The sequence below is a fragment of the Pseudomonas tremae genome (genome assembly GCF_001401155.1).
Classification (GTDB): Bacteria; Pseudomonadota; Gammaproteobacteria; order Pseudomonadales; family Pseudomonadaceae; genus Aquipseudomonas; species Aquipseudomonas tremae.
Map to the genome: position 1 here is coordinate 1 of NZ_LJRO01000387.1, position 57,671 is coordinate 57,671.

At 59.0% G+C, this 57,671-nt stretch carries 45 protein-coding genes (1 of these 45 running past the window's edge); 31 read left to right on the top strand and 14 right to left on the bottom strand.

Annotated features, from left to right (window positions below; all coding sequences use genetic code 11):
* Nucleotides 1-170 precede the first annotated feature (170 nt).
* The 21 genes from ALO43_RS22275 to ALO43_RS22375 all read left to right on the top strand — a co-directional run bounded on the left by ALO43_RS22275 (nucleotide 171) and on the right by ALO43_RS22375 (nucleotide 19,222).
* Nucleotides 171-755 carry a phage baseplate assembly protein V gene (locus ALO43_RS22275; RefSeq protein WP_054998065.1) on the top strand — a complete coding sequence of 195 codons (585 nt, stop codon included), beginning with the start codon at nucleotides 171-173 and terminating at the stop codon, nucleotides 753-755.
* 42 nt (nucleotides 756-797) lie between these two features.
* Nucleotides 798-1,076, top strand: coding sequence for a hypothetical protein (locus tag ALO43_RS22280; RefSeq protein ID WP_054998066.1), 279 nt, complete (start codon nucleotides 798-800; stop codon nucleotides 1,074-1,076).
* A 3-nt stretch (nucleotides 1,077-1,079) separates the two neighbouring features.
* The gene (locus tag ALO43_RS22285) at nucleotides 1,080-1,406 is read left to right on the top strand and encodes a GPW/gp25 family protein (protein ID WP_054998067.1); all 327 of its coding nucleotides are present in this window, start codon (nucleotides 1,080-1,082) and stop codon (nucleotides 1,404-1,406) included.
* A complete protein-coding gene (locus ALO43_RS22290) occupies nucleotides 1,403-2,284 on the top strand; it encodes a baseplate assembly protein (RefSeq protein WP_054998068.1) in 882 nt (293 codons plus the stop codon). The genes ALO43_RS22285 and ALO43_RS22290 overlap by 4 nt, the downstream gene beginning before the upstream one ends.
* A 1-nt stretch (nucleotide 2,285) precedes the next feature.
* Nucleotides 2,286-2,891 carry a phage tail protein I gene (locus tag ALO43_RS22295; RefSeq protein WP_054998069.1) on the top strand — a complete coding sequence of 202 codons (606 nt, stop codon included), beginning with the start codon at nucleotides 2,286-2,288 and terminating at the stop codon, nucleotides 2,889-2,891.
* A complete protein-coding gene (locus ALO43_RS22300) occupies nucleotides 2,888-5,050 on the top strand; it encodes a phage tail protein (RefSeq protein ID WP_054998070.1) in 2,163 nt (720 codons plus the stop codon). The genes ALO43_RS22295 and ALO43_RS22300 overlap by 4 nt, the downstream gene beginning before the upstream one ends.
* Before the next feature lie 7 nt (nucleotides 5,051-5,057).
* Nucleotides 5,058-5,600 carry a tail fiber assembly protein gene (locus ALO43_RS22305; RefSeq protein WP_054998071.1) on the top strand — a complete coding sequence of 181 codons (543 nt, stop codon included), beginning with the start codon at nucleotides 5,058-5,060 and terminating at the stop codon, nucleotides 5,598-5,600.
* A 93-nt stretch (nucleotides 5,601-5,693) separates the two neighbouring features.
* Nucleotides 5,694-6,857 (top strand): phage tail sheath C-terminal domain-containing protein, encoded by a 1,164-nt coding sequence (locus ALO43_RS22310; protein WP_054998072.1) that lies wholly within the window; start codon nucleotides 5,694-5,696, stop codon nucleotides 6,855-6,857.
* A gap of 12 nt (nucleotides 6,858-6,869) precedes the next feature.
* Nucleotides 6,870-7,379, top strand: a complete 510-nt coding sequence (locus tag ALO43_RS22315) for a phage major tail tube protein (RefSeq protein WP_024670873.1) — start codon at nucleotides 6,870-6,872, stop codon at nucleotides 7,377-7,379.
* Nucleotides 7,380-7,394: 15 nt separating this feature from the next.
* A complete protein-coding gene (locus tag ALO43_RS22320) occupies nucleotides 7,395-7,697 on the top strand; it encodes a phage tail assembly protein (RefSeq protein WP_024690546.1) in 303 nt (100 codons plus the stop codon).
* Between the two features lie 138 nt (nucleotides 7,698-7,835).
* Nucleotides 7,836-10,595: a phage tail tape measure protein gene (locus ALO43_RS22325; RefSeq protein ID WP_054998073.1), complete on the top strand. Its 2,760-nt coding sequence runs from the start codon at nucleotides 7,836-7,838 to the stop codon at nucleotides 10,593-10,595.
* A 9-nt stretch (nucleotides 10,596-10,604) separates the two neighbouring features.
* Nucleotides 10,605-11,450 (top strand): phage tail protein, encoded by an 846-nt coding sequence (locus ALO43_RS22330; protein ID WP_054998074.1) that lies wholly within the window; start codon nucleotides 10,605-10,607, stop codon nucleotides 11,448-11,450.
* Nucleotides 11,425-11,631 (top strand): tail protein X, encoded by a 207-nt coding sequence (locus ALO43_RS22335; protein WP_054998075.1) that lies wholly within the window; start codon nucleotides 11,425-11,427, stop codon nucleotides 11,629-11,631. The genes ALO43_RS22330 and ALO43_RS22335 overlap by 26 nt, the downstream gene beginning before the upstream one ends.
* A 253-nt stretch (nucleotides 11,632-11,884) precedes the next feature.
* The gene (locus ALO43_RS22340; RefSeq protein WP_054998076.1) at nucleotides 11,885-12,526 is read left to right on the top strand and encodes a hypothetical protein; all 642 of its coding nucleotides are present in this window, start codon (nucleotides 11,885-11,887) and stop codon (nucleotides 12,524-12,526) included.
* 519 nt (nucleotides 12,527-13,045) lie between these two features.
* Complete coding sequence (locus ALO43_RS22345) at nucleotides 13,046-13,699, top strand: DUF1826 domain-containing protein (protein WP_054998077.1); 654 nt, start codon at nucleotides 13,046-13,048, stop codon at nucleotides 13,697-13,699.
* An 800-nt stretch (nucleotides 13,700-14,499) separates the two neighbouring features.
* Nucleotides 14,500-15,543 (top strand): phage late control D family protein, encoded by a 1,044-nt coding sequence (locus ALO43_RS22350; protein WP_054998078.1) that lies wholly within the window; start codon nucleotides 14,500-14,502, stop codon nucleotides 15,541-15,543.
* 38 nt (nucleotides 15,544-15,581) lie between these two features.
* Entirely contained in the window at nucleotides 15,582-16,130 is a 549-nt protein-coding gene (locus tag ALO43_RS22355) for a glycoside hydrolase family 19 protein (protein ID WP_054998079.1), read from the top strand.
* 198 nt (nucleotides 16,131-16,328) lie between these two features.
* Nucleotides 16,329-17,123 carry a DNA adenine methylase gene (locus ALO43_RS22360; protein ID WP_054998080.1) on the top strand — a complete coding sequence of 265 codons (795 nt, stop codon included), beginning with the start codon at nucleotides 16,329-16,331 and terminating at the stop codon, nucleotides 17,121-17,123.
* Between the two features lie 256 nt (nucleotides 17,124-17,379).
* Nucleotides 17,380-17,868 (top strand): Hcp family type VI secretion system effector, encoded by a 489-nt coding sequence (locus tag ALO43_RS22365; protein WP_054998081.1) that lies wholly within the window; start codon nucleotides 17,380-17,382, stop codon nucleotides 17,866-17,868.
* A gap of 9 nt (nucleotides 17,869-17,877) precedes the next feature.
* On the top strand, nucleotides 17,878-18,855 hold the full coding sequence (locus ALO43_RS22370; protein WP_054998082.1) for a hypothetical protein: 978 nt from the start codon (nucleotides 17,878-17,880) through the stop codon (nucleotides 18,853-18,855).
* Nucleotides 18,848-19,222, top strand: coding sequence for a hypothetical protein (locus tag ALO43_RS22375; RefSeq protein WP_054998083.1), 375 nt, complete (start codon nucleotides 18,848-18,850; stop codon nucleotides 19,220-19,222). The genes ALO43_RS22370 and ALO43_RS22375 overlap by 8 nt, the downstream gene beginning before the upstream one ends.
* Before the next feature lie 505 nt (nucleotides 19,223-19,727).
* Here the strand turns inward: ALO43_RS22375 and ALO43_RS22380 are convergent.
* Nucleotides 19,728-20,855 carry a tyrosine-type recombinase/integrase gene (locus tag ALO43_RS22380; RefSeq protein WP_054998084.1) on the bottom strand — a complete coding sequence of 376 codons (1,128 nt, stop codon included), beginning with the start codon at nucleotides 20,853-20,855 and terminating at the stop codon, nucleotides 19,728-19,730.
* Nucleotides 20,856-20,956: 101 nt separating this feature from the next.
* Between ALO43_RS22380 and dusA the strand changes: the two genes are divergently transcribed.
* From dusA to ALO43_RS22395, 3 genes are all read left to right on the top strand, one after another.
* Nucleotides 20,957-21,976, top strand: a complete 1,020-nt coding sequence (gene dusA, locus ALO43_RS22385; RefSeq protein ID WP_054998085.1) for a tRNA dihydrouridine(20/20a) synthase DusA — start codon at nucleotides 20,957-20,959, stop codon at nucleotides 21,974-21,976.
* A gap of 172 nt (nucleotides 21,977-22,148) precedes the next feature.
* Complete coding sequence (locus ALO43_RS22390; RefSeq protein WP_005887600.1) at nucleotides 22,149-23,639, top strand: OpgD/OpgG family glucan biosynthesis protein; 1,491 nt, start codon at nucleotides 22,149-22,151, stop codon at nucleotides 23,637-23,639.
* A gap of 125 nt (nucleotides 23,640-23,764) precedes the next feature.
* Complete coding sequence (locus tag ALO43_RS22395; RefSeq protein WP_005887602.1) at nucleotides 23,765-24,196, top strand: universal stress protein; 432 nt, start codon at nucleotides 23,765-23,767, stop codon at nucleotides 24,194-24,196.
* A 16-nt stretch (nucleotides 24,197-24,212) separates the two neighbouring features.
* On the opposite strand, the gene ALO43_RS22400 is transcribed toward ALO43_RS22395, so the two are convergent.
* From ALO43_RS22400 to ALO43_RS22415, 4 genes are read right to left on the bottom strand one after another with little or no spacing between them, the layout of a single operon-like run.
* Nucleotides 24,213-24,677, bottom strand: coding sequence for a response regulator (locus tag ALO43_RS22400; protein WP_002552910.1), 465 nt, complete (start codon nucleotides 24,675-24,677; stop codon nucleotides 24,213-24,215).
* Complete coding sequence (locus ALO43_RS22405) at nucleotides 24,674-27,001, bottom strand: ATP-binding protein (protein WP_024690981.1); 2,328 nt, start codon at nucleotides 26,999-27,001, stop codon at nucleotides 24,674-24,676. The genes ALO43_RS22400 and ALO43_RS22405 overlap by 4 nt, the downstream gene beginning before the upstream one ends.
* On the bottom strand, nucleotides 26,998-27,666 hold the full coding sequence (locus ALO43_RS22410) for a response regulator (protein ID WP_024670888.1): 669 nt from the start codon (nucleotides 27,664-27,666) through the stop codon (nucleotides 26,998-27,000). Before ALO43_RS22410 ends, ALO43_RS22405 begins: the two co-directional genes overlap by 4 nt.
* A complete protein-coding gene (locus tag ALO43_RS22415; protein WP_005887605.1) occupies nucleotides 27,663-28,847 on the bottom strand; it encodes a sensor histidine kinase in 1,185 nt (394 codons plus the stop codon). Before ALO43_RS22415 ends, ALO43_RS22410 begins: the two co-directional genes overlap by 4 nt.
* Nucleotides 28,848-29,070: 223 nt before the next feature.
* Between ALO43_RS22415 and ALO43_RS22420 the strand changes: the two genes are divergently transcribed.
* Nucleotides 29,071-29,595, top strand: coding sequence for an SgcJ/EcaC family oxidoreductase (locus tag ALO43_RS22420; protein WP_005887606.1), 525 nt, complete (start codon nucleotides 29,071-29,073; stop codon nucleotides 29,593-29,595).
* An 80-nt stretch (nucleotides 29,596-29,675) separates the two neighbouring features.
* Here ALO43_RS22420 and ALO43_RS22425 read toward each other — a convergent pair whose 3' ends face one another.
* Nucleotides 29,676-30,212, bottom strand: coding sequence for an RNA polymerase factor sigma-70 (locus ALO43_RS22425; protein WP_005887607.1), 537 nt, complete (start codon nucleotides 30,210-30,212; stop codon nucleotides 29,676-29,678).
* Nucleotides 30,213-30,527: 315 nt separating this feature from the next.
* Here ALO43_RS22425 and ALO43_RS22435 point away from each other — a divergent pair, with 315 nt between their 5' ends.
* The 4 genes from ALO43_RS22435 to ALO43_RS22450 all read left to right on the top strand — a co-directional run bounded on the left by ALO43_RS22435 (nucleotide 30,528) and on the right by ALO43_RS22450 (nucleotide 46,277).
* Nucleotides 30,528-31,286, top strand: a complete 759-nt coding sequence (locus tag ALO43_RS22435; RefSeq protein ID WP_054998086.1) for a thioesterase II family protein — start codon at nucleotides 30,528-30,530, stop codon at nucleotides 31,284-31,286.
* A gap of 104 nt (nucleotides 31,287-31,390) precedes the next feature.
* A complete protein-coding gene (locus ALO43_RS22440) occupies nucleotides 31,391-44,401 on the top strand; it encodes a non-ribosomal peptide synthetase (protein WP_054998087.1) in 13,011 nt (4,336 codons plus the stop codon).
* Between the two features lie 163 nt (nucleotides 44,402-44,564).
* The gene (locus ALO43_RS22445; RefSeq protein WP_024671210.1) at nucleotides 44,565-45,977 is read left to right on the top strand and encodes an aspartate aminotransferase family protein; all 1,413 of its coding nucleotides are present in this window, start codon (nucleotides 44,565-44,567) and stop codon (nucleotides 45,975-45,977) included.
* Between the two features lie 81 nt (nucleotides 45,978-46,058).
* Nucleotides 46,059-46,277 (top strand): MbtH family protein, encoded by a 219-nt coding sequence (locus tag ALO43_RS22450; protein ID WP_003304661.1) that lies wholly within the window; start codon nucleotides 46,059-46,061, stop codon nucleotides 46,275-46,277.
* Between the two features lie 154 nt (nucleotides 46,278-46,431).
* Here the strand turns inward: ALO43_RS22450 and ALO43_RS22455 are convergent, their stop codons facing one another.
* Genes ALO43_RS22455 through ALO43_RS22490 form a run of 8 tightly spaced genes read right to left on the bottom strand, consistent with a single transcriptional unit; the run spans nucleotide 46,432 to nucleotide 52,629 of the window.
* The gene (locus ALO43_RS22455; protein ID WP_005887621.1) at nucleotides 46,432-47,349 is read right to left on the bottom strand and encodes a metal ABC transporter substrate-binding protein; all 918 of its coding nucleotides are present in this window, start codon (nucleotides 47,347-47,349) and stop codon (nucleotides 46,432-46,434) included.
* Complete coding sequence (locus ALO43_RS22460) at nucleotides 47,350-48,249, bottom strand: metal ABC transporter permease (RefSeq protein WP_005887624.1); 900 nt, start codon at nucleotides 48,247-48,249, stop codon at nucleotides 47,350-47,352.
* Nucleotides 48,249-49,013: a metal ABC transporter ATP-binding protein gene (locus ALO43_RS22465; protein WP_054998088.1), complete on the bottom strand. Its 765-nt coding sequence runs from the start codon at nucleotides 49,011-49,013 to the stop codon at nucleotides 48,249-48,251. Before ALO43_RS22465 ends, ALO43_RS22460 begins: the two co-directional genes overlap by 1 nt.
* Nucleotides 49,010-49,942 carry a metal ABC transporter substrate-binding protein gene (locus tag ALO43_RS22470; protein WP_024671212.1) on the bottom strand — a complete coding sequence of 311 codons (933 nt, stop codon included), beginning with the start codon at nucleotides 49,940-49,942 and terminating at the stop codon, nucleotides 49,010-49,012. Before ALO43_RS22470 ends, ALO43_RS22465 begins: the two co-directional genes overlap by 4 nt.
* A 35-nt stretch (nucleotides 49,943-49,977) precedes the next feature.
* Nucleotides 49,978-50,550, bottom strand: a complete 573-nt coding sequence (locus ALO43_RS22475) for a DUF6162 family protein (protein ID WP_053931316.1) — start codon at nucleotides 50,548-50,550, stop codon at nucleotides 49,978-49,980.
* Nucleotides 50,547-50,879 carry a hypothetical protein gene (locus ALO43_RS22480; protein ID WP_024690986.1) on the bottom strand — a complete coding sequence of 111 codons (333 nt, stop codon included), beginning with the start codon at nucleotides 50,877-50,879 and terminating at the stop codon, nucleotides 50,547-50,549. Before ALO43_RS22480 ends, ALO43_RS22475 begins: the two co-directional genes overlap by 4 nt.
* Nucleotides 50,876-51,418: a hypothetical protein gene (locus tag ALO43_RS22485; protein ID WP_054998089.1), complete on the bottom strand. Its 543-nt coding sequence runs from the start codon at nucleotides 51,416-51,418 to the stop codon at nucleotides 50,876-50,878. The genes ALO43_RS22480 and ALO43_RS22485 overlap by 4 nt, the downstream gene beginning before the upstream one ends.
* Entirely contained in the window at nucleotides 51,415-52,629 is a 1,215-nt protein-coding gene (locus ALO43_RS22490; RefSeq protein ID WP_053931314.1) for a PepSY-associated TM helix domain-containing protein, read from the bottom strand. The genes ALO43_RS22485 and ALO43_RS22490 overlap by 4 nt, the downstream gene beginning before the upstream one ends.
* A 295-nt stretch (nucleotides 52,630-52,924) precedes the next feature.
* On the opposite strand from ALO43_RS22490, the gene ALO43_RS22495 reads away from it, so the two are divergent.
* Both ALO43_RS22495 and ALO43_RS22500 read left to right on the top strand, forming a co-directional pair.
* Nucleotides 52,925-53,902: a TauD/TfdA family dioxygenase gene (locus ALO43_RS22495; RefSeq protein ID WP_053931313.1), complete on the top strand. Its 978-nt coding sequence runs from the start codon at nucleotides 52,925-52,927 to the stop codon at nucleotides 53,900-53,902.
* A gap of 377 nt (nucleotides 53,903-54,279) precedes the next feature.
* Nucleotides 54,280-57,671 carry the 5' portion of a non-ribosomal peptide synthetase gene (locus ALO43_RS22500; RefSeq protein WP_054998090.1) on the top strand. Its footprint extends 19 nt past the window's final position, so the window shows 3,392 of its 3,411 coding nt (coding positions 1-3,392); it begins with the start codon at nucleotides 54,280-54,282; the stop codon falls past the right edge of the window.

The following is a 57,671-nucleotide window of genomic DNA, read 5'->3' on the forward strand; positions in this document are numbered from 1 at the left end:
CCCGAGCTGGACGGCTACGCGGTCTGGGTCGTCGAGTGGACTCAAGGGATCTACCTCGGCGAGGAGGAATGGCCGTGGCCAAATGAGCCACCCGGCACGCTGGTGTTCGCGTTCAGTCCCGACACCGGACGTGACAACGAAAACCAGTACCAATCGCCTGAGGATATGTGATGAGTTTCGCGTTGGCTGAACATGACCGCATGCTGGCCGGTGTGGTGAAGGACTGCTGCGTCGTTGCGCTGGACCTCACCGCATCACCTCCGGTATGCCGCGTTTCAGATGGTGACTGGGTTAGCGCCTGGGTGCGCTGGCACAGCGTAGCGGCGGGCAAGGCGCGACACTGGCGGGCACCGACCCTTGGTGAGCAGGGCACCTTGTTCAGTGCCAGCGGTGACGTGTCGCAGGGCACGTTCATTCCGGGGCTGTATGGCAATGCGGGTGCCCAGCCTGATAACCGCGACCACGTGGAAGTCTGGCGCTTCGACGACGGCGGTTCCCTGATCTACGACTGGCAAGCCAACACTTACACGATTGATCTGCCCACGGGGACGGTGAATGTCACCGTCGGAGCCAGCTCGGCCGTTGTGACTGACGACGCTATCAGCGCGACCTCCGGAACGATCACCGCCAAGGCAGCCACGATCACGCTGGATGGCAACGTCACGATCAGCGGAACGCTCGCCGTCGCCGGTGATATTCGCGGCGGTGGCCAGATCATCGACACCGGTGGCAACACCCCGAACCACAAGCACTGACCCGGCCCGCACTGCGGGCTTTTTAATGTCTGGAGATAACCCATGGCGACCGTAAAAATCGATAAGACTTCTGGTGACCAACCGGCAGCCCCAACAGGCCAGGTCACCCCCACGGCGATATCAGTAGCGGACGCCGTGTCTCCTCTCGCGCCCGCCGTAGCAATGCGGATGTATCGAGACACGCTGTTCACCTCGCGCACGCTGATTCTGCCGGATGAACGCACGCTCGCCGTCGCCAAAGGGATCGTCACGGCGCAGGCCGATGACACCGTCGCGCTGGAGTATTTGCGTGCACACCCGGACCTTGAGCCGCTGGAGTAATTCATGATCGGAATGGATCGCCGTACCGGTCAGCCTGTCTCCGGCCTGACGCACCTGCGGCAGTCCATCGAAGACATTCTGGGCACTCCCGTCGGCAGCCGCCGAATGCGCCCGGACTACGGCAGCAAGATCCGACGCTTTGTCGATCTGCCTGTGAACGAGGGCTGGAAAAGCGCGGTGCAGGCCGAGGTGGCCAGATCGCTTGGCCGTTGGGAGCCTCGCCTAAGACTTGAGCGCGTCAGGGTGATTGCGGTCCTGAACGGCCAAGTCACCTTGGAAGTGCAGGGGACGTATCTGGGTGACAATGCGGTGTTGGAGGTGACGGCATGAGCTTGATTGAACTGTCGGCGCTGCCCGCGCCGCAAGTCCTTGAGGACCTGGACTTTGAAGAAGAGTATCAGGGCGAGCTAGCCGCCTTTCGCGAATACATGGGTGACAACTGGAGCGCCTTGCTGGAAAGCGACCCGGTCACCAAGTTGCTCGAACTGGGGGCTTACAGGCGGCTTCAGAACCGGGCGCGTGTCAACGATGCGGCTAAGTCGTTGATGCTGGCATATGCCCAAAAAGCCGATCTTGATCAGTTGGCAGCCAACGTCAATCTCAAACGTCTGCAGATCCAGGCAGCAGATCCCGTTGCAGTGCCCCCCACTGCAGCTGTCATGGAAGAAGACGATGCGCTTCGGGAACGTGTCCAGCTTGCCTACGAGGGACTGACCACGGCGGGGCCACGAAACAGCTATATCCTTCACGCACGCAACGCCTCAGGTTTGGTGGCCGACGCCACTGCGGAAAGCCCATCACCGGCAGTAGTCATGGTCACAGTGCTTGCGCTGGAAGGCAGCGGTGCGGCCGGTGCGGATCTGCTGGAGACGGTTCGGCTCAACCTCAGTGACGAGGATGTGCGTCCCTTAGGGGATCGCCTGACGGTTCAGAGCGCTGAGATTCTGCCTTACCGCATCAATGCTGTCGTCCACATGGTCGGGAGCGGACCTGAAACTGAGGCGACTCTGGCTGAATGCAAGAGCCGGCTGGGAGCCTGGATCAATCCCAGGAGACGCTTGGGCCTTGAGGTGGCTCGATCCGGCATTGACGCGCAGCTGCACATCAGCGGCGTCAGTCGGGTTGATCTTCAGGACTGGACGGACATCCGTCCGACCAAGGCGCAGGCAGCCTGGTGTGAAGCATTCACCGTGACGCGGGGTAGTTGAGATGACCAGCTTGCTCCCCCTCAACAGTTCCCCGCTTGAGCGCGCCATTGAGGTTGCCACGGATGAAGTCACGAAGATTCCCTTGCGCTCGCTGTACAACCCTCAGACCTGTCCCGCGCACTTGCTCTATCACCTGGCGTGGGCCTGGTCGGTGGACCGCTGGGATGAAGCATGGTCTGAGCCGGTAAAGCGTGCAGCCATTGCCGCGTCGTTCTTCATCCATGAACGCAAGGGGACGATTGGTGCGATACGCCGAGTGGTTGAACCGCTTGGCTATCTCATTGATGTCCTGGAGTGGTGGCAGACCGTACCTGAGGGAATCCCCGGTACTTTTGCCCTCAAGGTGGGTGTGCTTGACACCGGCATCACCGAGGAGATGTATCAGGAACTGACGGCCCTGATCGATGACGCCAAGCCTGTCAGCCGTCACATGCTGGAACTGGCCATCAGCCTTGAAACGACCGGCCGTTTCTACCTCGGCGCTTCGGTCTCTGAAGGCGACGAAATTGATGTTTACCCACCTGTACCGCGTGACATAGAAGTCACGGGGCATATGGGGCTGGGTGGGCGTGAAACCACTATCGATACTCTGGATGTCTTCACATGATCGATCAGACTTCGCAATTCTTTGCCACCCTGACCAATGTCGGTGCGGCCAAGCAGGCCAATGCCGATGCCCTCGGCGTGCCTTGGAAAATAGCTCAAATGGGTGTGGGTGATGCCAATGGCACCGATCCGGTGCCCGATGCTTCACAGAAAAAACTGATCAATGAGCGTCGTCGTGCCCCGCTCAATCAGCTCAAGGTTGATCCAGCCAACAACGCGATCATCATCGCCGAGCAGGTTATCCCCGCAGAGGTCGGTGGTTTCTGGATTCGTGAAATTGGCTTGTACGATACGGACGGGGATCTGGTGGCGGTTGCGAACTGCGCGCCGTCCTTCAAGCCATTGCTGGCTCAAGGTTCTGGTCGCACGCAGATCGTGCGCATCAACCTGCTGGTCAGCAATACCAGCAACGTCGAGCTGCGCATTGACCCAACCGTTGTGCTGGCAACGCGTTCGTTTGTGGATCTGCGGATTCAGGAAGAGCTTTCCAAGCTCGACAATAAACAATCTGTTCGTGCTGCCACCACCGGCCCGATTGTCCTTGCTGGCATTCAGACGGTCGATGGCATTGCGCTTGTCGCAGGTGACCGGGTACTGGTGAAAAATCAGGCCAGCGGCAAAGACAATGGCTTGTACTCAGTCGTCGCTGGTAATGCCTGGTTGCGCGTTGTTGACGCGGATGCAAGTGCCGAGGTGACGCCCAACCTGATGGTCAGCGTCGAGCAGGGTGACACGTTGTTCGACACGCTCTGGCAGTTGACGACAAACGCGCCAATTACCCTGGGTACGACTGCGCTGGTGTTCGAGCAAGTGGCAGGTCCAACTGGCGTTTTGCCCGGTACTTACAGCCGGGTTACGGTAGACCGACGCGGCGTGGTGATGGCCGGTTTCAACCCGACCACACTGGGCGGGTACGGCATTGCCGATGCCTACAGCAAGACCGAGATCGATACGCGGGTTGCGGCGTTACAACCCAAGCTGGGGTTTACCGCTGTGCAACAAGGCACCGGTGCGGGCCAATTGGACAACGCGGTGAAGATCGGATGGAGCGGGACTGACCTGAAAGCGACTGTTGATAAGACAGATCTTGGAAAACTCTGGTATTCAAGTAACTTTAACCCCGACAAAAAAGCGGATCGTGCTGAAACCCTCTCAGGCTACGGTATTAATGACGCTTATACGTCGGCAGAAGTTGATCGGCGTGTCTCTGAGCGTGCCTTGAAGACGGAGGTTTATTCGAAGGCTGATACGTATACAAGAGCTGAGGTTGATACTCGGGACGCGCAGCGCTACACCAAAGAGGAAACCGATCTAAGACTGTCGGGCAAGGCGACTGGGGACAGCATTACGGTTGTCGGGTTTGCGGGCAATGATGTCAAATATCCCTATATGCGTCGATCCACTGATGGCGGCGTTTACCACCTGCAAACAAGGCTGGGTTATGTTCCTGTTCAAGCGGGCACGGGAGTCGGGCAGCAAAGCAACCTGATAAAAATAGGTCATTCCGCTGTTGGCGTTAAAATTACAGTTGACGAAACAGACTTTGGCAATCTCTGGTATTCGGGCAATTTTGACCCCAGTAGTAAAGCGAACGTAGGCTCCACGCTTGCTGCCTACGGGATTAACAATGCGTATACCAAGGCTGAGGTCGATGCACGCGACTCGTCTCGCGCAATTGCTGATTCAATCACCCACGTAGGGTTTGCCAGCGGTGATGTTGCTTTTCCCTACATGCGGCGGTCGTCCGACGGCGGAATATTTTACCTGCAGACCCGTCTAGGCTTCTCCCCTGTAGAGCAGGGTGGCGGCGCAAATATGGGTAATTTCAAACTGAGGCTAGGTTACAACAATGCTGGCAGTGTCCGTTTCTCAGTAGATGGCGCTGATTACGGCGATCTAATAAGCGATATTAACCTGGCGACGAAAGTTGCAGGACTTGGACTGACTGGCATTGGTCAGTATGCATTCGCACGAGTAATCAATACATACGGAAATTCTATAAACCAAGGTACATCGATTCCCGGCAACAACCTTCTTTACAGCTCTACAGCTGCAGGCGACGGCGCAAGTAGTAACTCGGGAACCATTGGCATAGGGACCTGGCGTGCTCATGGCGCGTTTAACGGTACTGAGCGCACGCTCTTTCAACGAATCAATTAGGTTAACTATGAGAACAGTATTAAGCGCCCGCGATCCTCGCTGGTCCGATCAGGCTCATTCGTCCATCGTTCTGATGGTGGCGTTCAAAGAAGTGTTCGAGATCTATGGAGAGACGCCGTTCGCGGCTTCTCCTCACGATACCGAGCCCCATGGTGTAGAGCTGTTTAAACGTGCGCTGGCCGGTGAGTTTGGTGAGGTCCAAGAGCCGACGCTCCAGACGGTGCAGGTACAGGTCATGTGCGAGCGTGGCGGACTTTCTGCTGCAGCTACGGCGCGAATCAACGAGTTGGTCGTCGAGCTGGAAACGTTGCAAGACGCCGTTGATCTGGGCGTCGCGACGCCCGAACAGCAAACGGCGCTGCCTGCTATCAGCGCCGAGATTAAGGCGCAGCGGTTATACCGCGTCGAACTCGCGCAGCTCGACACGAAGCCCGGCTATCCGCTGGACTTTGAATGGCCGGTGCCGCCTGCCATTCCATTCGTTTACGAGCCGCCCAAGCCGGAAGCTCCTGCGCAGAACGTCAGCGACGACGATCAGCAAAGCACCTAACGCCCCGCACTGACGGGGCGTTTTCTTACCCGCTATTTGCATTCCACCATCAACCCCGCTGATCGGGGTTTTTTCGTTTCTGGAGATCGTCTTATGAGTTTCTTCCACGGCGTGACCATGACAAACGTCGACACAGGCGCACGCACCATTTCGCTGCCCACGTCCTCAATCATCGGTCTGGTCGATACGTTCACCGAGGCCCCGGCTTACAGCGCCAAGGCCAATGACCTGGTGCTGATCACGTCCGAGCGCGAAGCCATTGCAGCGTTTGGTCCTGACTCGGCGATCACCAAAGCCTGTCAGGCGGTGTACGTGCGGGCCAAGGCGGTGATCGTTGCTTGTGGCGTTGCCAAACTGGACGATGCTGCCCTGCAAACTTCCGCCATCATTGGCGGTGTCAAAGCTGATGGCACACGTACCGGGCTCCAGGCACTGCTCGACGGCAAGAGCCGCTTCAACGCTCAGCCGCGACTGCTGATCGCGCCCAAGCACAGCTCGATTCTGGCGGTCGGCACCGCCATGGCGGCACTGGCAGACAAACTGCGGGCGCTGCCGATCTTCGATGGCCCCAACACTACAGACGAAGCGGTCATGGCGTATGCCAAGAACTTCGGCGGCAAGCGCTCTTTCATGGTCGACCCCGGTGTCCAGTACTGGGACACAGCGGCCAGCAAGACTATAGATGCGCCGGGCTCTGCCTGGGTGGCGGGCCTGTTCGCCTGGACCGACGCGGAGTATGGCTTCTGGGCCTCGCCTTCCAACAAAGAGTTCGCCGGGATCACCGGCACCACCCGGCCCATCGAGTTTCTGGACGGCGACGAAACCTGCCGGGCCAACCTGCTCAACAACGCCAATATCGCGACGATCATCCGCGACGACGGTTACCGCCTGTGGGGCAACCGCACACTCAGCAGCGACCCCAAATGGGCTTTCGTCACTCGCGTGCGCACCATGGACATCGTCATGGACGCGATCCTCTACGGGCACAAGTGGGCGGTCGACCGTTCGATCACCGCGACCTACATCAAGGACGTGACCGAGGGCCTGCAAGCGTTCATGCGTGACCTGAAAAATCAGGGCGCGATCATCAACTTTGAAGTGTTCGCGGACACCGAACTGAACACGGCCAGCCAGCTGGAGCAGGGCAAGGTGTTCTGGAACATCCGATTCACCGACGTTCCACCTGCCGAAAACCCCAACTTCCGCGTCGAAGTCACGAATCAATGGCTGACCGAAGTGCTCGACTCTGCCGCTTAAGGAACTGCAACGATGGCGATGATTCCCGAAACACTTAGCAACCTGAACCTGTTCGTCGACGGTGTCAGCTTCCAAGGCGATGTTCCAAGCCTGACGCTGCCCAAGTTGACGATCAAGACGGAAGAGCACCGGGCTGGAGGCATGGATGCTCCAGTTGAGCTGGATATGGGCATGGAGAAGCAGGAAGCCAACTTCACAACAACGGGCGTGCGCCGTGAGTCGTTGAAGTTTTTCGGCCTGGCAGATGGCACTGCCTTCAACAGCGTTTTCCGAGGCGCGTTCAAGGGCCTGAAAGGCAAGATAACCCCAGTCGTGGTCACCCTTCGCGGTCGCCTCAAAGAGGTCGACATGGGTGACTGGAAGCCGGGTGACAAGTCCGAGATCAAACACTCGGTCGCGGTCACCTACTACAAGCTGGAAGTGGATGGCCGTCTGATTTACGAGATCGATGCGCTGGGCATGAAACGCGTCATCAACGGTGTCGACCAACTCGCTGCAGAACGTTCGGCCCTCGGCCTCTGATAGAAGGAAACTCCTGTGTCTCAAGCAAATACCCAACCAAGCTGGATGACTCTGACGGCCGAGAGCGTTTCGGTGAAGCTGTCCAAGCCTGCCGAAGTCAACAGCGTTCAGGTGGACACTTTGACCTTGCGTGCTCCGACCGTGCGAGATGTGCGTGCTGCGCAAGCGGCCTCAAACGGTGATGCCGAACAGCGCGAGATCAACCTCTTCGCGTCGCTCGCCGAAGTGGGCGGTAGTGATCTGGAAAGGCTACCGCTCAAAGACTACAACCGCCTGCAGGCGGGCTATTTTCGTCTGGTGCAAGACGACGAGCTTTGATCCTGCACTTCAGAAGCTGGCGGCAAAGCGACTTGCAAAAGAGCTGGGCTTCTCGTCGGCGGAAATCATGTCCATGTCTTTCTCGGACATGATCTGGTGGCTCACGGACTGAGCCCATCCCAACATCTGAGGTGAGTGATGGCGAACAATCTGGCATTGGGGCTGGTGATTGGCGGCTCTGTCAGTTCCACCCTGGGTTCGGCCTTCAGTACCGTCGAAGGCCGTATCAAGAAGCTGGAGCAAAAGGGTAGTCAGGCCAAGGTGTTGAGAAACACCATTGGCGAAACCATGCGGTTGCGTGATGAGTGGAAGAAAGCGCACGACAGTGGCGCTGCATCGGCCTCTGGTTTGCTGCGCAAGCTTGAGAATAATCTCGACACGCTGCGTAAACAGGGTGTTCAGGTCGGCAAGCTCAGGCAGGAATATCAGTCCCTTGACCGTGTGGCCAGAAGCATGGACCTCAAGGTCAAGGGACACCAACAGATTGAGCAGGGCAAGGCCGGACTCATGTCCGGGATCGGCACCGCTGTCGCGGGTGTCGGCGCACTAGCAGTACCGACCAAGATCAGTGCCGACTATCAGGCGATCATCCGGGACATCGCAATCAAGGCGGGAGTGGCCAACAAGCCGCAGGAAGCGGAACTGACCACCTCGGTGATCAAGACTTCGCAAGACACGGGCATGGCACGCAATGACGTGGCTGACCTGGTCAACAAGCTGGTCGGAGCAGGCATGAGCCTGGACAAGGCGCTGTCCTACGCGCCGGTGGCGGCGAAGTTTGCGGTCGGGCAGGGGGCCAGCGGCACCGATACGGCCAACATGATTCAGGCGCTGCAGCAGAACGCCAAAATCACCGACCCGAAGATGATGGAAAAAGCCCTTGAGGCCGTCGCCATGCAAGGGCAGGCAGGTAGTTTTGAAGCCAGCGACATGGCGAAGTGGTTTCCGCAACTGCTTGCGGGCATGGGCAAGCTGGGTGTGACCGGCATGGATTCGGTGAGCCAGCTCGGCGCAATGCTGCAGGTGCAGATGAAAACAGCCGGCGGCTCGGATGAGGCGGCCAACAACCTGAAAAACTGGATGGAGAAGATCGGCTCCACCGACGTGGTGAAGTCATACAAAGACGTTGGTATCGACTATCAGGGTTCTCTCAACACAGGCATCCAGAAGGGCATGTCGACCCTGGAGTCCAGCTTTGCGCTGGCCCAGCACTACATCGAAAAGACCGATCCGGCCAAAGCCAAAAAAATGAAGGAGGCCACGGAGAAGATCAGTAAGGAAGCTGATCCGAAAAAGGCGAAAGAGATGCTGGATTCGCTGGAGCAGGCGCTGCGCACTGGCGATCTGTTCGCCGACATGCAGGTCAAGGCTGCGCTGACGGCGTACTCGCAAAACCGTGGCATGTATGAGCAACTGAAAAAGGACGCTCAGAACGCTTCAGGGATTCTGGACAAGAACCTGGCCGAGCGGCGTGGCGCTTCGTCGCAGATCTGGGCAGAGACGTTTCAGGCCGTCAACGACTCGATGCGTAGCATCGGCGACGCCATTCGCCCGGTCACTGACGCAGTCGCCAAAGGTATCACTGCAACAGCTAAAGAATTCACCACGCTTTCTGATAACGCCAAGCCTGTGGTTCTGGCCATCGCGTTACTCGGTGGCGGGTTGGTAGCCCTCAAGTCGGCTGCCGGTGCATTCAAAATCGGCAAGGGGTTGCTCAACCTTGGTCGCGGTGCGTTAGGCGGCAGCCCGAACAAGGTTCAGAAGGTCTTCGTCACGAACTCTGGCGATAGCGATGGCAAGCCCGAGGGCAAAGTCGGTGCGGTCAAAGGGCTGCTGGAGACTGGTCTCAAAGCCTTCAAGGGCAAGGATAAAGCCAAGGGCAAGGACAAAAGCAAGACTCAGGACGGTGACAAGGAACAGGTTGACGGTGACGACGATGAGTCTGAGGAAGGCGGCAAGACGGGTTTTGATCCTGTCGAAACCGGCCTCAAGATCCTCGATCTGTTCGGCGAAGGCAGTGGCGACGGCGATGGTGGCAAAGGTGGCGGCAGCAGCTCGGAGCCGCAGAAAGTCTTTGTGGTCAATGCCAATGCTTTCGGCGGTGGTTCAGATGCACCGGGTGACCAGCGTCGGTCTCGACGTGGTCGACGGCGAGGCGCAGCGGGTGGTGCCGGTGGTCGTCGTGGTGGTCCTCCTCCTCCTATGCCGCCAAGGCCACCTGTTCCATCTCCACCCCCTCCGGTGCCCGCTGGTCGACTGGCGCGTATGGCCGGGGCTGCCGGGAAGTTGGGCGGTCTTGCCAAGGTGGTTCCGGGTGCCAAGTTTCTCGATGCAGGCATGCTGGCGTTGGATACGTACCAGAATGCCGAAACCCAGGACGAGAAAGCCGAAGGCTACGGCGGCGCTGCCGGGGGATTGGCTGGCGCGTTGGCGGGTGGTGCGGCAGGTGCAGCCATTGGCTCCATTGTGCCCGTTGTCGGCACGGCCATCGGCGGGCTGGTGGGCGCATTTCTCGGAGGCATGGGCGGGCAGGACGTCGGTGGCTTTCTGGGCAAAGCGCTGTTTGGCTCAGACGAAAAAGCCGAGGCTGTTGCTGAAAAGCCAAGCGATACCAAGCCGTTTGCTGCGCCTGGCGATGTGGTCAAAGCGATGGCGGCGGTTGGTCCACCCCAGGTGTTGCCTGCTGTCATCAAGGCCGCCGAGCAAAGCAAGGCCGAGCCCGCGAAGATAGATCAGCAATTCACCTTCTCGCCAAACATGCCGGTCAACGTACAGGGTGATGTGAAGGATCCGGCCCAACTTGCGCGAGAGATCGCGCCGTTTCTTCAGCGTCAATTTGAAGAGTTCAGTCGGCAGGCGGCAGCCCGTCAATTGTTTGATGCCCCAGATGTGGGGTAAGGAAAGGTTATGGCCTATGCAGAGCAACTGCAGTCGTCGTTGAAGTACTTGATTACAGCGGGGGAGGTAGGGCGTCGAAGTCTGGATGACATGGTTGGCCCCTTGAATGGGGCCATCGGCGACATCACAGGGGCAGCATCAGAGTTGGAGAACATCCCTTTCATCGGTCCTGCCGTAGGCGCGAAGTTACAGCGCACCATGCGTGGCATCAATGTCGCTCAGTCAAAGGTTGGCCAGGTGGTGGCGATGTACGGGCAGGCGACCAGTGCGGCGGCGCAGGTGCAAGAGCGGATGGGCGCACTGAAAGAGCAAGCGTCCAAGGCAAGTGCTGCAATCAATCGGGTTGCCGGGACGATCAGCCCGTCTCTGGGCAACATCGTACCCACCGGTAGTTTTGCCTCGCAGACCACGCCAGCCTCGGAAGCAGTAAAACCGTTTCCGCACTTGCTGATTATTCAGCCACTCAAGCCAGAGGCGCAACCTTACTACTTCAACCTGGACACGGCTGCCTTTGACGAGCTGCGCAGACAGACTGCGTTCCGTTGGGCCGGGCAAGAGCGTTTGACCCGCAGCATTGCGCAACAGGCGGTTGGGTTCGGCGACGACAAGCTGAGTTTGAAAGGGTCCATCTTTCCAGGCTTCAAAGGCGGACTTAAGCAACTGAACACGTTGCGCAGCATGGGTCGCAATCTGCAACCGCTCAGCCTGACAACAGGTTACGGCGAGGTGCTGGGCAACTGGTGTCTGCTCAGTGTGGATGAAGAACAGAGCAACCTGCTGGCCGGGGGCATTCCCCGCAAGCAGGGCTTTTCATTGGAGTTCGTGAGCTATGGCGACGATCTGCAGAACGTCTAACGGGGATCTGCTCGACACTCTTTGTCAGCACTACTACGGGCACCTGAACGGAAGCGTCGAAGCGGTGCTGGATGCCAATCAGGGCCTGGCAGATGAGCCGCAACCGTACCGGGCTGGCGTGCAGATCCTGCTACCGAATCTGCAGGTCAAAAGCGAAGAAGCTATTCAGCTCTGGGGCTAGAGTCAGCCGGTCCACATCCACCCTTTATCAACGCTTGGCGGCGGATTCTAGCTAGCAGTACGGCGCATCGGCATTTAAAGCTCGCAATCCGCATGGAACCGATCAGTCGGTAATTACCACCAACCGCTTTGTAAATTATGAATCGGGAAAAACTTTACAGAGGGTTGTGGTCATTCAGCAATCTTTCTAAGTAAATCGAATGGTATCTTCTTGCAATGCTGAGCAGCATTGCTCTTATCGGAGTATAATTAGCATGAATAGAGTTTCTGGTAGCTCTTCATCTTCAGCAACTTGGCACGCAGTCAACGATCTTGTGGAAAAAGTGAGTAATAGAACAACTTTGTCCACGACAGGTTATCAGACGGCAATGGGCCGCCTGAACAAGCCGGAAAAGTCGGATGCAGATGCATTGATGACAATGAGGAGGGCGCAACAGTATACAGACAGCGCGAAGCGAACGTATCTTTCGGAAACTCTGATGAACCTTGCAAATTTGCAGCAAGGCCGAATCTATCGTACCAACAGTGGGAATTTGCTTGGTGCAATTGAGATGTCGCCTACCCAGCTAACAGACTGCATCCGAAAATGCCGCGAAAACGGATTCTCCAATTGCGACGTGCAGGCGCTGGAGATTGGCTTGCATCTTCGGCATAAGTTGGGGATATCAGACTTTACCATCTATAGTAATCATAAGTTAAGCCATAACTATGTAGTTATCAACCCTAGCAATGAATTTCCGAAGGGGGCTATCGTAGATTCATGGACGGGACAGGGGGTAGTTGAACTTGACTTCAAGACCAGAATGAAATTTAAGCATCGTGAGGAAAATTATACGGTAAACTCCAATATGCACGAGTGGATCGAGAGGTATGGTCGAGCGCATGTAATTGACTAAAGTCGAGTTGTAGTAACCTGCTATGGAAAAGGCCTTGACCAATAATTAGTGCCTTTTCCAATCAGGATTAATTGCGGGTATATTGATTGCGAACGAAACCGTATTCTGTCGCTTCCATTTAATATTAGCTGCGAGTGAAAGTAAACGGATCAAATAGAAAACCCTGTCGCGCAATCCTGTGGCACGAGCCGGGTCTAGTGTGTTACTGCACAGTGCCTTGATCTCTGTGTCTGCGGGCTTGTCAACCCTCACCCGCACAATACAATGACGGTGGATTTTGAGTGAGGGCCCTTTGCTCAGTAGCGGTATTGGTCGAGTTCCATGTAATGAACAAAGCAATTTGGGCAACAAAGGCAGCAAACGATCTGCCTCCTGCTTACGAAAACCGACTTGGTTCTGGAACTTTTTTCGTACTCGGCGCCACAGAATGCCGGCACCATGGAGGAGTTGACGTCACTGAGTGACGGTCTCGAAAGACCACTCCATGGTTAAAATTACCATCGTTCAGAGGAAAGATTCGTGACCTATGGCATCCGTGGCGCAGCTAGCACATCGGCGTATCACACCCAGACCCAGCCTTTTGCTGAGTTGAAACTTGACCAAAGACAACTTCAGGAAAAGACGGAAAGACTTAAAGAGAAAGGATACTTCACTGTTCCCATGTCGGAAACTACGAGAAGCTATCTGCACCAGCAAAGTAGTCTTAGCAACCCTGCTTGGCGAAACGGGCCAATTGGAAGAATCGTTGATCTGCAGACGACCGAACATGAACGCCCGATGACGAAGGTGGCAAAAGACATCGCCACCTCCCTCACGGGAAGAGAACAACAATTAAGACCCCATGAGTTTCAACTGCGGCGTGTGGATAATCCGCGTTCAGAAAAATGGCACCAAGACAGAGCGCCACTAAAAGTCATTTGTATATCAGCGATTGAAGGCCGCGGTACAGAGTTCGTCAAGTCGACGGAGTCAAAAGCAGTGTTCACGCACGGGCAATATGCAGAAATGGTCCCTCTGGACGCCGAGGCAGTCCAACAAAAAATCAAAGTGGCCAAGTCAGACCGCTTCTATTTCTTTGCTGGCAAAGGCATTACCGAAGAAAGTATTCCTAAACTGGTACATCGCTCACCGGAAGAAACCGGCAGGTCCATATTCATGGCGCGCTGGAAGTAAGGTCGATAAAGCAGGTATCTGGAAAAATCTGCCATTTCACCCATAAGCTTTCTTTCGATGCTGGATGTGGAATGTAAGCCAATACCTGCTCGGTCATTGGGGGTGCGCCACCGTACCCTGAACACGTTCATCTGTAGCTGGCGCGCTTTTGTCACACGCTAGCGCGCCGGTTAATTAATATATTGAAAACAGCAGTGCTCGCAATCACTGCAATTTTTCGGCTCAGATTAACTACGACTGACGGAACCCTCTAGCTTATATTAGTTACGAGCGAGCTTGCATTCAGCTGCGTCTGATTGCAATACATCGCTGGCAACTCAAATTAGCTTCGAATGAAAATGAGCGGGACAGATCGGTAAGTCAGCCGCGAGCATTTGTTTTGCAGTTCAAGCGCAGACGGATGAACACATAAGTGAGCAGCGCTTTGATCTGACTGGCCTAGCGTCGAATTGCTCCATGAAATCGTTTATGCGGAAGCAATGACAAATCAGGATGGCCTTATGTTCACTTCAGCGAAGTGCGTCCCGATCAACGCATTCGTCAGTTTTAAGTCGGTGTTCGGGACCCTCGAGCCTTTGTGACCACATATGGGATCTAATTAATGCATCTGGGACAGCTCATAGCTCTATGAATCCTCTACAATCTACTCAACACAGCATTACCACTCCCCTAATCAGTGACGGTCAGCCATTAGACGCTGTGGGCCCTCAGGCCCAGCAATCCCATCCTAAAAGGATTTCACCTTCTCAATTGAGCCTAGTGAATCCGTCATGCCTTGCCATGGCTATTAAGAAGGTCCCATGAAGCCTGCATTCCGAGTCGTTGCGGATCGCACCGATATCACGTCCTTGATCAATGACCGTTTGTTATTGCTCCGGACAAGTGACAAACCAGGCATGGAGTCTGATGAGTTTGAGCTGCGTATCGATGATCGGGACGGAGCCGTTGCTCTGCCGTCGCGAGGCGCGGACATCGAGATTTACCTGGGTTACGAAGGACAGCCACTGACGCGGCTGGGGCTTTACACCGTGGATGACATTGAATCGTCCGGGCCTCCCGATACGTTGGTCATTCGCGGCAAGGCTAGCGATATGCGTGGCAGCGGCAGGACCACTCGCTCCGGTAGCTGGGAAGGTGTCTCGCTGCAGCAGATCGTGAACGACGTCGCGACACGTAATAGCTGGAAGCCTGTCTGTAACGTCGCAACGAAGGTGCCCCGCGCTGATCAGCTTGACGAGTCGGACTATAACTTCATTACCCGGCTGGCCAAGAAGCATGACTGCACCGCCAAAGTCGCAGACGGCAAGTTGTTGGTGCTGCCACGCCAAGGCGGCGAGAGCGCAAGTGGTAAGGCATTAGGCGTTGTGACGATTCAGCGGCATGACGTAGCGCGCTGGCAGTTTCGCCTGAGTGACAAGACCACGCAAAGAGCCGTGCAGACCAAGCATCAGGACAAAAAAACGGGAAAGCTGAAGGTGGTTGAGCTGACCAACGATCAGTCGCCTGACGGCCTGCCGCCCGTTCACACCGACCGCCATATCTACCCGAACAAATCTGCTGCTGAGCAGGCAGCGAAGGCGCGCCTTGCCGCATTCAATCGCAGCACCGCTGGCGTTCGGCTGGAAATGGCCGGGCGCACCGATCTGTTCGCCGAGCGGATGGTCGACGCCCAGGGCTTCAAGGTCGGCCTGGATGGTGAGTACCTGGTCGACTCGGTTGAACAGGTATTCACCCAGTCCGGCTGGACCACCACGGTGGAGTGCAACGGCGGAAAATCCGGCAAGGCCAAAGCGAAGGGCAAGAAAAAGAAAGAGAAGAAACCGGTCAAGGTCGTACAGCTTTAACCGGCCAGATCAGCACCCACTTATCAGGAGAACCACGCATGTCGATTACCACGCAGCAGTTGCTGCAGATACTTCCCAACGCCAGCTCCCGAGCTGGCGTTTTTGTTCCTGTCTTAAACGTTGCAATGAGCAAGTACGCCATCGTCACCAGATTGCGCGTTGCCGCATTCATCGCGCAGATCGGCCATGAGTCTGGCCAGTTGCGCTATATGCGGGAATTGGGTAGCGATGACTACCTCGACAAATACGATACCGGGCGGCTGGCTGAACGCTTGGGCAACACGCCCGAGGATGATGATGACGGCCAATTGTATCGGGGCAGGGGGCTGATTCAGGTCACCGGCAAAGCGAACTACGCGGAGTGTGGCGAAGCGCTTGGGCTGGATCTGATCAATCATCCAGAGCTGCTGGAGTTGCCTCAACACGCCGCAATGTCAGCTGCGTGGTTCTGGCACCGCTCCAACCTTAACACGCTGGCGGACAAGGGCGACTACATCGCCATCACCAAGCGCATCAACGGCGGCACGAATGGCTTGGCTGATCGTCAGGCTCTTTATGACCGTGCGTTGCAGCTTATCAAAGGCTGACCTCATCAGCGCCGCTCAGGGCGTAGGTCGTGCAAGTTATTCAAAGTGAAAAGAGCGACCAGTCGTGATGCGTCAACATCACGCCCGGTCACTGTCCCCGCAGATTGCCCCTGCAAGTCCAGCCAAGGCTCTCGCTTCGTGCACAAAGCGGAGCGAGCCTAGCACCTGTTCATATATACAGTAAAGGTCTTGCTTTCCATGTCCACACCCATCATCCCTTGGATGGGCGGCAAACGCCGCCTGGCCGACCGTCTCATCCCGCTCTTCCCACCCCACGAATGCTACGTCGAAGTGTTCGCTGGTGGTGCGGCCCTCTACTTCATGCGTCCCCAGGCCGCCCCTGTCGAGGTCTTGAACGACATCAACGGGGATCTGGTCACGCTGTATCGCGTCGTCCAAAACCACCTTGAAGAATTCGTCCGCCAATTCAAATGGGCACTCAGCTCGCGCCAGGTGTTTGAGTGGCAGAAGATGACCCGGCCCGAAACCCTCACCGACATCCAGCGCGCTGCCCGGTTCTTCTACCTGCAGCACCATGCCTTTGCAGGAAAAGTGAGCGGGCAGACGTTTGGCACTGCCACGACCGGCCCGGCCATCAACCTGCTGCGGATCGAGGAAAACCTGTCTGCAGCTTGGCAGCGTTTGTCAGGTACATACGTGGAGAACCTGCCGTGGCTCGAATGTGCCGAGCGCTACGACCGGCCTCACACCTTCCACTACATGGACCCGCCTTACTGGCATACGGCCGGGTATGGTGTGAATTTTTCGTTTGAAAACTATGAGCGAATGGCCGACTTCATGCGACGCTGCAAGGGAAAGGTTATGGTCAGCATCAATGACCATCCTGACATACGGCGCGTGTTTGAAGGCTTCCATTTTGAAACGGTCGACATTCGCTACAGCACGGCAAACCAGAGAAAGGTAAAGGCCGATGTCAGCGGTGAGCTGGTTATCATGAATTGGGAGCCTGTGGTGCTGGGGGGGTTATTTTGATTACGGAGTAGTCTTTTTAGTCGCACGGCTTTGGCCGTGCCCTTTCCTGGTGACGGGCACCGCGTAAGCGCACGCATGTGAGGGGATACAAAATGAGTTCCGATCAGGCTGGATTAAACTTGGCAGATCGCTACGTCAAGCCACTACGCTACGGTTAACTTGGTATCCGGAACTGATCTCATAATTCGCTGTCATAGGGGAGTTCTGCACCAATTGACTGACGTGTAGCAAATGAGCTACCAAGGAGAGGTAAAATATGGCTTTCGACGCCTTTATTCAGATCGCAGATATTCCCGGCGAAGCTCTGGACGAGAAGTACAGCAAATGGATTGAGATTACTGGATATAACTTTGGCGTCAGTCAAAGCACGTCCGCAACCGCCAGTTCCTCAGGCGGCGCTTCATCTGGTCGCACGACCATGACTAACTTCACGTTCACCAAATCCCTCGACAGTGCCAGTTGCAAGTTGATGGAAGCTAGCTGCGCCGGCCAGCACCTCAAGGAAGTGAAGCTAGTGCTCTGCCGTGCAGGGACCGATAAGCTCAAGTACTACGAAGTGGTTCTCGAAGAAGTGATCATCGCCGATTACACCCAGAGTGCGAGCTCCGGAATTCCCATGGAAATCGTACAGCTAAACTACGGCCGCATCAAAACCACCTACACGCTGCAGAAACGTGTCGATGGTACTGCAGGCGGTAACATAGCCGGTGGATGGGATCGGATTAATAATAAAAAATATTCGTGAGGCACGACCATGGCCGAAGTACGAACTTTTATTAATGCCAGAGCGCAGACCTTTGATTCCTTGAAAGCGAACCTTGCGTTGCCAAATAACACCAAGGCCAAATTCGTCGCACTTAACTCCCACATCTCGGGCGGTGTTGTCCTGCCCGGTGAATTGGTCATAATCGGCGATGCCTCCACTCCGTCTTCTACTGCTCAGGAAGCCTTCCTGATGGCAAAGGCTGCCGATGTGCATACGGCATTGCTGGTTAACGGTGTCGATGCTGATGACTTTTTTATTGAGAACTTCGAGCTGCTCAAACAAGCCATATCCTACACCTCGATGGGTATAGGCGCTGCAAGTGATGGCTGGGCCAAGCATATGGAGGAGATCAAGAAAACGCTTCAAGATATAGAAAAGCTTTACCGGGAACACTTAGGCTCCGGGAGTATGAACGAACGAGACGCGTTCTATGCCAAGCGAACAGGGTTGTTTATGAAGCTTGACGAACAGCTGGGTAATTTTCTTTCATATGGAGCCGGCCTTCGTAATGAAGGTTCAATCAAAAAAATGCTTGGGCTTTCAACCAACAGTTATATGCATTCCGGAGAAATCTCAGGATACGCCGACAAGGTATCCGGCGTGGCAAAAGCTGCTAAATGGATCAAAAGAGGAGCTTATATTGGGACTGCGCTTGAAGTAGGCTCTACTGGGCTCGCAATCCATAAAGCGTGCTCGCTTGGTCGTGAGGATGAGTGTCGAAAAGCGAAGTATGTTGAGGGTGGTTCGCTTGTGGGTAGTGTCGTTGGATCGGGTGCTGGCGGGTTTGTAGGAGGGGCACTCCTCACTACAGCCTGCGTCGCAGTTGGTATTCCTACTGGCGGCATGGGGACGCTTGCATGCGGCGTAATTGGAGGCGCTGTCGGTGGGTGGGGCGGAGGTGCTCTGGGCGAGTCAAGGGGTGAGAAGTTTGGAGAAGTTCTTTACGGGAAGATGACAAGTGAGTAGTACCCAAATCGATCTGTTTGCTGGATTTATACTGATAGCTATTGGATTCGTTTTGCTTGCCGTAATTCTGATTGCTCACAAGTATATTGACGTTGTGGAGGGTTGTCTGGAGAATTGTTCTTATATAAAAGATAATAAGCGTGTCTGGTCAAGTGCTGGTTTGCTTGGCAAGGTAATGAGGGGGGGGATAATTTCAATGGTGTTAATAATGCCAGGAATGCATGCGAAAAGAGGTTTGGTAGATGTTCAGGAGCTGAATAGACTGCCAGGTCGATATAGATATCTTTTTACGGTGCCGTTCATTACAGGCTGCGTATTGCTTGCTGTTCTAGTGGTGCTTGATGTTGTCGAGAAGTACTTGCTTTGAGCCTGGCTAAAAGAGCTTGAATTTGTGGGCGGTACTAATGGGTGTAAGCCGGTGGCTTTATCTTTTTTGTTCCTGTTTATTGATTGTTATTGTATCTTTATTCTGACTGATTACGTTGTGTGCGGTTTTCACCGGGTTTGAATGTGGTGTCTATGTAGGTTGTGTTTCTATTGTCGTGGGTTTTCTTGTGCTTAGTTTATTGTGCCTGTTTGTTAATGTACGTATTATTTTAAGGTCCTGAATGCGACTGGATGGAGCCTAGTCTTCTTGAGCCGCTTCCAAGTAATATTCCTTTTAAGCCGACTATGTAACAGATCAACGACCGGTCACGTAAAATCTCTTGTGGGCGGCCTTATCCGTAGCTACTGAGAGCATGTGTCGATTGCTCCAGATTCCGCCCTCGAAAGCCCTGCCATGACGGGGGAGGTGATCAGGATGGGCTAAATAGCCCCGGAGAATCATGGTGGCACCTCAGTGAAGCGCCACGCTGGAGTTGATTGCAGCACTAGCGTTGGTTGGTACGTGTGCCAAGGTCAACCTCTGCATTCACAATCCGCTTTAGCCACTCCCAGCCTTGGTACGGATCGCCGCGTCCTTGCAAATGAGTGTACCGTCGCAACGAATTCCAATCACGATGGCCTGACACGCTTGAAACTCTGGGAATGTCCCAGTCCATTTCGAAAAGCCTGCTGATGCCGTCGTGTCGCATATCGTGAAAGTGCAGATCCTTCAGTTCCAGAAACTTGCAGGCCCGGGTGAATGCGGCGGATATAGAATCTGAGTTGTATGGGAATATCTCAGTACACCCTTTAGGCATGCTCATCAGGATTGCCCATGCTTCGTCAGGAAGGTGGCACCAGACATCGTTGCCGATCTTCTGTCCGGGATTTTTCATGTCTCTGACCAGCACAGCCTGACGTTTTTCATCCAGATCATCCCAGCGAATCCTAGTTATTTCTTCCTGTCTACGCGTTGAAAATATCGCGAACCCTAGCACTTTGGGCATGTTTATCGAAGAGGGCTTACGTAGCTGTATTTCAAAAAAGTGCGTAAACAGGGCGTCGAGTTCTTCTTTAGTTGGTCTGCGGGTGCGCTCCTTGCTTTTGCTGACCATTCCCAGCTTACGGAGGACGATTCGCGCATCAGACATTGCATGAGGAGCAACCTCATACCCCCAAGCTGGTTTCGCTACGGACAGTACTGCTCCTAGATGCGACAAATCATTTCCCACAGTTTGTGCCTGAACTCCTCCACCTTCCTTGCCCATACGCCATTGTGCGTACTCAACCAGTTTCTGGCTCGTCAATGCTGAGTCTGCTACCGCCCCCAGCCAACTCTCGCCGATGGCGGTAAGGGTTGCCCGCTTGGTCTTGCCCAGAGGGCGAATCTTCTCATACTCATCAAGGTATCGATCAATCATTTGTTTGACGCTGGCAGCCTGGCGATTTTGGCGCTCTATCGCACCTGGTACGGCTAGCTCCGCCTCACGTCTTTTGATCCATGCCTGGGCAACCTGCTTACGATCGAAGGTTTGGGTTTCCTGATAAACTGGTTGGCCGACCCTATTGATCCGAATCTGTGCCGTGAAGCCAGTGGTTTTGTCTTTGCGTTTCCGTGCCGTGATTGTGCCCATGTCATTTGCTACATTTCAGAATCGGTTTGCTACATTGTAGCAAATGCTTCTGAAAAACAAGCTGAAATGGGTAAAAATAGCTGTATAAAAGACCAGTAAATATGATCAGAGAAAATCAAGAAAGCCCAGTAAACATTGGTGAATCAAGGGCTGTGCTGTCCCGACGCTTCTCCGTCGCCCCCATGATGGACTGGACCGATCACCATTGCCGCTACTTCATGCGTCTGCTGTCCAGGCACGCGTTGCTGTACACCGAAATGGTCACCACCGGCGCTTTGTTGCATGGCGACCGTGATCGGTTCTTGCGTCATGACGAGACCGAGCACCCGTTGGCATTGCAACTGGGTGGTAGCACAGCTGCGGATCTGGCTGCGTGTGCGCGGCTGGCTGAAGAGGCGGGCTACGACGAGGTCAATCTGAACGTCGGTTGTCCGAGCGATCGGGTGCAGAACAACATGATCGGTGCGTGCCTGATGGCGCATCCGCAACTGGTGGCTGATTGCGTGAAGGCCATGCGCGATGCGGTGGTTATTCCGGTCACGGTTAAGCATCGCATCGGCATCAATGGCCGCGACAGTTATGCCGAGCTGTGTGATTTCGTCGGCACGGTGCAGGAGGCGGGTTGCCAGAGTTTTACGGTTCATGCGCGTATTGCGATTCTTGAGGGGCTGTCACCCAAGGAGAACCGCGATATTCCGCCGCTGCGCTATGACGTGGTTGCGCAGTTGAAATCTGATTTTCCCGATCTGGAAATTGTGCTCAACGGCGGCATCAAGACGCTGGAGCAGTGCAGCGAGCATCTGCAGGTCTTCGATGGTGTGATGTTGGGTCGCGAGGCCTATCACAACCCGTATCTGTTGGCGCAGGTGGATCAGCAGTTGTTCGGCAGCATGGCGCCGGTCATCAGCCGTCATGCTGCATTGGAGGCAATGCGGCCTTACATTGCGGCGCATATTGCCAGCGGTGGCAACATGCACCATGTGACTCGCCATATGCTTGGCCTCGGTCTGGGGTTTCCGGGCGCACGGCGTTTTCGTCAGTTGCTGTCGGTTGATATTCACAAGGCGGATGACCCCATGCTGTTGCTGGACAAAGCCGCAGAGTTTCTTCGCGGGCATTAAGCGGACCAGCGGGCTGGTGGCTTTGGTGTACTGATCTAAGCTCAGACCAATTCCACCAGGCGTCTTCCCCACCATGTTGAATCGACGAAACTTTTTGGAGTTTTCTTCGATATCTGCGTTGTTGCTTGCATCAGGTATCCCTAGTTCCGCACACGCTAATAAACGATTAAAAATGGGCGCAGACGAGCCCTTTTCTTTTGACTTGCTGATGCAGCGAGCGCATGACATGGCGATGCAGCCATACATTGCTTCTTCCAGTCCCAGTGCGAATCTGATGGAGAAGCTGGATTACGATGCCCATAACAAAATCCGCTTCAAGCCTGAGTACACGTTGTTCGCTGATGGTCAGGGGCAGTTTCCGATCACCTTCTTTCACCCTGGCAAATTCTTTCCCAAGCCTGTGCGGCTTCATGTTGTCGATAAGGGCGTGGCGAAAGAAATCGTTTACGATCAGGCATATTTCGATATCCCCGAAGACAGTCCCGCTCGTCAATTGCGCCACCAGGCAGGTTTTGCGGGGTTTCGTATTCAGGAAAGTCGCCGGGATAAACAAGGAAAGCTTGAAAGCCGCAGCAATGACTGGGCTTCCTTTCTGGGTGCAGCCTACTTTCGGGCCATTGGTGAGCAGTATCAATACGGTCTTTCAGCGCGAGGTATCGCGCTGGACGTTGCCCAGGCGGGGGTTCTGGAAGAGTTTCCCGATTTCACCGACTTCTGGTTTGAAACTTCTGCCGATACTAAATCCAGGTCAATGGTTTTATACGCGCTGTTGAATGGACCCAGTGTCTGCGGCGCCTATCGGTTTGTCATGCAGCGAGGCAAAGGCGTGGTGATGGATGTCGAAGCAGCACTGTTCATGCGTAGCGAAGTTCAGAGATTCGGCATCGCACCTGCCAGTTCGATGTACTGGTTCAGTGAGCAGGCCAAGAAGACTGCCGTTGACTGGCGGCCCGAGGTGCACGACTCCGATGGTCTGGCGATCTGGACAGGTACCGGAGAGCGTATCTGGAGACCGCTGAACAATCCTTCGCGGACGATGACATCTGCGTTTAGCGACAATAACCCGAAAGGTTTTGGTCTGTTGCAGCGAGATCGCGACTTCAACCACTACTTGGACGGCGTGCAGTACGGACGGCGACCGAGTCTGTGGATTGAGCCTCAGGGCAATTGGGGGAAGGGTACAGTGCAACTGGTTGAAATCCCCACAGACGACGAGATCCACGACAATATCGTTGCCATGTGGGTGCCTGAAAAACCAGCGGTGCCGGGGACCGAGTATCGGCTCAGTTATCGCATGCACTGGCTGGATGACGAACCTTATCCCGATAGCGAGCTGGCGCGGTGTGTTGCAACACGCCTTGGCAATGGCGGGCAGCCCGGACAACCTCGGCCTATCGGGGTGCGCAAATTCATGGTCGAGTTTCAGGGCCATTCACTCGAAAAGATTCCCGTTGACGTCTTTCCCGAAGCCGTACTGTCCTGCTCAAGAGGCAGTTATTCCTATGTCTTCACGCATCCTGTGCCAGATGGCATCGCGGGACATTGGCGAGCGCAGTTCGATCTTGCTGTCGAGGGTCTAGAGCCGGTGGAGATGCGTCTTTATCTGCGTCTGGGTGATCAGACGTTATCTGAAACCTGGTTATACCAGTACCATCCTTTCTGACGCAGGTTACAAAAGACCTTGTCCCCCAAGGCAATCATCGGCCGCTCAAAAAGCCGTCGTTCAGCAGTGGTTGCCTGTCGGTCAACGCATTATATTGACTGCCTAAACCAACAAGGAAAAACCACATGCACAAAGTCCTGGTCCCTTTCGACGGCTCGGAGCACGCCATGCGTGCCCTGGGACATGTCATCGAACTGTCTGCCGATCTCAAGAAGTCACTTGAAGTGCATGTTCTGAATGTGCAGGCCAGTCCTATCGATTACAGCCTCTATCTGGCGCCTGACATGATTGAAGGCGTTAAAACCGGGTTGACCAATGAAGGCAAGCGTGTGCTGGACGAAGCGGTGGCGCTGCTGGCTGCCGCTGGCGTGCCGTTCCATGCCCATGTCGATCTGGGCAACGTTGCCGAGCAGGTCGAGGCCGCAGTTCAGCGGCTCGGTTGCGAGGCGGTTGTCATGGGGACTCGCGGGCTTGGCAACTTTGGTGGCTTGCTGCTGGGGTCGGTGGCCACGCGGGTGATCCACGAAGTGTCGGTGCCAGTGACGCTCGTCAAGTAATCAAGTAGACCAGGCCTTATTGCTGCGCGAGCGTTCGTGGCTGGCGCAGCAACTCGATGTTTTCCGGCGGCACCAGCTTGCGCAGGGATTTGTACAGCGCGCGAGTCTCCAGCAGGTTCCAGATTCTCAACATTGTTTCCAGTGCATCCAGAGGCTTGCTGATGAAATCCCGTGCGCCCAAGGCTAGCGCGCGCAGGCGCGTGTCGCGAGTTGCATCGGCGGTCAGGACCATGATCGGCAGGTAGTCATTGGCCGGGATGCGCCGGTTGAGCTGTTCCAGAACCGCGAAGCCGTCGAACTCGGGCATGTGCAGATCCAGCACCACAAGGTCGGGTTCGAAGCTGTTGAACAGGTCCAGCGTGCGCAGCGGCTCGGTGCTGCTCAGCACATTGGTCAGCCCTTCGCGGGCGAGCAGTTGCTCCATCAAATCCAGGTTGGGCCGCTGGTCGTCGATGATCAGAATGCGGAAGTCTCCGGTCATGTGGGCTCCGGTAGGTATTGATCGAGAAGCGCCAGGAATACCGGCACTTGAATGGGTTTGATCAGGATGGCCGTTGCCCCGGCACTCTTCAGCTCGCGCTGGGTGCTGTCACTGGCATCGGCGGTGATCATCAGCACCGGGGTGTGAGCGGTCGCCGGCAAGCGCCGCAACCGCTGCAATACTTCCAGGCCCTTGAGGTCGGGCAGGTTGAGGTCGAGAAGGATCAGTTGCGGCGCGTGCTGGCGGGCCAGGTCCAGACCAAGCTGGCCCTGCATGCTCGACAGCAACTGAATGCCCGGCCTGCGCTGCAGCAGCGTCTCGATCAAGGCCATACTCGACAGGTTGTCTTCAATGCACAGCAGCTTGCCATGATACGCCGGGCGGGTAGCGGGGCTGGACGCCGGTGCTGTATCAGGTGGACGCAGCAGCTGGACAGCGGGCGGGCGTACGAGCACAGAAGGCAGTTCAAGGGTGAAGCGGCAGCCTTCGTTCAGTGTGGTGTCCACCGACAGCCCGCCGTGCATCATTTCCAGCATGCTCTTGCTCAGTGCCAGGCCCAGCCCGGTGCCCTCGACACTCGGGTTGGCATCCAGCCGCTCGAATGGCTTGAACAACTGACCGATACGTTCGGGTGCAATCCCGTACCCGGTGTCCACCACGCTGACAGTGACTCGCCCGGCAGACTGGCCGACCTCGATTCGCACCTTGCCATCGGGTCGGTTGTATTTGATGGCGTTGGACAGCAGGTTCAGCAACACCTGTATCAGGCGCTGGCGGTCAGCGACCACCCCCAGTTCGTCAGGCAGTTGTGGCAGTTCACTCAGTTCAATGCTGGCATCGGTGGCCATCGGCGAAACCAGCACCAGCGCTTCCCTGAGCACGCTCGACAGCGGCACAGGTTCGAGGTTGAGTGAAACGTGACCGGCTTCGATTCTGGCGATGTCGAGCACTTCATTGATCAGCTTCAGCAGGTGCTGACCCGCCCGCAGAATGTGGCCGATTTGCGGTCTCTGGCTGGCAGGCGAATCCATGTCCAGCAGTTGTGCAAACCCCAGGATGGAATTAAGCGGGGTGCGCAGCTCATGGCTCATGCGCGAGAGGAATTCGCTTTTCGCCCGGCTGGCACGCTCGGCCTCTTCTCGGGCGGTGCTCAGGGCTATTTCAGCCACGCGGCGATCACTGATGTCGCGGGTTATCTTGGAAAAACCGCGCAGTTCGTCTTGACTGTCGTACTGCGCAGTGATCACCACGCTGGCCCAGAACCGGCTACCGTCCTTGCGCCGTCGCCAGCTTTCTTCGGTATACCGCCCGTTGACGGTGGCTTCGTGCAGCGCCATGTCGGGGTGTTGCGGGCATTCCTGTGGCAGATAGAAGACCGAGAAGTGCTGACCGATGATTTCCTGCTCGGTGTAACCCTTGATGCGCTCGGCCCCCGCGTTCCAGGTGGTGACATAACCATCGCGGTCCAGCGCGAAGATGCCGTAGTCCTTCACCCCTTCGATGATCAGTCGTAACCGCTCCTCGTTGTCGCGCAACGCCCGTTCACGCTCGGCCAGCAACTGACCGGCTTCGATCAGGCGCGTGCCGAGCTGACCAATCTCGTCCTTTTCAGGCGGCTGGGGCAGCAGCGGGTGTCCGAGGGCCAGACGCTGCGCATTGCGCTGCACCTGATGCACCCTGGCGACAATGCCTTTGGACAGCATCAGTACCGCCAGAATGGCGCCGATGATTCCGCAGGCTGCGGCTAAAAGGGTGGATAGCAACAGGCGCTCACGTGTGGCCGCAGCGGCTTCTGTACGTTCTGCCAGCAGAGCGTCTTCGCGCTCGCGCATGATGCCGATCCGTTCGCGCAAACGGTCCAGAACGTACTTGTTTTCGACCAGAATGGCGGCAACGGTTTTGCGGTCTTCCGTGCTCATTGTGCGCAGTTTTTCCAGGCCATCTACTTTGGTATGAATCAGCGGTTCAATGGCTTTCAGGTGTTCACGCATTTGCCCATCACGGATATTGCTGTTGAGCCGGGTCAACGCTGCTTCGATCAGCGGCTGTGCATTGATGTAACCGGGCAGAAAGTCCTCCTGATGAGTCAGCAGATAGCCACGCACACCAGCCGCGGCTTCTGCGATCTGAGTATGAAGTGTCTGGATGTCGCCTTGTACGAGCAGCACGCGCCGCACATCTTCCTCGGCTTGCGCGGTCTGGCGTTCGGCAATATAAATGAGCACCAGCGAAAACATGAGCATCGCCAGCGGCAGGGAAATTGCTACCAGCGCCTTGCCTCGTAATGGAAGGTCTTCCCAGCGGCTGCTGCCTGGTGCATTCATTGCCAGTCGCTCGTCGACTGGCTCACCAGGCCCAGCGCAACGCCACGCACTGCGGCCTGGGTACGGTCTGAAGCACCGAGCTTGCCGATCACTTTTTCCACGTGCGCCTTGGCGGTGCCGGTGGTGATACCCAGCTTTTCGCCGATTTCCCGGTTACTGAAGCCGCCCGCCACCAGCCCGAGTACCTGACGTTCGCGAGGTGTCAGTGCTACCGGGACGCTCGCGCCACTACTGCTGCGGTCGGTCATGCGGCGCAGCAGGCGCGCACTGACGGCGCTGTTCAAGGCTTCTTCGCCGCGTGCCACGCGTTGCAGGCCGGCAATCACTTCATCGCGACTCGCGTCCTTGAGCAGATAACCCACCGCACCCGCGCTGATGGCGGCCTCCAGATGGTCGGTGCTGTCGTCCATGGTAAAAATCACTACTTTCAGACCCGGCATGCGCTGCTGAAGAATCCGCGCGGCGCCCAGGCCGTTGAGTACCGGCATGCGGATATCGAGGATGGCGATGTCCGGTTGCAGCTCCTGGCACAGATCGATGGCTTGCTGGCCGTCGGCTGCCTGGCCGACCACTTCGAATTCCGGATGGCCCGCCAGCAGCGAGACGAATCCGGTGCGTGTTACTTCATGATCGTCTGCCAGAACCAGTCGCACGGTGTCAGTCATGTCATTGCCTTGTCTGCATTGAAAGGGACCACGGCCCGCAGCCGGGTGCCGCGTCCGGGTCGGCTGACACAGGTCAGGCGGCCATCCAGAAGGCTGGCGCGTTCCTGCATGGCCACCAGGCCCAGCTTTTGAACGCCAGTGCCAGTCAGCGATTTGTCGGTGATGAAACCACGGCCGTTGTCTTCCAGTCTGAGTGAAATGTTGCCGTCACTCAGCTCCAGCGCCAAGTCTACGCTGCTTGCGTCAGCGTGTTTGAGCACATTATTGATGCCTTCCTGAGCGATGCGAAACAGCGCGATCTCCAGCTGACTGGGCAGGCGGGTCAGAGAGCGCGAGGCCCATTGCACGACGATCCCCGCGTCACGCAGTCGGTCGGCCTCTTTGTCGATTGCCTGCAACAGCCCGAAATCATCCAGCACGCTCGGGCGCAGGCCGCTGATCAGCTGCCGACCCTCGCCAACGCAATGCTGCGCCAGCTTGAGAATGGCTTGCAGATCGGCATCCAGCGGTTCAGGCAGGGCCGGACAGCGCCCGGCGAAGCCTTGCAGGCGCTGGTGCAGGCCGGCAAGTGTCTGCGCCAGACCGTCATGCAGGTCGTAGGCCACGCGTTTGCGTTCGTCTTCCTGGGCGGTAAACAGCTGGCGCACCAGCTCGGACATGGTTCGCTCCCGCGCCACCAGGGCGTCGAGCAGACGGTTGTTCTCAAGGTGCGCCGCGAGCAGGGTGGCGAGCAGTTGCAGGGACTCGATGTCTTCGTTGTCCGGCACGCTGATGGCAACGCTACTGGCCAGCAGCAGCGTGCCGAAAGCCCCTTCGTCAGCCCCGCGCAAGGGCAGCAGCAGCACACAAGGGGAGTCTGTTCCGGGGCGCTCCAGCCATTGCGGACCGATGACCAGCGGGTCGGCAGCCGTTTCCAGGGTGTTCAGGCGGTCGACGTTGCCATGACTGGCGGTGGTCTGCACACCGTTGCCTGCCCCCCATTCCACCAGCAGGCCATGGTCCATGGCCACGAACGCACAGGCACGTTGCAAGACGCGCAGGCGCATCGCTTCAGGTGGCAACTGGGTCAGTTCCTGACCGGTGTCGACCAGCAGGCGCAGGCGTGCTGCGCGACTTTGCGACTGGCGATATTGATTGCGGATGGCCAGTGCGCTTGCCGGATCGTGAGGTGGGCTTTGCATGAGGTCTCCAGCGAGGGGCCATGTCGGCGAACGCTATATCGGCGAGGCGCTACACCTGCGCGGGCATATACAGAAGTGACGCTATTAGAACCGCATCGGGAGGTAAAGCCTATCTGCCGATTGGCATACATAGATAACCCCGGTTGGCCGATGGCGAGAAGGGGCGGGGCGGGCAAAGTGGCACTCACTGAATCCCTGAACAGATCCCCGTAGGAGAGTAGCGATGAAAACTAAATTGACCGCCCTGGCCCTGTTGCTGGTTGTGAGCGCACCGATGGTCCAGGCTGCTGCCGAACCGTCCGGCTACACCTACCGTATGGTGGCCGAGCAGCCAAGCAACGTGAACGACAAGGAAATCGCGGGTCTGTTTGATCGCTGGAACAAGGCCCTGCAGACTGGCAACTCGCAAACTGTCGCGTCGCTGTATACGCCGGACGCTGTCCTGCAGCCTACGGTCTCCAACAAGGTGCGTGCCACTCCGGCGGAGATCAAGGACTACTTCGATCACTTCCTGGCGCTCAAGCCGGTTGGCGAGATCAACTACCGCGAGATCCGTCGCCTGGGGCCTGATGCCGCTGCGGACAATGGCGTCTATACCTTCACCCTGACAGCTGCGGACGGCAAGAAGACCAAGGTACAGGCACGTTATTCGTTTCTCTACCATCGCGTCGGCAACGAGTGGAGGATTCTCAACCACCATTCCTCGGCCATGCCGGAAATACAGCCTGAGTACCAGGTCAGCCGCTGATCGACAACCGATAGTCAGCTGAAACAAAAAATCCGGAGCCATGGCCCCGGATTTTTTTCGTCTGGCAGAATCGCCTGCGCTCAGGCTTCGGCGCTGGCACTGTTGACCTTGCGGCAGTGAATCAGCGCGTCGCGAATCATGAAGTTGACCAGCGTCGGCGAAACCCCCAGTTCCTTGGCGATGTCTTTTTGCGGCACGCCGTGCAGGCGATACATTTCGAACGCATAACGGGTGCGGGGTGGCAGCTCGCCCAGTGCGTCGGCAATTTTCTCCAGGCTGGAGAAGTTGATGTGTGAGGTTTCTGGCGATGCACCCTGAATCACCACGTTCAGCCCCTCGGCCTCGGGGCCGGTGTATTTCTGTTCCAGCGCCTGTTTGCGGTAATGATCGATGGCCAGGTTACGCACGATCTGAAACAGATAGCTGAGCTGTGCCTTGAAGGTCAGCGTGGCCTGCGGCGCGGAGCGCAACCTGAAGAACGCATCCTGCACGACATCTTCGGCGCGCGAGCGGCAGCCCACGATGCGCGCGGCAATCTTGACCAGCAGCAGATAGTTGTCGACGAATGCCTGGAGTAACGGTGAGTCGCACTTACTTGTGATTACGTGTTCCGTCATGGAATTCACCTTGCTGCAAAACCAATGGGGGGGAGGGCTGCAGGAGTAGCAGCGCCGTCACATGGGGCAGCAAATTAGCCTTAATGATAATTATTGTCAAATGCGAAAGCCAATCAGCGCACTTTAAAAGGGCAGTGCTGAGCATTGCGCGCTTGCTGCTGGCACCCTCACTAATTATTTCCAGGCGCCATCCGTTCTCATTGGTGACAGGCCCGACCACGGTTGCAGCCAGGGAATACTTCAGGAGAGCCTCATGCGTTTCGATCACGCGCCTCGCCGCTTTTACATTCGCGCCAGCAGACGGACGGTTCAGCCATGAGCACGCCCGTGAGTCTGACGCTGTTCTGCCTGCCTTACTCAGGTGCCAGTGCGATGTTCTACGGCCTTTGGCGGCGCAAAGTACCCGAGTGGCTGAACGTACGCCCGCTGGAGCTTCCCGGCCGTGGCATGCGCATGGATGAGCCGTTGCAGACTGATATCGCGCAACTGGCGAGTGAGTTGGCAGACGAAATCAGTGCAGAACTGGACACGCCTTATGCGCTATTCGGTCACAGTCTGGGTGGGTTGCTGGCCTTTGAACTTGCACATGCCTTGCGCGAACGCGGTCTGCCCGCGCCGCTGGCGTTGTTTGCCTCGTCCACTGCCGGCCCGGTGCGCCGCGATGTCAGCGAATACGTCGTCGCCAAGACCGATGAGCAACTGATTGCGCGACTGCGCAAGCTCCAGGGCACCAGCGAGAACGTCATCGCCAATGACGAATTGATGCAACTGATGCTGCCCATACTGCGCGCCGATTTTCTGTTGTGCGGCAGCTTTGTGTACGGCGAGCGCGAACCGTTGAGCGTGCCGATTCATATCTTCGGCGGCAAACAGGACAGCATCAGCGTCGAGGAGCTGCTGGATTGGCAGGAAGAGACCTGCACCGGGTTCTCGCTGGACATGTTCGAAGGGCATCACTTCTATCTGATCGAGGAGCAGGCGCAATTGCTTCGCCATCTGCGGCGTTATTCCGAATTGCACCTGACCCGCTGGCGCAACAGCGCATCACGGCTGATGAGCCGGGCTGCCGGTTGAGCCGTCTGGCTCTTTTGCTTAGCGCGCGACCTAACCACGGGACGCGCGTCTTTTCTTGAAATTCAGATTTTATCTGGCACGCCGAACCTAGCAGGAACCCCATCATGGATGCGTTTGAACTCCCCGACACTCTGGCTCAGGCCCTTCAGCGTCGCGCCTTGCAGACGCCTGATCGGCTGGCTCTGCGTTTTCTTACCGACGAGAAAAGTCAGGGGCTGGTGTTGACCTACCGTGATCTGGACCTGCGCGCGCGGACCATCGCTGCTGCGCTGCAACGTCAGGCAGAGCCAGGTGATCGGGCGGTTCTGCTGTTCCACAGCGGGCCGGACTATGTGGCTGCATTTTTCGGCTGCCTGTACGCCGGGGTCATTGCGGTGCCGGCTTACCCACCGGAATCCAACCGCCGTCATCATCAGGAGCGGCTGCTGTCGATCATTGCCGATGCCGAGCCACGTCTGGTCCTGACCGCTTCCGACGTGCAGCCTGCCCTGTTGCAGATGGAAGAGCTGGCCGCTGCCGATGCGCCGCCACTGCTGTGTGTCGATACGCTGGACAGCGCGTCGGCCGATGGCTGGCAGGGTCCGCAACTGCACGCCGACGACATCGCGTTTCTGCAATACACCTCCGGCTCGACGGCCTTGCCCAAGGGCGTGCAAGTCACTCATGGCAATCTGGTCGCCAACGAACTGTTGATTCGGCATGGCTTCGGCATCGACGTCAACCCGGACGACGTGATCGTCAGTTGGCTGCCGCTGTACCACGACATGGGCCTGATCGGCGGCTTGTTGCAGCCGATTTTCAGCGGTGTTCCGTGCGTTCTCATGGCGCCGGCCTATTTCCTCACGCGCCCATTGCGCTGGCTGGAGGCGATCAGTGAATACGGCGGCACCATCAGCGGCGGGCCTGACTTCGCCTACCAGCTGTGCAGCGCGCGGGTCAGCGATTCGGCGCTGGAGCGGCTGGACCTGAGCCGCTGGCGCGTGGCGTATTCCGGCTCCGAGCCGATCCGCGAAGACAGCCTGAATGCGTTCGCCGAGAAATTCGCCAGCTGTGGCTTCACGCCGGACAGCTTCATGGCGTCCTACGGGCTGGCAGAAGCCACGCTGTATGTGGCCGGCGGCAAGCGCGGCAAGGGTATTCCTTCGCTGCATCTGGATGCGCAGGCCCTGGCGCGCAATGTGGCCGAGCTGGGCGACGGTCAGCCGGTCATGAGCTGCGGCACAGGCCAGCCGGGGCACGGCGTGTTGATCGCCGACCCCGTTACCCTGCACGTGCTGGCTGAAAACAGCATTGGCGAAGTCTGGGCCAGTGGGCCGAGCATCGCCCACGGCTACTGGCGCAACCCAGAAGCCTCCGCCAAGGCATTCGTCCAGCATGAAGGCCAAACCTGGCTGCGCACCGGCGATCTGGGCTTTCAGCGGCATGGCGAGCTGTACATCACCGGCCGTTTGAAAGACATGCTGATCGTCCGTGGCCACAACCTGTACCCACAGGACATTGAAAAAGTTATCGAACGCGAGGTCGATGTGTTGCGCAAAGGCCGGATTGCCGCGTTCGCAGTCCATCAGGATGGCAGCGAGGGCATCGGCATCGCTGCCGAAATCAGCCGCAGTGTGCAGAAAATCCTCTCGCCCGAAGCGCTGATCAAGATCATCCGGCAAACCGTGGCCGAGGCCTTTCAGGAAGCGCCGAGTGTCGTTGCGCTGCTCAATCCGGGCGCGCTGCCCAAAACCTCCAGCGGCAAACTGCAGCGCTCGGCGTGTCGTACGCGTCTGGCCGATGGCAGCCTCGACAGCTATGCCGTATTCCCGGCAATCGACACAACCCTGCAACACCGTACTTCACGCACCGGCTCGGACCTGCAAGCGCAGATCGCCAGCGTCTGGTGCGAGCAGTTGCAGTGCGAACAGGTCAGCGCCGACGACCATTTCTTCCTGCTGGGCGGCAACTCGATTGTGGCGACCCAGGTGGTGGCCAGGTTGCGCGAGACGCTCGGCATCGACCTGAACCTGCGCCTGCTGTTCGAAGCGCCGACGCTGGCGGCCTTCGCTGCGCAAATAGAAGCGCTTCAGATCGCTGGATCGCAAGGCAGAAGTCAGGCGCAGAACGCTATCGCCCGGCTGCCCGGCAACGAGCACCTGCCGCAATCGCTGGCACAGAACCGCCTGTGGTTCCTCTGGCAGCTTGATCCGCAGAGCAGCGCCTACAACATTCCCGGCGGGCTTCACCTGCGCGGCGAGCTTGATATCAACGCATTGCGCAGCAGTTTCCAGCGCCTCATCGAGCGCCATGAGTCGCTGCGCACGCGCTTCTACGAGCACGACGGCACAGCCCTGCAACGTATCGATACGCCAGACGAGTTCCATATCGATACGCTGGACATCAGTGATCTGGCAGGCGAGGAGCGCCAGGCGCGTGCGCTGGCGATCCGTGAAGAGCAGGCGCGCCTGCCGTTCGATCTGCAAAATGGTCCGTTGCTGCGTGTCACGCTGTTGCAACTGGACGAAGAAGATCATCAGTTGCTGGTCACGCTGCACCACATCATTGCCGATGGCTGGTCGCTGAATGTGCTGATCGACGAGTTCTCGAGTCTCTATGCGTCGGCTGTTCAGGGCCAGACTCTGAAGCTGGCGCCTTTGCCGTTGCGCTACGCCGACTACGGCCAATGGCAGCGTGAGTGGCTGGCGCAGGGCGAGGCCGAGCGGCAGTCGGCTTACTGGAAACAGCAACTGGGCGATGAGCAGCCGACCCTGACGCTGAACACTGATCATCCGCGCTCGCTACGCCAGCAACACAGCGCTTCACGTTACAGCCTGCGCCTGAGCGTCGAACTGAGCGCTGCGGTGCGCAACACTGCGCAAGCCTGGCAATCGACGTCGTTCATGCTTCTGCTGGCGGGCTTCCAGGCTTTGTTGCATCGTTACAGCGGGCAGACCGACATTCGCATCGGCGTGCCCGGTGCCAATCGTCCGCGCCATGAAACCCAAGGGCTGATCGGCTTCTTCATCAACACCCTGGTGCTGCGCGCGCAACTGGACCCGCGCCTGCCGTTTTCGACCCTGCTGAGCCAGACCCGCCAAGCCGCACTCGATGCTCAGGCGCATCAGGACGTGCCGTTCGAGCAACTGGTCGAAGCATTTCCGCAGGCGCGCGAGCATGGTTTGTTTCAAGTCATGTTCAACCATCAGCAACGCGACCTCGGCGCGTTGCGCCGTCTACCGGGCCTGCTCGCCGAAGAGCTGCCGTGGCACAGCCGCGAGGCCAAGTTCGACCTGCAATTGCACAGTGAAGAAGACCGCAATGGTCGCCTGAACCTGTCCTTCGACTACGCCGACGAGCTGTTCGAGCGCGATACCATCGTGCGTCTGGCGCAACACTATGTTCGCCTGCTGACACAGGTCAGCCAACAGGCGCAGGTCGCGCTGGGTGATGTGCAATTGCTCAGCACGGACGAGCAGGCCGAACAGGCGCGATGGAGCGCTGCGCCGTGCATACCTGCGCACGTGTGGTTGCCGGAACTGCTGGAGCGTCAGGCGCTACATACCCCGGAACGCATGGCGTTGGTGTGGGAGGGCGGCAGTCTCGATTTTGCCAGCCTGCACGCCCAGGCCAATCGATTGGCGCACTACCTGCGCGACAAGGGCGTCGGCCCGGACGTCAGGGTGGCGATTGCCGCCGAGCGTTCGCCGCAATTGCTCATCGGCCTTTTGGCGATTCTCAAGGCCGGAGGTGCTTATGTGCCGCTGGACCCGGATTACCCGATTGATCGACTGGCGTACATGCTTGAAGACAGTGGCGTCGAGCTGCTGCTGACCCAGAGCCATTTGCTAGGTGATCTGCCGAGCGCAGAAGGGGTCTGCACGGTCGCGATGGACATGCTGCACCTGGACAACTGGCCGGCCAGCACAGCGGGCCTGCACCTGCACGGCGACAATCTTGCGTATGTGATTTACACCTCGGGCTCGACCGGCCAGCCCAAAGGCGTCGGCAACACCCACGCGGCCTTGGCCGAGCGCCTGCAATGGATGCAGGCCACGTATGCGCTGGACGAAACTGACGTGCTGATGCAAAAGGCACCGATCAGCTTTGACGTGTCGGTGTGGGAATGTTTCTGGCCGTTGATCACCGGCAGCCGCCTGCTGCTGGCAGGCCCTGGCGAACACCGCGACCCGCACCGCATCGCGCAACTGGTCAACGAATATGGCGTGACCACGCTGCATTTCGTGCCGCCTCTGCTGCAACTGTTCATCGACGAACCGCTGACGCAGCAGTGCAGCAGCCTGCGTCGCCTGTTCTCCGGCGGCGAAGCGCTACCGAGTGAACTGCGCAACCGGGTGCTGGAGCAACTGCCGAACGTGCAACTGCACAACCGTTACGGGCCGACCGAAACCGCGATCAACGTCACTCATTGGCAGTGCCAGCTTGCCGACGGCCTGCGTTCACCGATTGGTCGCCCGCTGGGCAATGTGCTGTGCCGCGTGCTGGACAGCGAGCTCAACCCGCTGCCACGCGGTGTTGCCGGCGAACTTTGTATTGGCGGTATTGGCCTGGCGCGCGGTTATCTGAACCGTCCGGGGCTGACCGCCGAGCGCTTTATCGCCGACCCGCTAGGTCAGCCGGGTGAGCGCCTTTACCGCACCGGCGACCTGGTACGTAGGGCGGCTGATGGCGCGCTGGAATATCTGGGGCGTCTTGATCAGCAGGTCAAACTGCGTGGCTTCCGCGTTGAACCACAGGAAATCGAAGCCCGCCTGCTGGCTCAACCGAGTGTCGGTCATGCCGCCGTGCTGGTGCGCGAAACCGCTGCTGGTCCGCAACTGATCGGTTATTACACTGCTGAAGCCGGGCAGGACGTTCAGGCCGAACGCATCAAGTCGGCACTGGCGCTGGAACTGCCGGACTACATGGTTCCGGCGCAACTGGTGCGTCTCGACAGCATGCCGCTGAGCCCGAGCGGCAAGCTGGATCGCCGCGCCTTGCCCGAGCCGCAATGGCAGACCCGCGAACACGTCGAAGCGCAAACCGACCTGCAAAAGCAGATCGCCGGTATCTGGCGCCAAGTGCTCGGCGTGCCACGTGTCGGCCTGCGCGATGACTTTTTCGAGCTGGGCGGGCACTCGTTGCTGGCAACGCAGATCATTTCCCGTGTGCGTCAGGCATGCGACATCGACCTGCCATTGCGCGCGCTGTTCGAAGCCAGCGAGCTGGGCGCGTTTGCCGAGCAGGTTCAAGGCATTCAGCAGTCGGGCGCACGCAGCAGCCTGCAACCGATTGCCCGCGTCGACCGCAGCCAGTCGTTGCCGTTGTCCTATTCCCAGCAGCGCATGTGGTTCCTCTGGCAGATGGAACCGGACAGCCCGGCCTACAACGTCGGTGGCATGGCGCGCCTGAACGGCGTGTTTGATATCGAGCGTTTCGAGGCCGCGTTGCAAGCCTTGATCATGCGCCACGAAACCCTGCGCACTACCTTCCCGAGCATCAATGGCGTGGCCTGCCAGAAAGTCGCCGAACAGACCGGCCTGAGTGTTCAATGGCAGGACTATTCGGCGCTGCCTGCCGACGTTCGTCAGCAGCGCATTCAGGCGCTGGCCGACAGCGAGGCGCATAAGCCCTTTAATCTGGAAACCGGGCCGCTGCTGCGTGCCTGTCTGGTCAGAGCTGCAGAGCTTGAGCATTACTTCGTCCTGACCCTGCACCACATCGTCACCGAAGGCTGGGCGATGGACATCTTCGCTCGCGAATTGGGTCTGCTTTACGAGGCGTTCCTGGACGGCAAGCCGTCGCCGCTGGAACCGCTTGCGGTGCAATACCTTGATTACAGCGTGTGGCAGCGCCAGTGGATGGAAGCTGGCGAACGCCAGCGTCAGCTGGATTACTGGACCGCGCAACTGGGCAACGAACACCCGCTGCTGGAACTGCCCACTGACCGGCCACGCCCGCCTGTGCAAAGTCACCAAGGCGAACTGTATCGCTTCGATCTGAATCCCGAACTGGCCGCGAAAGTTCGTGCGTTCAACGCTCGCAACGGTTTGACCCTGTTCATGACCATGACCGCCACACTGGCGGTGCTGCTCTACCGTTACAGCGGTCAGAACGACCTGCGCATCGGTGCGCCGGTGGCCAACCGTATTCGGCCGGAAAGCGAAGGGCTGATCGGGGCTTTCCTCAACACTCAGGTGCTGCGCGTGCAGCTCGACGGGCAAATGAGCGTTGCGCAGTTGTTTGAGCAGGTGCGGCATACGGTCATCGAAGGCCAGTCGCATCAGGACCTGCCGTTCGATCATTTGGTCGAAGCCCTGCAACCGCCGCGCAGCGCGGCCTACAACCCGCTGTTCCAGGTGATGTGCAACGTGCAGCGCTGGGAGTTCCAGCAGAGCCGCGAGCTGGCGGGCATGACCGTCGACTACCTGGTCAACGATGCACGGGCCACCAAATTCGACCTCAACCTGGAAGTCACCGAGCTGGATCACCGTCTGGGTTGCTGCCTGACCTACAGCACCGATCTGTTCGACGAACCGCGCATCACGCAAATGGCCGAACACTGGCTGAACCTGTTGCAGGCGCTGCTCGTCGATCCGCAGCAGCGTTTGAGTGAGCTGCCGCTGTTGCAGGATGCAGAGCGGCAGCAATTGCTCGATAGCCTCGGCGTCGAAGCGGGCGAGCAGCGTCTCGATCAGTGCATTCACAGTCTGTTTGCCGAGCAGGCCCAACTGCGTCCACAGGCCGCGGCGCTTACCTTTGCCGGCGAAACCCTGAGCTACGCCGAGCTGAACGCCCGTGCCAACCAACTGGCCGGAATGCTGCGCCAGCGTGGCGTCGGCCCGCAGGTGCGGGTCGGCCTGGCGCTGCCGCGCTCGCTGGATATGGTTGTCGGCCTGCTGGCGATCCTCAAGGCCGGTGGTGCGTATGTGCCACTGGACCCGGAATATCCGTTGGAACGCCTGCACTACATGATCGAAGACAGCGGCGTCGGCCTGCTGCTGAGCGATCGTGCGCTGTTTGCCGCGCTGGGCGAGTTGCCTGCCGGTGTGGCCCGCTGGTGCCTGGAAGACGATCAGCCGCTGCTGGCGTCTTTCTCGTCCGATGAACTGCCGTTTATCAGCCTGCCGCAGCATCAGGCGTACCTGATTTACACCTCCGGTTCGACCGGCAAGCCCAAAGGCGTGGTGGTGTCCCACGGTGAAATCGCCATGCATTGTCAGGCGGTAATCCGTCGTTTCGACATGCAGCCTGACGACTGTGAACTGCATTTTTATTCGATCAACTTCGACGCTGCTACCGAGCGCCTGCTGGTGCCGTTGCTCAGCGGCGCGCGCGTGGTGTTGCGCGCTCAGGGCCAATGGGACGCCGAAGAAATCTGCACGCTGATTCGTCAGCAGCAGGTCAATATTCTCGGTTTCACCCCCAGCTATGGCAGCCAGTTGGCGCAATGGCTGGCGACCCAGGGCCAGACCTTGCCGGTGCGCATGTGCATCACCGGCGGTGAAGCGCTGACCGGCGAACACTTGCAGCGGATTCGCGCGGTGTTTCAGCCAGAACTGCTGTTCAACGCCTACGGCCCGACCGAAACCGTGGTCATGCCGCTGGCCAGCCTGGCGCCGCAGCAACTGGAGGAAGGCGAAGCCAGCGTGCCGATTGGACGCATCGTCGGCGCGCGCGTGGCCTATATTCTCGACGCCGATCTGGCGCTGGTGCCGCAGGGCGCGAGCGGCGAACTGTACATCGGTGGTGCGGGTCTAGCGCAGGGCTATCATCAGCGCCCCGGCATGACCGCCGAACGTTTCGTGGCTGACCCGTTTGCCAGCAATGGCGGGCGTCTGTATCGCACCGGCGACCTGGTGCGCCAGCGTGCCGACGGGCTGGTGGAATACCTGGGGCGTATCGATCATCAGGTGAAGATTCGTGGTTTCCGCATCGAACTGGGCGAAATCGAAAGCCGATTGCTTGAGCATGAGTCGATTCGCGAAGCCGTGGTGCTGGCGCTGGACACGCCGTCGGGCAAGCAGCTGGCCGCTTATCTGGTCAGTGAGGTGGCCGGGCAGGGCGATGAACAGCAGGCGCAACTGCGTGAATCGCTGAAAGCGCATCTCAAGGCGCAACTGCCCGATTACATGGTGCCGACCCACCTGATGCTGCTCGCCAGCATGCCGCTGACCGCCAACGGCAAACTGGATCGACGCGCGCTGCCTGCGCCGGACCCGGAACTCAATCGTCAGCACTACATCGCGCCTGCCAGCGAGCTGGAGCAGCAACTGGCGGCGATCTGGTGTGCGGTGCTGAACGTCGAGAAAGTCGGCGTCAACGACAACTTCTTCGAGCTGGGCGGCGATTCGATTCTGTCGATTCAGGTGGTTAGCCGCGCGCGTCAGGTGGGCATTCATTTCAGCCCGCGCGACCTGTTCCAGCACCAGACCGTGCAGACTCTCGCCGCCGTGGCGACCGCCAGCGAACTGATCCAGGCCGAGCAGGGCCTGCTTGAAGGTGCGTCTGCGCTGACGCCGATTCAGCACTGGTTCTTCGAAACGCCAATCCCCGAGCGACAACACTGGAACCAGTCGCTGGTGCTGGAGCCGGTCAGCGCCCTTGATCCAGGTATTCTGGAGCAGGCGTTGCGTGTCGTGCTTGAACAGCACGACGCCTTGCGCCTGAGTTTTACCGAGCAGAACGGCAAGTGGCAGGCCGAGCACCGAGCCGTCACCGCCGAAACCCTGCTGATACAGGCGCGGGTCGCTGACATGGCCGAATGTGCAGCCTTGTACGCCGACACTCAGCGCAGCCTCGACCTGCAAAACGGCCCGCTGCTGCGTGCCTTGCTGGTTGACGGGGCGCAGGGCCAGCAACGCCTGTTGATGGTTATTCACCACCTGGTGGTTGATGGCGTTTCGTGGCGTGTTCTGCTCGACGATCTGCAAACGGCTTATCGCCAGTTGAGCGACGTTACGCCAGTGCGTTTCGCCGCCAAGACCAGTGCGTTCCGCGACTGGGCCGCGCGCTTGCAGGCCTATGCGGGTAATGAATCGTTACGTGAAGAGTTGCATGTCTGGCAGCGTCAACTGGGCGGTCCTGCGACCAATCTGCCGTGCCATAACTCGCAGGGCGGCCAGCAGAATCGTCACGCACAAACGGTCAGCGTACGACTGGATGCAGAGCGTACCCGGCAACTGCTGCAACAGGCCCCCGGCGCTTACCGCACCCAGGTCAACGACCTGCTGCTCACCGCGCTGGCGCAGGTGATCTGCCGCTGGAGCGGGCAGCCATCGACCCTGATCCAGCTGGAAGGTCACGGTCGCGAAACCTTGTTTGACGACATCGACCTGACGCGCACCGTGGGCTGGTTCACCAGCGCCTATCCGCTGCGCCTCACCCCCGCGCTGGCTGTCGATGCAGCACCGGGCGACTCGATCAAGGCAATCAAGGAGCAACTGCGCCAGGTGCCGCACAAAGGCCTGGGCTATGGCGTGCTGCGCTACTTGGCCGACAGTGCCAGCAAGGCCGCCATGCAGGCGCTGCCGGTGGCGCCGATCACCTTCAATTACCTCGGCCAGTTCGACCAGAGCTTCGCCAGCGATGCGCTGTTTCGTCCGCTGGAAGAGTCGGCAGGCGCGGCCCACGATCCGCATGCGCCGTTGCCCAATGAGCTGAGCATCGACAGCCAGGTGTATGGCGGCGAATTGCTGCTGCGCTGGACTTTCAGTGCCGAGCGCTATCAACCCGCCGCTATCGAAGCGTTGGCGCAGGCTTACCTGGCGCAATTGCAGTCGCTGATCGCCCACTGCCTGAGCGATAGCAGCGGCGGCTTGACGCCTTCCGACTTCCCGTTGGCCGATCTGGATCAGGCGCAGCTCGACGCGCTGCCGGTCGCAGCAAGCCACATCGAGGACGTCTACCCGCTGACGCCGATGCAGGAGGGCATGCTGCTGCACACCCTGCTGGAACCCGGCACCGGCCTGTATTACATGCAGGATCGCTACCGCATCAACAGCGCGCTGGACCCGGAACGTTTCGCCCAGGCCTGGCAGGCGGTGATCGCCCGTCACGAAGCGCTGCGTGCCTCGTTCTGCTGGGACATCGGCGAAACCATGCTGCAGGTCATTCACAAGCCAGGCAGCACGCCGATTGATTATCTGGACTGGCGTGATGTGCCGGCGGACCAACAGGAACCGCGCTTGCAGGCCTTGCTCAAGTCCGAGCGCGAGGCCGGTTTCGATCTGCTCAATCAGCCGCCGTTCCACCTGCGCCTGATCCGCGTCGATGAAGCGCGCTACTGGTTCATGATGAGCAACCACCACATCCTCATCGATGCCTGGTGCCGTTCGCTGCTGATGAACGACTTCTTCGACATTTACACCGCGTTGGGCGAAGGGCGTGAAGCACAACTGACGCCTGCGCCGCGCTATCGCGACTACATCGGCTGGCTGCAACGCCGTGGTCTGGCGCAGGCGCGTGACTGGTGGCAGCACAACCTGCGCGGCTTCGAGCGGCCGACGCCGATCCCCAGCGACCGGCCATTTCTGCGTGAACATGCCGGCGACAGCGGCGGTATGGTGGTGGGCGATTGTTACACCCGTCTTGATGAGCGCGACGGCGCAAAACTGCGCAAGCTGGCGCAACAACATCAACTGACTGTCAACACCTTCGCCCAGGCGGCGTGGGCGCTGACCTTGCGGCGCATGAGCGGTGATCGCGACGTGGTGTTCGGCGTTACCGTAGCCGGTCGTCCTGTGGAACTGCCGCAGATGCAACGCACCGTCGGGCTGTTCATCAACACCATTGCCCTGCGCGTCGGTATGCCGGGTGACGAACAGCGCTGCAGTGTGCGCCAGTGGCTGAGCCAGTTGCTGGACAGCAACATGCAGTTGCGCGAGTACGAATACCTGCCATTGGTGACCATTCAGGAAAACAGCGAACTGCCCAAGGGCCAGCCGCTGTTCGACAGCCTGTTCGTGTTTGAAAACGCGCCGGTGGAAGTCTCGGTGCTCGACCGTGCGCAAAGCCTCAATGCCACCTCGGATTCCGGTCGCACCCACACTAACTATCCGCTGACGGCCGTCTGCTATCCGGGTGATGACCTAGGCCTGCACCTGTCCTACGACCAGCGTTATTTCGACGAGTCCACCGTGCAGAACATGCTCGGCGAATTCAAGCGCCTGCTGCTGGCGCTGATCGAAGGTTTCCATGGCGACATGGCCGGGCTGGCGCTGGTCAGCGAGCAGGAGCGCACGTTCCTGATCGAGGGCTGCAACCAGAGCGATCACGCTTACCCGCTGGATAAGAGCTACGTCGAACTGTTTGAGGCGCAGGTTGAAGCGCATCCCGAGCGTATTGCGGTCAGTTGTCTGGATCGCCAGCTTGGCTACGCCGAGCTGAATATCGCCAGCAATCGACTGGGCCATGCGCTGATCGAGGCCGGTGTCAGTTTCGATCAGCCGGTTGCCTTGCTCGCCGAGCGCGGGCCTGCACTGCTCGGCATGATCATCGGCAGCTTCAAGGCCGGTGCCGGTTACCTGCCGCTGGACCCGGCGCTGCCGAATGTGCGACTGAGCGGCATCATCGCCCAGAGCCGCACGCCGGTGCTGGTGTGCAGCGCGAATTGCCTGCAACAGGGCAGGGCGCTGCTCGATGCGCTGCCCGAGTCCGATCGTCCGCAGTTGCGGGTCTGGGAAGACGTGCAGCAGAGCGAATCAGCGCAGCACAATCCGGGTCGTTACAGCGCACCGGATAACCTGGCTTACGTGATTTTCACCTCCGGCTCCACCGGGTTGCCGAAGGGCGTGATGGTCGAGCAGCGCGGCATGCTCAACAACCAGCTGAGCAAAGTGCCTTACCTGAGCCTGAGCGACCACGATGTCATCGCCCAGACCGCCTCGCAGAGTTTCGACATCTCGGTCTGGCAGTTCCTCGCCGCACCGCTGTTTGGCGCTCGGGTAGACATTGTGCCGAACGACATCGCTCGTGACCCGCAGGCACTGTTGGCGCATGTGCAGGCGCAGCGTATCAGCGTGCTGGAAAGCGTGCCGTCACTGATAACCGGCCTGCTTGCCGAACAGCACGCCACCCTCGATAGCCTGCGCTGGCTGCTGCCGACTGGCGAAGCCATGCCGCCTGAACTGGCCAGCCAGTGGCTGCAACGCTACCCGGCTATCGGGCTGGTGAACGCCTATGGCCCGGCTGAATGTTCCGACGACGTGGCGTTCTTCCGCGTTGACGCAGACTCCACACGCAGCGCGTACCTGCCGATCGGTTCGCCGACCGACAACAATCGCCTGTACCTGCTCGACGACGCGCTGGACCTTGTGCCGCTGGGCGCAGTGGGCGAGTTGTGCGTCGCCGGGGTTGGGGTCGGTCGCGGTTATGTCGCTGATCCATCGCGTACGGTGCCGGTTTTCGTACCGCATCCGTTCGGTGCGCCGGGCGAGCGTCTGTACCGCACCGGTGATCTTGCGCGGCGGCGCAAGGACGGCGTGCTGGAGTACGTCGGTCGGGTCGATCATCAGGTGAAGATTCGTGGCTATCGGATCGAGCTGGGCGAAATCGAAACCCATCTGCTGGAGCATCCGGCAATCCGCGAATCTGTAGTGCTGGACGTCGACGGCCCGCTGGGCAAAGTGCTGGCGGCCTATCTGGTGCCAAGCGCTGCGACGCAGGATCACGATGCGTTGCGAGACACGCTGAAAAGCCACCTCAAGGCCAGCCTGCCGGACTACATGGTGCCCGCGCATCTGGTGATTCTGGAGACTATGCCTCTGACGCCGAACGGCAAGCTCGACCGCAAGGCCCTACCTGCGCCGGACGTCAGCCAGGCGCAGCAGGAATACCTCGCACCACAGACCGAGATGGAGCAGCAACTGGCGACCATCTGGGCTGATGTGCTCAAGGTCGAGCGCGTGGGTATTACCGACAACTTCTTTGAGCTGGGCGGGCATTCACTGTTGGCCACGCAAGTGGTCACCCGTGCGCAGAAGCTGCTGCAACGTAACGTGCCATTGCGGGCGATGTTCGAATTCAACACCGTTCAGGCGTTGGCCGAGCATCTTGAAAGCCTTGGCGGGGCGCAGGTCGACGAGCAGAAATTCGACCGCCTGGCGGACTTGATGGCGGAACTGGAAGGGTTCTGATCGGCCTCTGGTCGGAGCGCTGGCGCTGCGGATAAAAAACTCGTCACTGGGTGTAAATCCACAGCTCGCTGGTGCGTTTTCAAGGGAAGGAATAAACACCGGAATCAGCATGGCCAATCGTCGTGCCTCAGGTCATTCACGCAGCGTATTGAGGGTTGTACAGATGTCAGTCGCTACCAGGTTTATCGACGATCAGTTGACTCGGACTACTCCGGCAGCGGCTGAAACACTCTATCAGTTCGACGAATCACCATTGCTGGCCCGGCAGAGTCGCCAGGAGTCCAATGCGCGCAGCTACCCACGGCGTATTCCGCTGGCGCTCAAGCGCGCCAAGGGCATTCACGTCGAGGACGTTGAAGGCCGGCGCTTCATCGACTGCCTGGCGGGCGCGGGCACGCTGGCGCTCGGGCATAACCACCCGGTGATTATCGAAGCGATCCAGCAGGTTATCGCCGACGAGCTGCCGCTGCACACCCTGGACCTTACTACGCCGGTCAAGGACCGGTTCGTTCAGGACCTGTTCGGCCTGTTGCCGCCAGCGTTGGCCGACGACGCGAAGATTCAGTTCTGCGGCCCGACCGGTACCGATGCGGTGGAAGCTGCGCTGAAACTGGTACGCACAGCTACTGGACGCAGTACGGTGCTGTCGTTTCAGGGCGGTTATCACGGCATGAGCCAGGGCGCATTGAGCCTGATGGGCAGCCTGGGGCCGAAAAAGCCGCTCGGTGCCTTGCTCAGTATGGGCGTGCAGTTTCTGCCCTATCCCTACGATTACCGCTGCCCGTTCGGGCTTGGCGGCGAACAGGGCGTGCGTGCCAACCTGCACTATCTGGAGAATCTGCTGAACGACCCGGAAGCCGGCGTGCAACTGCCAGCAGCGGTTATTCTTGAAGTGGTGCAGGGCGAGGGCGGTGTGATTCCTGCTGATCTCGACTGGTTGCGCGGCGTGCGGCGGATCACCGAGAAGGCCGGTGTGGCGCTGATTGTCGATGAAATCCAGAGCGGTTTTGCCCGCACCGGCAAGATGTTTGCCTTTGAGCACGCCGGGATCATCCCGGACGTGGTAGTCATGTCCAAAGCCATCGGCGGCAGCCTGCCGTTGGCGGTGGTGGTCTATCGTTCATGGCTCGACACCTGGCTGCCGGGCGCCCATGCCGGAACCTTCCGCGGCAATCAGATGGCAATGGCTACCGGTTCGGCAGTAATGCGCTATCTTCAGGAACACAATATTTGCAAACACGCGACAGCCATGGGCGCTCGTTTGTCGGAGCATTTGCGAGCGTTGCAGCGCGATTTTCCGCAGTTGGGCGATATTCGTGGTCGCGGGCTGATGCTCGGCGTCGAACTGGTCGATCCGGCCGGTGCGCGAGATGCGCAGGGGCACCCGCCGGTATTTGCCCGTCTGGCCCCGCTGATCCAGCGTGAATGCCTCAAGCGCGGGCTGATTCTAGAGCTGGGTGGTCGACATGGCAGCGTGGTGCGCTTCCTGCCACCGCTGGTGATCACTGCCGAGCAGGTCGACGAAGTGGCTGAAATTTTCGGTCGCGCACTCAACGCCTCTGTTGCACAGCTTTAATTTTTTGACGTAGTGATACGTTCAATCCCTATAGCTGCCATGAATTGGCACGGCAGCACTGAACACACACGGAGAGCAGCAATGACTTCAGTATTCGATCGGGAAGACATCGTCTTTCAAGTGGTGGTCAACCACGAAGAACAGTATTCGATCTGGCCCGACTACAAAGCCATTCCTAACGGCTGGCGCACAGTTGGCAAAAGCGGCTTCAAAAAAGAATGCCTGGCCTACATCGAAGAAGTCTGGACCGACATGCGCCCCCTGAGTCTGCGCCAGAAAATGGAAGCGCAGACGGCGTAGCCCACTGAGTAAGCTGCATGGCTGTCTTGCCTGCTGATGCTCTTGTTCGCGAAGACGGCGGTACATTCACGGTGGATTTATCGTCTGAAATATAGACTTCGCGAACAAGTTCGCGCCTAGGTCCTTCGGGCTGAGGCCTGACGCCTTTGCCGCATCACTCTCTGCCAGCCAGCACCTTGATAATCCCCTGAATATCCACCTGCAACTCCGCCAGCGGGTCAGCGCCATCGATCCCCAGTACCAACAGCTTGCTGCCAGCCGCCTCGATTGCAGCCTGTACCGGCTCTGGCGGTTGACGATGATCAAGCACCAGCGCCACGTCATTGTCCTTTAAGGTCGCGCTCAGCTTGTTCAATGCCTCGGGCGTCCACTGTTCGTCTGTCAGCACCTGGCTGTCGATCAGTTCCAGATTCAGCCCGCTGATCAAATAGCCAAAGCGGTCCGACAAACTCACCACGCTCAAGTTGTCGGCACCGGCCAGCGCTGCTTCGCTGCTGGCGCTGAGCTTGAGCAACTGTTGCTTGAACGCCGCCAGGTTGGCTTCGATCTTCGGTTTGGCTGCCGGTACCAGGCGCACCAGATCCGCAGCCAGCACATCCGCCATCCGTCCCATGTTGTTGCTTGCCAGCCATGGCTGACTGTTCAGACCGTCAGTGCCCTGGCCCGGCTGAACGGCAATGCCCGGCAAGCTGCCGTCCACTGGACGCGCCGCGTCAATTTCGACAATGCGGATATTGCTGCGGCGGGCATTAGGGTAAAGAGGGTCGTCGGCCCAGATCGAACGCAAGCCGATCACCGCATCGGCGTTGTTCGCCAGCCCGCGCAATGCATCGGCCCCACGCCCGGTGAAATATGCGGTCTGACGCGAGCCGGGCAGGTTGGCGGCAGCAGCGCGCTCCAGCACCACGCCGCTGTCCTTGAGCAGCATCTCGCCCAGCCCATAGGTGATCGGCAGGCTGGCCAGCACACGCACGGGCTGCGAGCTGTCGGTTTTGGCGTCGGCGGCATACAGACTGTTGGCGAACAGACCGGTCATGGCCAGTGCCAGGGTCAAGGTACGTAGAGTAGGCATTTATCCAATATTCCCTTTCAGACTCGGCAGGGTGCCGCGAGCGATGGCGGCCAGGGCGAAGGCAGCGCCGGCCACCAGAATGATCGCTGCGCCGGACGGCACAGGCAGGTCGAAGACGATTGGCAGCAGGATGCCGCACAGGGTACTGACGGTCGCTATAGCCACTGAAATCCAGAAAAAGCCTTTCAGCGACTGGCTCAACAGGCGTGCCGCTGCCGCTGGAATCACCAGCAACGCACCGACCAGAATCGCGCCGATGACTTTCACGGCGGCAACGGTGATCAAAGTGACCAGAATCACGAACAGGTAATCCAGGGTCTTCACTGCTACACCGCGAACGGCGGCCAGTTGCGGGTTGAAACTGGCCAGCATGATGCGGTTGTAAAGCGGCAGGCTCAGGCCCATCACCAGTGAACCGACGATCAGCAGCACCAGCAGGTCATTGCCGTTGACGGTCAGTACCGAGCCGAACAGCACGTTTTCCAGAATGTGCACGTTGATCTTGCCGGCCAGCACCAGCAGCAGGCTTGCGCCGAGAGCCAGCGATACCGAGAGGAACACGCCGATCAGCGTGTCCGGTGCCAGCCCGGTACGGTTGCGCAGGTAGTTAAGGACGATGCCGAACAGCAGGCAGTAACCGAACAGCGCGCCATACGGCCCTGTGTACGGCTCGCCAAGCAGAATGCCGATGGCTACGCCGGTCAGCGCCGCATGGCCCACTGCTTCGGAGAAAAACGCAAAGCGCTTGACCACCACCAGTGTGCCCAGGCCTCCGAGCACCGGGCCGATCAACAGCCCGGCGAGCAGAGCATTGACCACAAACCCGTAAGCCAGCGCCTCGGGCAGATAACCGGATGAGGCGAGGCCCTGAATGAACAGGCGAAACGTTTCGTAATCCATTAGGCGGCGCTCCCGTCAACGGTATCCGCAGCGCGAGGATAAGCAGAAAACAACGTCAGCAGCCGCTCTGGCGTCAGCGCCGTGGCGGCAGGCTCGTCGAACAGCACCCGGCGATTGAGCCCGGTCACCTGATCCGCCAGACGCCGTACCGCATCCAGATCATGCTCGATCCACAGCACGGTGATGCCGCTGCGACGCCAGTCAAGCAACAGGCGCTCGAAGACTTGAATTCCGGCTTCATCGAGTGCCGACATCGGCTCATCAAGCACCAGCAATTGCGGCGCAGGAATCAACCCCTGTGCCAACAGTACCCGCTGCCGCTCGCCACCGGACAGCGCGCCCATGCGCCGTTTGCGTTTGTCCTGCAGGCCGACCCGTTCCAGCGCTTCGCCAATCGCCTCTGCGTAGTGCTTCGACAAACCCAGAAACGCCGGACGTCGCTGACACATGGCTGCCATGAAATCATCCACGGTCATGGGCAGGCCGCGGTCGAACTCCAGTGCCTGTGGCACGTAACCGATCAGGCCCGGTGCGGCAGGCCATTGCAGGCTCAGTTGGCCCTGATGTGGCGTCTGCCCGAGCAGGGTCTTGATCAGCGAGCTTTTGCCGCCGCCGTTCGGCCCGACCAGCGCGTGTACACTGCCAGCGCGCACGTTGAAATGCACCCGGTCGAGAATCGTCGTGCGTCCAAGCGTCAGGCTCACCTGATTGAATTCGATGCCGGGGCCCTGGCTGACGATGTCGAGGTTCTGCGCAATAGTCATGTGCCAGACTCCTGAATCGCCCGCACCACGGTGTCGAGGTTGCCGGCCATTTCCTTCTCGTACTTGTCGGCGGTGTATTCGCCATAGGAAATGTGCGACAGCGGGTACAGCTTGACCCCTGATTCGCGCTGAATGGTATCCACATAGGTGGAAGGGAAATCCATTTCCGAGAAGATCACTTTCACATCCAGTTCGCGCAGTTGGTCGATGGTCTTTTTCAACTGGCTCGGGCTGGGTTCGATGCCATGCGCAGGTTCTACCACCGCCGTCACTTCCAGGCCGAATTCACGCAGCAGGTAGTCGTAGGCGGCGTGCACTGTGGCCACGCGCAGGTCGGCGTTGGGGGCTTTGGTCAGCTTTGCGAGGGCGTCGGCACGCATCTGCCGCAGGCGCTTGCCATAGGCGCGGGCGTTGGCGGTGTAGGTTTTGGCGTTGTCCGGGTCAAGCTTGCCAAGCTCGCGGGCAATGTTGTTGACCTGAGCGATGGACGCACTGATCGACAGAAACGTATGCGGGTTGACCACTTTGCCTGCACCTCTTGCCGCCACGCCGGTAGCAGCCAGCAACGGCACGTCGGCGTTGGCCTCAATGGTCTTGATGTTCGGCGTTTCACTGGCAGCGATCATGCGGTCGGCAAAATCGTCATGGCCGACGCCGTTGAGCACTATCACGTCCAGCGAACCGATACGCTTGATGTCCTCGGCGCGCGGCTCGTAGGCGTGCGGGTTGAAACCGGCCGGGATCAGCGGCACGACTTCGGCCTTGTCACCGACGATATTGCTCACGTAGCTATAATAAGGGTGCAGGGTGATGCCGATGCGCAGGCGTTTTGCCGGGTCGGCGGCATAGCCGGACGGTGCCAGCAGGGCGGCGAACAGGCCCACCAGCAGGCCGCGCAGCAAGGGGCGGCGTTTGAATGAAATAGGCATGGGCAAGCGATCTTCTTTCAAATGAATGCGGAGTTTCAGTGCGGGTGCTGACGGGTCACGCCAGCATCGAATTGTGCAACGACCTGTTTCCAGCCAGCATCGGTCAGGGCCTTGTCACCGAGGTCGCTGACTGACGCCAGGGAGCTGCTGCGGTTGATCCAGATGTCAGGCTGATCGCCACGCGACGAATCGACACGCATCAGAAACGAGCCTGCCACGCTGGGTGCCTGAGTCAGCCCCAGGTAGGACTGCTCGACCATTTGCCAGGCATGGCCGCCACGGCTGACCGAACTGGCGTCCTGGGCGAACGGCGCAAAGCCTTCTTCGCCCAGTTGCTGCGGGGTAATCGGCGTTTGCTGCTCTTCGGCCAGCAAGCGAATCTCATCCAGCGTTACGCGTAGGTCGGCGTAGATGCCTTGCTCGGCGGCGCTCAGGTCACGTCGTGCGTCGAGTTGATGGCTGGCAAGGCTATGCACGTCCTGTGTTTCGCGGTGCAGGCTGACCACGCTGGCGGCAGCGGCCATGATCAGCACGCACAGCATCAAAACGTAGAGAGTTTCATGCCCGGCGCCAGCCGGACGGACGATTTGTCGGGTTGGCGCACTCATGGGGTCGGGATATCCGCCTGATCGATTTCCACCACATGGCCGGGGCCTGCGTCGAACAACACGTAGAATTCGGAAGCAGGGCGCTTGAAGGTCACGGTCGAATCCTCACCCAGCTTGCCGGGCACCAGAATGGTTTCGTCGTAGCCGATGACGTCGAGGGTTACGCCGGGCGCACCGCTGCCGTCGGAAAAACCACCGGTGCAGCGGATCTGCTCGTTGTCGATCTGTTTGCATTCGCACATCGGGTTGTGCGCCAGGGCGTTGCCGCTCAGGCCAAGCAGGCACAGGGCGCTGGCCTTCAGCCAATGCAGGGAAGGGCGGGCATTCATGGTTTGGCTCCTTGTTTTTTCAGCCACGCCACGGTAGTCGGCGAAGCCTGTTGCAGAGGGATGGAAGTCTGATGCATGGTGCCGTCCCAGCCTTCCATGGTGATCCACAGGTCTGAGTCGGGGCTGGTGTTTTCCGCAACCTGCATGAACGCGCTCATGCGGTAGCCACCACCGAAGAAAATCACCCCGGCGGTGCGCAGGCTGCGCGGCTTGCCGATGCGCAGGTAAGTGGCCTTGACCCCGTCGATGCAGGCATTGCACAGCGCGGCGTTGAAACTTTTCATGTAGCCCGACGGGCCGGACAGGCGCGGGGCTTCGTTTCGGTCTTCTGCAAGGCGCAGGCTCCACGGGCCGACCTGTATCTCGCCGACCTCACGCTGGCCCAGGCCTTGATCGCCCCGATCCAGCGCGTTGTCGGAGAAGTATTTGGGCATGAAACCCAGTGGGATCAGCACCAGCAATACATTGATGTGGAAGCGGCACTTGTGCCAGAAACGGCTCAGCGACGATGCAGGTTGTGCGACAGCGACCTTGCTCACAGGCTGTTCTCCGGGGCGCGGGTCGCCAGTGGCGAGGTATGTAATTCCGGGGTGTACACGACAGGCCTGATTTTGGCTTCACGCTTGAGGGCGTTAAGCGTCGCCAGCGCGGTGCGTTTGCTCCAGATCAAAAGGCCGCTGAGGACCATCATGCTCAATAACAGGCCGAAAAACGCCCAGATCAGCTTGATCCAGATACCGCCGAAATCCCCGGTGTGCAGCGGGCGCATGGACTCGGTGACGAACTCCAGCTTGTTACGGTCCGACAACAGGTGCGAGGCGGCTATTTCACCGCTGTACGGGTTGATTTCGGCAGTCTGGAACATCAGCGGGTACCAACTGCGGCCACCGACCTGCATGTTGCTGTAGGCATTGAAAGGCGGTGTGATAAAGCTGGCTTCAAGACCCGGAATTCGCTCCTTGGCGATTTCCACGGCTCGCTCCAGGCTGATGGTCGGTGCGGGGCTGCCATCGGCGGTCAGCGGCACGGCGCTGTGCGGGATGATCGACGCGACCTGGGATTTGCTCGAGATACTGATCTGGTTATCGCCGAGGATCGCCTGAATCAGAAACCAGGTGCCGGTGATGGAAATCACCGCGATGAACCAGATTGACCAGACGCCACTGAGGCGATGCAGGTCGCCCCAGAAAATCCTCGGGCCCTGACTGAGGCGAACCGGCTTGAAAAAGCCGCGCCAGAATTTCTTGTACACCACCAGCCCTGTCACCAGCGAAGCCAGTAGCGGCAGGCCGAGAATCGACACCAGATACCAGCCCCACGAATAGCCATTGGTGAACGGCACCAGCCACCAGCCGTGCAGTGCGCGGGTAAAGCGGCGGAAATCGAACGACGGCGTGAGGCCCTGAATCACCCCGGTATAAGGGTTGACGTAAGCCGGCACCGAGCGCCCGTCCGGGTAAGTCACGAACACGCTCAGGGCGAAATAGTCACCGTCGGGCTGCATGATCGTGCCGACGATCAGGTCCGGCTCATTGCGCCCGATGGTCGCGCGAATCTGCTCGAAGCTCATGCGCCGGGCATCATCGGAAGGGCGGTTGTCACGCATCTCCGGGTTGGCAAGCCACATGATTTCCTTGCTGATCACCGCCAGCGTGCCGGTCACGCAGACGATCAGCACGAAGAACCAGATAGGCAGCGCAAGCCAGCTGTGGACGAGGAACCAGATTTTTGAACGGGACTTCTTCGACATGGATTAACAATCTCGATTCACGATGTAGAACTGGCGTCAGACGGGCTCTCGGTATGCACGCGCGGGCGATATAAAGCCTCGCATTCAGTTAAAGACGAATGAGAACGAGATTCCTCTAGGAAATTTTTGCGTTTAAATGAAAAAAATTGTTTCAGAGCTGCCGGAAACCTCTGCAAGGCACAGGAAATGGGGCAGGCCAGTTAATTTTTCAGTGGCGAAGTACGTTCAATCTGGACATGGGTGTTGCGCCAGGCCGCAGAGGCTCGGGCGCTTTTGTCATCGAGGGAGAGACATCATGAGTCATGCGTTGAGTATGGATATCCGGCCGCTGCTGGCAGGGGCGGGCAGTTTGCCCATGCTGGTGCAGGCGCCCGAACCCGGTCTGGACTTGATCGAAGCGCTGGGCGAACTCAAGCCGCTGGTAGCCGAACACCTGTATAGCGCAGGCGGCATTCTGTTCCGCGGATTTGAAGTGGGCGGAGCCGAAGCGTTTCGTGAGTTTGCCGGCGGTTTTGGTGATCCGCTGCTCAACTACGAGTTTGGCTCCACGCCGCGCAGCAACGTCACCAAGGGCGTGTACACCTCCACCGAATACCCTGCGCACCAGAGCATCCCGCTGCACAACGAGCAGGCTTACACGCTGGACTGGCCGATGAAAATCTGGTTCTACAGCATGGTCGCGGCGCAGACCGGCGGCGAAACGCCGATTGCCGACAGTCGCGAGATCTACCGACGCATTCCGGCGCGCATTCGTGATCGCTTCATCGAAAAAAAGCTCATGTACGTGCGCAACTACGGTAACGGCCTCGATGTTGAATGGAGCCAGGTGTTCAATACCGAAGACGAGCGCGTGGTCGAGGCCTACTGTCGTGCACACAATATCGAGTGCGAATGGAAAGACGACGGCGAACTGCGCACTCGGCAGATCTGCCAGGCAGTATCCCGGCATCCGGTGACCCACGACACCGTCTGGTTCAATCAGGCGCACCTGTTCCATATTTCCAACCTGCAACCGGAAGTTCGCGAAACCCTGCTGGACGTCGTGGACGAAGAAGACCTGCCGCGCAACGTCTACTATGGCGACGGCTCGCCCATCGAAGAAAGCCTGCTGGACGAGATTCGTGGCGTACTAGATGACTGTACCGTCAGCTTCCCGTGGCTGGAAAACGACGTACTGATGCTCGACAACATGCTCACCGCACACTCGCGTGCCCCGTTCACTGGCAAACGAAAAGTTGTGGTCGCGATGGCGCAGGGGCATTCAGACAAGTAAGCGCCTGCAGATTATCGTGCCGACGCTTTGCGTCCGATCCTGAATACGCAGCGCGGTGTAGATTTGTGACGCGGAGCGTCATGCAAGGCATCCCCACGCTGGAGCGTGAGGGACGATAGGTGTCTAACTGACCAACTATCGTGCCGACGCTTTGCGTCGGTATGCAGTTCTGGACGCTCAGCGTCCGGTCCTGAATCTGCGGCGCGGTGTATATATGTGACGCGGGGCCTCATGCAAGGCATCGCCACGCTAGAGAGCAGGGGACGATAGGTGCCCAGCTGTCACCACTACAAGCCTTTCTAAATATTTCCCCGCCAATTCGTTCTTGTTGATACGACCCCGCCCGACGGTCAGCCCCATTCAGCAAGGATCGACCCATGAACCCCGAACACGCCCAGAAACTCGCTCGTCGTTTTGTCGAGTTGCCCCTTGAAAAACGTCGCCTGTTTCTCGCTGGCATGCGCAAGGAAAACATGGATTTCTCGCTGTTCCCGATCCCGTCCTGCGCTGGGCTGGCCGAACGCGATGGCCTGTCCTACGCTCAGCAGCGCATGTGGTTTCTCTGGCAACTGGACCCGCACAGCGCGGCGTACAACCTGCCGATGTCGGTGTGCCTGAACGGCCCGCTGGAGCTGCCGCTGCTGGAGCGGGCTTTCAGTGCGCTGGTCGAGCGTCATGAAAGCCTGCGCACCACCTTCGGTCAGGACGGCGACCGTGCGTTTCAGCGTGTTGCGCCACCCGCGCCGGTCAATATCCGCCTGATCGACCTGAGCCCGTTGCCGCCGGAGCAGCGCTGGTCGAACGCGCGGCAGGCGATGGCCGAGCAGTCGGCTCAGACCTTCGACTTGCAGCTCGGGCCGCTGTTTACCGCGCAGGTGTTGCGCCTCGCCGAGCAAGAACATCTGCTGCTGCTCAACCTGCACCACATGATCACTGACGGCTGGTCGATGAACGTGCTGATCGACGAATGGCTGCGCGGTTACGACGCGCTGCTGGCTGGCAAGCCGCTGCCCTTTGAACCATTGGCTGTGCAGTACCGCGATTACGCCGTCTGGCAGCGCAGCTGGCTGGAGGCTGGCGAACAAGAGCGCCAACTGGATTACTGGCGCGAGCACCTGGGCACAGAACACCCTGTACTGGAATTGCCCACAGACCGTCCGTACCCGGCACTGCCCAGCCACGACGGCGCGCGCCTGGAGCTGGCGCTTGCGCCCGAACTGTTGCGCAGCCTGAAAAATCTCGCGCAACGACAGGGTGTGACCCTGTTCGTGGTTCTGCTGGCGACTTTCAAGAGCCTGCTGCATCGCTACAGCGGGCAGACCGATATTCGCGTCGGCGGCCTGATCGCCAACCGCACGCGCAGTGAAATCGAAGGCCTGATCGGCTGCTTCATCAACACCCAGGTACTGCGCAGTGAAGTTACGGCGCAGACGCGCTTTGTCGATTTGCTGCACACCGTGCGCGATGCCTCGACCGGTGCCCAGGCGCATCAGGAACTGCCATTCGACGCCATCATCGATGCCCTGCAGCCGGAGCGCAGCCAGAGCCACAACCCGCTGTTCCAGGTGATGTTCAATCACCAGCCGGTGGTGGCCGACTTGCTGGACAAGCAATTGAGCGGCGGCCTGCGCGTGGCCAATCTGCCCGCCGAGCAACAAGCACTGGCCCAGCGCTCGCATGCTGCGGCCAGTGATCTGATGCTTGCTACCAGCGGCGAAGGCGAACAACTGAATGCCGCCTTTACTTACGCCACCGATATTTTTGACCAGCCGACCATCGTTCGTCTGGCTGATCACTGGTGTAACCTTTTGGCGTCGGTCTGCGCTGACCCGCTGCAAACCATTGCCGAGCTGTCGATGTTGTCGGCTGACGAGCGCACGCACCTGCTGGCTGTCGACAGCACCATCAAGGCAGATACCATCACCCCAGCGCATCGCCAGTTTGAAGCGCAAGTGCAGCGAACGCCGGACGCACTGGCGCTGATCCTCGCCGGTGAAAGCCCGTCACCGAGCCTGACCTATCGCGAACTGAACGAGCGCAGCAACCGCTTGGCCTGGCAATTGCGCGAGCAGGGCGTTGGCCCGGACGTGCTGGTCGGCGTGGCGCTGGGCCGCTCGCTGGACATGCCCGTCGCGCTTCTTGCTGTACTAAAAGCCGGCGGTGCCTACGTACCGCTGGACCTGAGCGCGCCGGGTGAGCGCATGCGTCACGTGCTGCAAGGCAGCGGCTTGAAGCTGCTGCTGACCCACACTGAACAACGAGCGAAGCTGCCTGAGCTGGCTGGCATTCAGTACCTGTGTATCGATCAGATGAGCAGCGCACAAGCCAGCACGCACAACCCGGACGGCGCAATCAATCCGGCCAGTCTGGCCTACGTGATCTATACCTCGGGGTCGACCGGTCGGCCAAAAGGCGTGGCGATCAGTCATGGCGCACTGGCTGAATTTGTAACCTTGGGCGCGCACTACAGCGACCTGCGCGAGGGCGACCGGGTCCTGCAATTTGCCACACAGAGTTTCGACGGTTTTGTCGAGCAGTTCTATCCGCCGCTGTGTCGCGGTGCTGCCGTGGTAATGCGTGACGAGCGCCTATGGGACAGCACCACTTTCCATCAGGCCGTCGTCGAACACGGCGTGACCCTGGCCGACTTGCCTGCAGCCTACTGGCTGACCCTGGCTCAGGATTTTGCCGCCAGCCCGCCCACGCATTACGGCTCGCTACGACAGGTTCATGTCGGCGGTGAGGCGATGGCTGTTGAAGGTCTGCGCCTGTGGCACAAGGCCGGGCTGGGCCATGTACGCCTGCTCAACACCTACGGCCCGACCGAAGCCACGGTGGTGTCGAGCATCCACGATTGCAGCGCGCTGACCCCGGAGCAGGTGTCGTGGCGCGGCGTGCCGATCGGCAAAGGCCTGGCGGGGCGTCGTTTGTACGTGCTCGACGATCAACTGAACCTGCTGCCGCAAGGCGCGCTGGGCGAGCTGTACATCGGCGGGCCGGGTCTGGCACGGGGTTATCACGCCCAGCCAGGCCTGAGCGCCGAGCGTTTCGTGGCGGATCCGTTTGTTGCCGGCGAGCGCCTGTACCGCACTGGCGACCGTGCCCGACTGCGCGCTGATGGCGCCATCGAGTACATCGGCCGGGTCGATCATCAGGTGAAAATTCGCGGTTTCCGTATCGAACTGGGCGAAATCGAATCGCGCCTGCAGCAATGCACGGGCGTGCGCGAAGCAGTGGTGCTGTCTGTCCCGATTGCAGGCAGTACGCAACTGGTCGCCTACGTGGTGCCACAGGTGGCGGCAAACAGCGACACCGAGCAACTCGCGTTGCGCCAGAGCATCAAGACCCAACTGCAAGCCAGCCTGCCGGATTACATGGTGCCGACACACTTGTTGCTGCTGGCGCAATTGCCACTCACGCCCAGCGGCAAACTGGACCGCAAGGCGTTGCCTGCGCCCGATTCAAGCCAGTTGCAGGCCCGTTATCGCGCGCCGCACAGCGAGGTGGAAATCTGCTTGGCGGGTATATGGCAGGAAGTCCTGCACGCGCAGCAGGTCGGGCTGGACGATCACTTCTTTGAGCTGGGCGGCCATTCGCTGCTCGCCGCGCAAGTCATTGCCCGGATCAAGACCCGGCTCGGTATCAGCCTGCCGCTGCGTGTCCTCTTCGAGAAACCGCTGCTGGGCGAACTCGCCACCGAAGTGGCACTGCTGACTGACAACACAACGGATAACGACTGGAGCGACATGGACCAGTTCATGGATTCACT

Coding starts and splice junctions, on each gene's coding strand:
- ALO43_RS22275 (WP_054998065.1), top strand. CDS start 171: ATGAGTTTCGCGTTGGCTGAACATGACCGCATGCTGGCCGGTGTGGTG.
- ALO43_RS22280 (WP_054998066.1), top strand. CDS start 798: ATGGCGACCGTAAAAATCGATAAGACTTCTGGTGACCAACCGGCAGCC.
- ALO43_RS22285 (WP_054998067.1), top strand. CDS start 1,080: ATGATCGGAATGGATCGCCGTACCGGTCAGCCTGTCTCCGGCCTGACG.
- ALO43_RS22290 (WP_054998068.1), top strand. CDS start 1,403: ATGAGCTTGATTGAACTGTCGGCGCTGCCCGCGCCGCAAGTCCTTGAG.
- ALO43_RS22295 (WP_054998069.1), top strand. CDS start 2,286: ATGACCAGCTTGCTCCCCCTCAACAGTTCCCCGCTTGAGCGCGCCATT.
- ALO43_RS22300 (WP_054998070.1), top strand. CDS start 2,888: ATGATCGATCAGACTTCGCAATTCTTTGCCACCCTGACCAATGTCGGT.
- ALO43_RS22305 (WP_054998071.1), top strand. CDS start 5,058: ATGAGAACAGTATTAAGCGCCCGCGATCCTCGCTGGTCCGATCAGGCT.
- ALO43_RS22310 (WP_054998072.1), top strand. CDS start 5,694: ATGAGTTTCTTCCACGGCGTGACCATGACAAACGTCGACACAGGCGCA.
- ALO43_RS22315 (WP_024670873.1), top strand. CDS start 6,870: ATGGCGATGATTCCCGAAACACTTAGCAACCTGAACCTGTTCGTCGAC.
- ALO43_RS22325 (WP_054998073.1), top strand. CDS start 7,836: ATGGCGAACAATCTGGCATTGGGGCTGGTGATTGGCGGCTCTGTCAGT.
- ALO43_RS22330 (WP_054998074.1), top strand. CDS start 10,605: ATGGCCTATGCAGAGCAACTGCAGTCGTCGTTGAAGTACTTGATTACA.
- ALO43_RS22335 (WP_054998075.1), top strand. CDS start 11,425: ATGGCGACGATCTGCAGAACGTCTAACGGGGATCTGCTCGACACTCTT.
- ALO43_RS22340 (WP_054998076.1), top strand. CDS start 11,885: ATGAATAGAGTTTCTGGTAGCTCTTCATCTTCAGCAACTTGGCACGCA.
- ALO43_RS22350 (WP_054998078.1), top strand. CDS start 14,500: ATGAAGCCTGCATTCCGAGTCGTTGCGGATCGCACCGATATCACGTCC.
- ALO43_RS22355 (WP_054998079.1), top strand. CDS start 15,582: ATGTCGATTACCACGCAGCAGTTGCTGCAGATACTTCCCAACGCCAGC.
- ALO43_RS22360 (WP_054998080.1), top strand. CDS start 16,329: ATGTCCACACCCATCATCCCTTGGATGGGCGGCAAACGCCGCCTGGCC.
- ALO43_RS22365 (WP_054998081.1), top strand. CDS start 17,380: ATGGCTTTCGACGCCTTTATTCAGATCGCAGATATTCCCGGCGAAGCT.
- ALO43_RS22370 (WP_054998082.1), top strand. CDS start 17,878: ATGGCCGAAGTACGAACTTTTATTAATGCCAGAGCGCAGACCTTTGAT.
- ALO43_RS22380 (WP_054998084.1), bottom strand. CDS start 20,855: ATGGGCACAATCACGGCACGGAAACGCAAAGACAAAACCACTGGCTTC.
- dusA (WP_054998085.1), top strand. CDS start 20,957: ATGATCAGAGAAAATCAAGAAAGCCCAGTAAACATTGGTGAATCAAGG.
- ALO43_RS22390 (WP_005887600.1), top strand. CDS start 22,149: ATGGGCGCAGACGAGCCCTTTTCTTTTGACTTGCTGATGCAGCGAGCG.
- ALO43_RS22395 (WP_005887602.1), top strand. CDS start 23,765: ATGCACAAAGTCCTGGTCCCTTTCGACGGCTCGGAGCACGCCATGCGT.
- ALO43_RS22400 (WP_002552910.1), bottom strand. CDS start 24,677: ATGACCGGAGACTTCCGCATTCTGATCATCGACGACCAGCGGCCCAAC.
- ALO43_RS22405 (WP_024690981.1), bottom strand. CDS start 27,001: ATGAATGCACCAGGCAGCAGCCGCTGGGAAGACCTTCCATTACGAGGC.
- ALO43_RS22410 (WP_024670888.1), bottom strand. CDS start 27,666: ATGACTGACACCGTGCGACTGGTTCTGGCAGACGATCATGAAGTAACA.
- ALO43_RS22415 (WP_005887605.1), bottom strand. CDS start 28,847: ATGCAAAGCCCACCTCACGATCCGGCAAGCGCACTGGCCATCCGCAAT.
- ALO43_RS22420 (WP_005887606.1), top strand. CDS start 29,071: ATGAAAACTAAATTGACCGCCCTGGCCCTGTTGCTGGTTGTGAGCGCA.
- ALO43_RS22425 (WP_005887607.1), bottom strand. CDS start 30,212: ATGACGGAACACGTAATCACAAGTAAGTGCGACTCACCGTTACTCCAG.
- ALO43_RS22435 (WP_054998086.1), top strand. CDS start 30,528: ATGAGCACGCCCGTGAGTCTGACGCTGTTCTGCCTGCCTTACTCAGGT.
- ALO43_RS22440 (WP_054998087.1), top strand. CDS start 31,391: ATGGATGCGTTTGAACTCCCCGACACTCTGGCTCAGGCCCTTCAGCGT.
- ALO43_RS22445 (WP_024671210.1), top strand. CDS start 44,565: ATGTCAGTCGCTACCAGGTTTATCGACGATCAGTTGACTCGGACTACT.
- ALO43_RS22450 (WP_003304661.1), top strand. CDS start 46,059: ATGACTTCAGTATTCGATCGGGAAGACATCGTCTTTCAAGTGGTGGTC.
- ALO43_RS22455 (WP_005887621.1), bottom strand. CDS start 47,349: ATGCCTACTCTACGTACCTTGACCCTGGCACTGGCCATGACCGGTCTG.
- ALO43_RS22460 (WP_005887624.1), bottom strand. CDS start 48,249: ATGGATTACGAAACGTTTCGCCTGTTCATTCAGGGCCTCGCCTCATCC.
- ALO43_RS22465 (WP_054998088.1), bottom strand. CDS start 49,013: ATGACTATTGCGCAGAACCTCGACATCGTCAGCCAGGGCCCCGGCATC.
- ALO43_RS22470 (WP_024671212.1), bottom strand. CDS start 49,942: ATGCCTATTTCATTCAAACGCCGCCCCTTGCTGCGCGGCCTGCTGGTG.
- ALO43_RS22475 (WP_053931316.1), bottom strand. CDS start 50,550: ATGAGTGCGCCAACCCGACAAATCGTCCGTCCGGCTGGCGCCGGGCAT.
- ALO43_RS22480 (WP_024690986.1), bottom strand. CDS start 50,879: ATGAATGCCCGCCCTTCCCTGCATTGGCTGAAGGCCAGCGCCCTGTGC.
- ALO43_RS22490 (WP_053931314.1), bottom strand. CDS start 52,629: ATGTCGAAGAAGTCCCGTTCAAAAATCTGGTTCCTCGTCCACAGCTGG.
- ALO43_RS22495 (WP_053931313.1), top strand. CDS start 52,925: ATGAGTCATGCGTTGAGTATGGATATCCGGCCGCTGCTGGCAGGGGCG.